This is a genomic window from Delftia sp. HK171 (genome assembly GCF_001886655.1).
GTDB lineage: Bacteria > Pseudomonadota > Gammaproteobacteria > Burkholderiales > Burkholderiaceae_C > Comamonas > Comamonas acidovorans.
In genome coordinates this window covers 1705498-1762129 of record NZ_CP018101.1, presented here as the reverse complement: position 1 = coordinate 1762129, position 56632 = coordinate 1705498, and the positions used below count along the sequence as shown (strand labels likewise).

Annotated in this window: 51 protein-coding genes, 1 tRNA gene and 1 pseudogene (2 of these 53 running past the window's edge); 22 read left to right on the top strand and 31 right to left on the bottom strand. The window is 68.5% G+C overall.

What is annotated here, in order from left to right:
- Positions 1-1127: the 3' portion of a glutamate-1-semialdehyde 2,1-aminomutase gene (hemL, locus tag BO996_RS07935; RefSeq protein ID WP_390889461.1), read on the top strand. 190 nt of this gene lie to the left of the window's left edge; the window shows 1127 of its 1317 coding nt (coding positions 191-1317); its start codon lies off the left edge, out of view; the stop codon is at positions 1125-1127.
- A gap of 71 nt (positions 1128-1198) precedes the next feature.
- Here the strand turns inward: hemL and BO996_RS07930 are convergent, their stop codons facing one another.
- The 7 genes from BO996_RS07930 to BO996_RS07900 all read right to left on the bottom strand — a co-directional run bounded on the left by BO996_RS07930 (position 1199) and on the right by BO996_RS07900 (position 7057).
- Entirely contained in the window at positions 1199-1597 is a 399-nt protein-coding gene (locus tag BO996_RS07930; protein WP_043824200.1) for a hypothetical protein, read from the bottom strand.
- A 626-nt stretch (positions 1598-2223) separates the two neighbouring features.
- Entirely contained in the window at positions 2224-2832 is a 609-nt protein-coding gene (locus BO996_RS07925; protein WP_071954443.1) for a DNA-3-methyladenine glycosylase I, read from the bottom strand.
- Between the two features lie 2 nt (positions 2833-2834).
- Complete coding sequence (locus BO996_RS07920) at positions 2835-3356, bottom strand: c-type cytochrome (protein ID WP_071954442.1); 522 nt, start codon at positions 3354-3356, stop codon at positions 2835-2837.
- Positions 3356-4954, bottom strand: coding sequence for a bifunctional phosphoribosylaminoimidazolecarboxamide formyltransferase/IMP cyclohydrolase (gene purH, locus BO996_RS07915; RefSeq protein WP_013804036.1), 1599 nt, complete (start codon positions 4952-4954; stop codon positions 3356-3358). The genes BO996_RS07920 and purH overlap by 1 nt, the downstream gene beginning before the upstream one ends.
- Positions 4955-4998: 44 nt before the next feature.
- On the bottom strand, positions 4999-5232 hold the full coding sequence (locus BO996_RS07910) for a Fis family transcriptional regulator (RefSeq protein ID WP_013804037.1): 234 nt from the start codon (positions 5230-5232) through the stop codon (positions 4999-5001).
- On the bottom strand, positions 5229-6299 hold the full coding sequence (gene dusB / locus BO996_RS07905; RefSeq protein ID WP_013804038.1) for a tRNA dihydrouridine synthase DusB: 1071 nt from the start codon (positions 6297-6299) through the stop codon (positions 5229-5231). Before dusB ends, BO996_RS07910 begins: the two co-directional genes overlap by 4 nt.
- Positions 6300-6442: 143 nt before the next feature.
- Positions 6443-7057, bottom strand: a complete 615-nt coding sequence (locus tag BO996_RS07900; protein WP_071954441.1) for a hypothetical protein — start codon at positions 7055-7057, stop codon at positions 6443-6445.
- Between the two features lie 105 nt (positions 7058-7162).
- Between BO996_RS07900 and BO996_RS07895 the strand changes: the two genes are divergently transcribed.
- A complete protein-coding gene (locus BO996_RS07895) occupies positions 7163-7687 on the top strand; it encodes a YqaA family protein (protein WP_013804040.1) in 525 nt (174 codons plus the stop codon).
- A gap of 39 nt (positions 7688-7726) precedes the next feature.
- Here the strand turns inward: BO996_RS07895 and BO996_RS07890 are convergent, their stop codons facing one another.
- Positions 7727-8650 carry a LysR family transcriptional regulator gene (locus tag BO996_RS07890; RefSeq protein ID WP_063327170.1) on the bottom strand — a complete coding sequence of 308 codons (924 nt, stop codon included), beginning with the start codon at positions 8648-8650 and terminating at the stop codon, positions 7727-7729.
- Between the two features lie 102 nt (positions 8651-8752).
- Here BO996_RS07890 and BO996_RS07885 point away from each other — a divergent pair, with 102 nt between their 5' ends.
- From BO996_RS07885 to BO996_RS07865, 5 genes are all read left to right on the top strand, one after another.
- Positions 8753-9457: a pirin family protein gene (locus BO996_RS07885; RefSeq protein WP_012203489.1), complete on the top strand. Its 705-nt coding sequence runs from the start codon at positions 8753-8755 to the stop codon at positions 9455-9457.
- Positions 9458-9526: 69 nt separating this feature from the next.
- Positions 9527-10225: a hydrolase gene (locus BO996_RS07880; RefSeq protein ID WP_071954440.1), complete on the top strand. Its 699-nt coding sequence runs from the start codon at positions 9527-9529 to the stop codon at positions 10223-10225.
- 40 nt (positions 10226-10265) lie between these two features.
- Positions 10266-10538 (top strand): XapX domain-containing protein, encoded by a 273-nt coding sequence (locus BO996_RS07875; RefSeq protein WP_012203487.1) that lies wholly within the window; start codon positions 10266-10268, stop codon positions 10536-10538.
- 122 nt (positions 10539-10660) lie between these two features.
- The gene (locus BO996_RS07870) at positions 10661-12559 is read left to right on the top strand and encodes an amidohydrolase (RefSeq protein WP_071954439.1); all 1899 of its coding nucleotides are present in this window, start codon (positions 10661-10663) and stop codon (positions 12557-12559) included.
- Between the two features lie 11 nt (positions 12560-12570).
- Positions 12571-14253 (top strand): MFS transporter, encoded by a 1683-nt coding sequence (locus tag BO996_RS07865; protein WP_071957050.1) that lies wholly within the window; start codon positions 12571-12573, stop codon positions 14251-14253.
- 61 nt (positions 14254-14314) lie between these two features.
- Here BO996_RS07865 and BO996_RS07860 read toward each other — a convergent pair whose 3' ends face one another.
- The 9 genes and pseudogenes from BO996_RS07860 to mdlC all read right to left on the bottom strand — a co-directional run bounded on the left by BO996_RS07860 (position 14315) and on the right by mdlC (position 27118).
- Positions 14315-14953, bottom strand: a complete 639-nt coding sequence (locus BO996_RS07860; RefSeq protein WP_043824892.1) for a response regulator transcription factor — start codon at positions 14951-14953, stop codon at positions 14315-14317.
- Positions 14946-16046, bottom strand: coding sequence for a sensor histidine kinase (locus BO996_RS07855; RefSeq protein ID WP_071957049.1), 1101 nt, complete (start codon positions 16044-16046; stop codon positions 14946-14948). The genes BO996_RS07860 and BO996_RS07855 overlap by 8 nt, the downstream gene beginning before the upstream one ends.
- A 202-nt stretch (positions 16047-16248) precedes the next feature.
- Positions 16249-17568 carry a TolC family protein gene (locus tag BO996_RS07850; RefSeq protein WP_071954438.1) on the bottom strand — a complete coding sequence of 440 codons (1320 nt, stop codon included), beginning with the start codon at positions 17566-17568 and terminating at the stop codon, positions 16249-16251.
- A gap of 11 nt (positions 17569-17579) precedes the next feature.
- Positions 17580-20753, bottom strand: a complete 3174-nt coding sequence (locus BO996_RS07845; protein WP_071954437.1) for an efflux RND transporter permease subunit — start codon at positions 20751-20753, stop codon at positions 17580-17582.
- Positions 20750-21970: an efflux RND transporter periplasmic adaptor subunit gene (locus BO996_RS07840; protein ID WP_071954436.1), complete on the bottom strand. Its 1221-nt coding sequence runs from the start codon at positions 21968-21970 to the stop codon at positions 20750-20752. The genes BO996_RS07845 and BO996_RS07840 overlap by 4 nt, the downstream gene beginning before the upstream one ends.
- Positions 21971-22423: 453 nt before the next feature.
- Positions 22424-23422 carry a Bug family tripartite tricarboxylate transporter substrate binding protein gene (locus BO996_RS07835; RefSeq protein WP_013804051.1) on the bottom strand — a complete coding sequence of 333 codons (999 nt, stop codon included), beginning with the start codon at positions 23420-23422 and terminating at the stop codon, positions 22424-22426.
- 78 nt (positions 23423-23500) lie between these two features.
- Complete coding sequence (locus tag BO996_RS07830; RefSeq protein WP_071954435.1) at positions 23501-24475, bottom strand: Bug family tripartite tricarboxylate transporter substrate binding protein; 975 nt, start codon at positions 24473-24475, stop codon at positions 23501-23503.
- Between the two features lie 42 nt (positions 24476-24517).
- On the bottom strand, positions 24518-25456 hold the full coding sequence (locus BO996_RS07825; protein ID WP_071954434.1) for a ketopantoate reductase family protein: 939 nt from the start codon (positions 25454-25456) through the stop codon (positions 24518-24520).
- A 28-nt stretch (positions 25457-25484) separates the two neighbouring features.
- Positions 25485-27118 (bottom strand): annotated as a pseudogene (gene mdlC, locus BO996_RS07820) (benzoylformate decarboxylase).
- A 130-nt stretch (positions 27119-27248) separates the two neighbouring features.
- Between mdlC and BO996_RS07815 the strand changes: the two are divergent.
- Positions 27249-28178 (top strand): LysR family transcriptional regulator, encoded by a 930-nt coding sequence (locus tag BO996_RS07815; RefSeq protein ID WP_071954433.1) that lies wholly within the window; start codon positions 27249-27251, stop codon positions 28176-28178.
- 179 nt (positions 28179-28357) lie between these two features.
- Entirely contained in the window at positions 28358-29140 is a 783-nt protein-coding gene (locus BO996_RS07810) for a 3-hydroxybutyrate dehydrogenase (protein WP_071954432.1), read from the top strand.
- 38 nt (positions 29141-29178) lie between these two features.
- On the opposite strand, the gene BO996_RS07805 is transcribed toward BO996_RS07810, so the two are convergent.
- The 7 genes from BO996_RS07805 to BO996_RS07775 form a co-directional block, all read right to left on the bottom strand.
- Positions 29179-30183 (bottom strand): tripartite tricarboxylate transporter substrate binding protein, encoded by a 1005-nt coding sequence (locus BO996_RS07805; protein ID WP_071954431.1) that lies wholly within the window; start codon positions 30181-30183, stop codon positions 29179-29181.
- 194 nt (positions 30184-30377) lie between these two features.
- Positions 30378-31259 carry a carboxylating nicotinate-nucleotide diphosphorylase gene (gene nadC / locus BO996_RS07800; RefSeq protein ID WP_016447964.1) on the bottom strand — a complete coding sequence of 294 codons (882 nt, stop codon included), beginning with the start codon at positions 31257-31259 and terminating at the stop codon, positions 30378-30380.
- A gap of 124 nt (positions 31260-31383) precedes the next feature.
- On the bottom strand, positions 31384-32334 hold the full coding sequence (locus tag BO996_RS07795; protein WP_013804059.1) for an NUDIX hydrolase: 951 nt from the start codon (positions 32332-32334) through the stop codon (positions 31384-31386).
- A 68-nt stretch (positions 32335-32402) separates the two neighbouring features.
- Positions 32403-33278 carry an SMI1/KNR4 family protein gene (locus tag BO996_RS07790; RefSeq protein WP_071954430.1) on the bottom strand — a complete coding sequence of 292 codons (876 nt, stop codon included), beginning with the start codon at positions 33276-33278 and terminating at the stop codon, positions 32403-32405.
- A 5-nt stretch (positions 33279-33283) separates the two neighbouring features.
- On the bottom strand, positions 33284-33826 hold the full coding sequence (locus tag BO996_RS07785; RefSeq protein WP_043824864.1) for a CbrC family protein: 543 nt from the start codon (positions 33824-33826) through the stop codon (positions 33284-33286).
- Positions 33827-33986: 160 nt separating this feature from the next.
- Positions 33987-35081: a redox-regulated ATPase YchF gene (gene ychF / locus BO996_RS07780; protein WP_012203464.1), complete on the bottom strand. Its 1095-nt coding sequence runs from the start codon at positions 35079-35081 to the stop codon at positions 33987-33989.
- A 69-nt stretch (positions 35082-35150) separates the two neighbouring features.
- Positions 35151-36017: an MOSC domain-containing protein gene (locus BO996_RS07775; RefSeq protein WP_043824866.1), complete on the bottom strand. Its 867-nt coding sequence runs from the start codon at positions 36015-36017 to the stop codon at positions 35151-35153.
- 174 nt (positions 36018-36191) lie between these two features.
- On the opposite strand from BO996_RS07775, the gene BO996_RS07770 reads away from it, so the two are divergent.
- From BO996_RS07770 to BO996_RS07750, 5 genes are all read left to right on the top strand, one after another.
- Positions 36192-37337: an FAD-dependent monooxygenase gene (locus BO996_RS07770; RefSeq protein ID WP_170962085.1), complete on the top strand. Its 1146-nt coding sequence runs from the start codon at positions 36192-36194 to the stop codon at positions 37335-37337.
- Positions 37338-37483: 146 nt separating this feature from the next.
- Positions 37484-38200: a DsbC family protein gene (locus BO996_RS07765; RefSeq protein ID WP_034390564.1), complete on the top strand. Its 717-nt coding sequence runs from the start codon at positions 37484-37486 to the stop codon at positions 38198-38200.
- Positions 38201-38330: 130 nt separating this feature from the next.
- A complete protein-coding gene (locus BO996_RS07760) occupies positions 38331-40250 on the top strand; it encodes a M61 family metallopeptidase (protein WP_071954429.1) in 1920 nt (639 codons plus the stop codon).
- Between the two features lie 74 nt (positions 40251-40324).
- Complete coding sequence (locus BO996_RS07755) at positions 40325-41104, top strand: enoyl-CoA hydratase (protein WP_012203459.1); 780 nt, start codon at positions 40325-40327, stop codon at positions 41102-41104.
- Between the two features lie 129 nt (positions 41105-41233).
- Positions 41234-41310, top strand: a tRNA-Met gene (locus tag BO996_RS07750).
- A gap of 62 nt (positions 41311-41372) precedes the next feature.
- On the opposite strand, the gene BO996_RS07745 is transcribed toward BO996_RS07750, so the two are convergent.
- From BO996_RS07745 to BO996_RS07730, 4 genes are all read right to left on the bottom strand, one after another.
- Complete coding sequence (locus BO996_RS07745; RefSeq protein WP_043824869.1) at positions 41373-42575, bottom strand: DUF1513 domain-containing protein; 1203 nt, start codon at positions 42573-42575, stop codon at positions 41373-41375.
- The gene (locus BO996_RS07740) at positions 42559-43644 is read right to left on the bottom strand and encodes an imelysin family protein (RefSeq protein WP_071954428.1); all 1086 of its coding nucleotides are present in this window, start codon (positions 43642-43644) and stop codon (positions 42559-42561) included. Before BO996_RS07740 ends, BO996_RS07745 begins: the two co-directional genes overlap by 17 nt.
- Positions 43644-45110: a di-heme oxidoreductase family protein gene (locus BO996_RS07735; protein WP_071954427.1), complete on the bottom strand. Its 1467-nt coding sequence runs from the start codon at positions 45108-45110 to the stop codon at positions 43644-43646. Before BO996_RS07735 ends, BO996_RS07740 begins: the two co-directional genes overlap by 1 nt.
- 148 nt (positions 45111-45258) lie before the next feature.
- Complete coding sequence (locus tag BO996_RS07730; RefSeq protein ID WP_071954426.1) at positions 45259-46455, bottom strand: imelysin family protein; 1197 nt, start codon at positions 46453-46455, stop codon at positions 45259-45261.
- Between the two features lie 728 nt (positions 46456-47183).
- Here BO996_RS07730 and BO996_RS07725 point away from each other — a divergent pair.
- A complete protein-coding gene (locus BO996_RS07725; protein WP_224986381.1) occupies positions 47184-48341 on the top strand; it encodes an MFS transporter in 1158 nt (385 codons plus the stop codon).
- A 94-nt stretch (positions 48342-48435) separates the two neighbouring features.
- Here the strand turns inward: BO996_RS07725 and BO996_RS07720 are convergent, their stop codons facing one another.
- The 3 genes from BO996_RS07720 to BO996_RS07710 form a co-directional block, all read right to left on the bottom strand.
- On the bottom strand, positions 48436-48846 hold the full coding sequence (locus BO996_RS07720; protein ID WP_043824879.1) for a hypothetical protein: 411 nt from the start codon (positions 48844-48846) through the stop codon (positions 48436-48438).
- A 98-nt stretch (positions 48847-48944) separates the two neighbouring features.
- Positions 48945-49220: a hypothetical protein gene (locus BO996_RS07715; RefSeq protein WP_012203452.1), complete on the bottom strand. Its 276-nt coding sequence runs from the start codon at positions 49218-49220 to the stop codon at positions 48945-48947.
- A 190-nt stretch (positions 49221-49410) separates the two neighbouring features.
- On the bottom strand, positions 49411-50238 hold the full coding sequence (locus BO996_RS07710; protein WP_071954425.1) for a TOBE domain-containing protein: 828 nt from the start codon (positions 50236-50238) through the stop codon (positions 49411-49413).
- 103 nt (positions 50239-50341) lie between these two features.
- Between BO996_RS07710 and modA the strand changes: the two genes are divergently transcribed.
- The 7 genes from modA to BO996_RS07675 all read left to right on the top strand — a co-directional run.
- A complete protein-coding gene (modA, locus tag BO996_RS07705) occupies positions 50342-51103 on the top strand; it encodes a molybdate ABC transporter substrate-binding protein (protein WP_063327200.1) in 762 nt (253 codons plus the stop codon).
- Between the two features lie 151 nt (positions 51104-51254).
- On the top strand, positions 51255-51935 hold the full coding sequence (modB, locus tag BO996_RS07700; RefSeq protein ID WP_013804076.1) for a molybdate ABC transporter permease subunit: 681 nt from the start codon (positions 51255-51257) through the stop codon (positions 51933-51935).
- Positions 51932-53062, top strand: coding sequence for a molybdenum ABC transporter ATP-binding protein (gene modC / locus BO996_RS07695; protein WP_071954424.1), 1131 nt, complete (start codon positions 51932-51934; stop codon positions 53060-53062). Before modB ends, modC begins: the two co-directional genes overlap by 4 nt.
- Before the next feature lie 52 nt (positions 53063-53114).
- On the top strand, positions 53115-54047 hold the full coding sequence (fdhD, locus tag BO996_RS07690; RefSeq protein WP_012203447.1) for a formate dehydrogenase accessory sulfurtransferase FdhD: 933 nt from the start codon (positions 53115-53117) through the stop codon (positions 54045-54047).
- Between the two features lie 73 nt (positions 54048-54120).
- Positions 54121-54519 (top strand): hypothetical protein, encoded by a 399-nt coding sequence (locus BO996_RS07685; RefSeq protein ID WP_063328008.1) that lies wholly within the window; start codon positions 54121-54123, stop codon positions 54517-54519.
- A gap of 167 nt (positions 54520-54686) precedes the next feature.
- Positions 54687-56015 carry a tRNA (N6-isopentenyl adenosine(37)-C2)-methylthiotransferase MiaB gene (gene miaB / locus BO996_RS07680; protein WP_012203445.1) on the top strand — a complete coding sequence of 443 codons (1329 nt, stop codon included), beginning with the start codon at positions 54687-54689 and terminating at the stop codon, positions 56013-56015.
- Positions 56016-56218: 203 nt separating this feature from the next.
- Positions 56219-56632 carry the 5' portion of a tetratricopeptide repeat protein gene (locus BO996_RS07675; protein ID WP_071954423.1) on the top strand. Its footprint extends 1875 nt past the window's final position, so the window shows 414 of its 2289 coding nt (coding positions 1-414); it begins with the start codon at positions 56219-56221; its stop codon lies off the right edge, out of view.

The window sequence follows — 56632 nt, the reverse complement described above, 5'->3', positions numbered from 1 at the left end:
TCGGCTCCTGGGGTCCGATGATCCTGGGCCACGGCCACCCCGAGGTGATGGCCGCCGTGCAGGCCGCCGCGCTAGAAGGCTTCTCCTTCGGCGCGCCCACGGAGCGCGAGGTCGTGCTGGCCGAGAAGATCCTCTCGCTCATGCCCTCCATGGACATGGTGCGCATGGTCAGCTCGGGCACCGAGGCCGGCATGAGCGCGCTGCGCCTGGCGCGCGGCTTCACGGGCCGCAACAAGATCATCAAGTTCAACGGCTGCTACCACGGCCATGCCGACGCGCTGCTGGTCAAGGCCGGCTCGGGCCTGGCGACGTTCGGCGCCTCCTCCTCGGCCGGCGTGCCGCAGGACGTGGTCAAGGACACCGTGGTGCTGGAATACAACGACGTGGGCCAGCTCGAAGAGGCCTTCGCCCAGTTCGGCGACCAGATCGCCTGCGTGATCATGGAGCCCATTGCCGGCAACATGAACTTCGTGCGCGCCAGCGTGCCCTTCACGCGCCGCATCCGCGAACTCACGCGCGAGCATGGCGCGCTGATGGTCTACGACGAGGTGATGACCGGCTTTCGCGTGGCCCTGGGCAGCGCCCAGAGCCTGTATGCCCAGCAGATCGAAGGCTTTGCGCCCGACATCACCGTGCTGGGCAAGGTCATCGGCGGCGGCATGCCCATGGCGGCCTTCGGCGCGCGCCGCGAGATCATGGAAAAGCTCTCGCCCCTGGGCCCGGTCTACCAGGCCGGCACGCTGTCGGGCAACCCCATCGCCACGGCCTGCGGCCTCAAGACGCTGGAGCTGATCAGCGAGCCCGGCTTCCACGACGCCCTGCACGCGAAGACCGGCCGCCTAATGGCCGGCTTCAAGGCAGAGGCCGACGCCGCTGGCGTGCCCTTCAGCGTGGACCACCAGGGCGGCCTGTTCGGCTTCTACCTGCTGCCCGAGCTGCCCAGCACCTGGACCGAGGTCATGAAGACCGATGGCACACGCTTCAACCGCTTCTTCCACGGCATGCTGGAGCGCGGCCACTACTTTGCGCCCGCCCTGTACGAGGCCGGCTTCGTGAGCGCCGCGCACACGGACGCGGACATCGACAAAACCATCGAAGCCGCGCGCGAAGTGTTCAAGACGCTCTGATATCCGCAGATATCTTCCCTTGCACGCCAACGCCACCAACGCCGTGATCCGGCGCTGGCGTGCAGGTCACATCACTCGTCGTCGCCCTGGTCCACGAACTCCACCAGCTCCGGCAGCATCTCCAGCTGCTGGATAGCGTCCTTGAGCCGCAAGCCGAAGCGTGATTCCGGCCGCCCGAAGGCGCCCTGCGCCAGCCGCAGCGCCGCCGTTGCCTTGACCCATTCCACCTCGAAGGCATAGCGGTCCGCGTGCTGCTGGACACTCATGCGCTTGATGTGTTCCAGCGCCAGCTCCACGACGCAGTCCACATCGATTTCACTGTCGTCCCTGTCGGGATCGTCGGTCATCAGCTCGATCAACTGCTGCAGCGTGCTGTGCACCAGGCCCAGCGAAGCATGCATGGCCTGCTGCCAGGTGGGAAGAAGGGGTGGTTGGGGAGAGTTCGCCTGTACGGCGGTGAGAGGGTGCATGTCTTGGCTCCTGTTGGAATCAAGGAACCACCCGCGCCGCTTCGACACGGAAACAGGTGGACGGGATGTTCGAAGCACGTCAACAGCCGTGCGGACGCCCTTACGGGTAGTCCCATCCCGCCCATAACCGGCAGGACTCGCGCGCACGAACGCACCAGCCCCAAAGATCTGGACATGACAGAACCCCGCTTGTCGTTGGGGGTCACAAACGCTGTTGAAAAGGTGCTTCGACACACCAAGCCTTTCGGCCTGCAGCAAGTGTAATAGCTGAGTACTTCAAAACAAGGCCGAGCGCAGCGACGGCCCGCCCCCACTCCCCGTATGTCAGCGCCTGCGTCGGGCCGTCTGCGGGGTTGCAGTCCTGCCGAAGGACAGGACTGCCTCGTCATCTGACTCGCCGTGATTGTTTGAACGTAGCGCGCAGCGCGAAGTGAGTTTCACGGCGAACCCCGCAGGCGGCCCGACGCAGGTTGCCCCGCAGCGAAGCGAAGGGGTCGCGGACATCCGGGTCGCCTTTTCTTGGCCTACGTTCTTTTGGCGAAGCAAAAGAAGGTAGGTCGGCCGCCGGGCCGAAACCCGGCCTCGAAAAACAACGACCCGGCAGGGTCAAAAAGAAACCCCAGCCCTTACCGAGCGAAGGCGGAAAACGCACCCCGCGCCCGCTCCACCTCACCCCTCACCACACACCCCAAAGCATGGTCATTGACCAACCCCATGGCCTGCATGAACGAGTAGACAGTCGTAGGCCCCACGAACTTCCACCCGAGCTTCTTCAGCTCCTTGGACAGCGCCCGAGACTCGGCCGTCTCGGACACGGGCGCGCCACCACCGGTCACGGGTGCAGGCGCATGGCGCCAGAAGAAGGCCGACAGCGAGCCTTGCGCCTCCACCATCTCCAGCGCCCGCTGCGCGTTGTTGATCACGGCCTCGATCTTGCCGCGATGCCGCACGATGCCCGCATCGCCCAGCAGCCGCAGCACGTCGTCTTCGGTGAAGCGCGCGACCTGGTGGAAGTCGAAGCCCGCAAAGGCCGCGCGGAAGTTCTCGCGCTTGTTGAGGATGGTCAGCCAGCTCAGGCCGGACTGGAAGCCTTCGAGGCTGAGTTTCTCGAACAGGCGCCGGTCGTCGGTGACGGGAAAGCCCCATTCACGGTCGTGGTAGGCCAGGTAGCCGTCCGTGGCGGCGCACCAGTGGCAGCGCGGCCGGCCGTCGGGGGCGGTGAACAGGCGGGACATGGTCAGGATTTCCCGGGCTCGGGAGATGGGAGGGACAGCAGCCAGGCTGCCATCTGCAGGGATTGCGCCGTATCGAGGTGCGGATGGCGCGGCATGATGGCGCGGCCCCATTCGCCGGCCCCGCCCTCGCGGATCTTGCGCGCCAGGTAGTCGGCGGCATCTTCGCGGGCCCGGTAGCGCTCGGCGATCTGCTGGAAGGACGGGCCCACGTAGTGGCGCACCAGGCCGTGGCAGCGCAGGCAGTCATTGCCCTCGACCAGGGCCTTGCCGGCAAGCAGCCGGGGGCCTGCATCTGTACCTGCACCTGCATTTGGATCTGCAGCTGCCGCCACGGCAGCCGCCGGCAGGCCAGCAGCAGGTGCAACGGGCGCAACAGCCGGCCCGCGCATGATGCGCCAGCCGATGTTGAAGACACCCAGAGCCACCAGCAGCATGAAGACCACGAGCGCCCAGCCCAGCCAGCGGGGCCGGTGGGGGGCGTCGTCGCCCTCGTCGTCTGCGTCAGGAGGCAGTTGGCCGGCCATCAGTGGCGGAAGTGGCGCACGCCGGTGAAGACCATGGCGACGCCGCGCTCGTTGGCGGCATCAATGACTTCCTGGTCGCGCATGGAGCCGCCGGGCTGGGCCACGCAGGTGGCGCCTGCGTCAACGACCACGTCCAGGCCGTCGCGGAAAGGGAAGAAGGCATCGCTGGCCACGACCGTGCCCTGCAGGCTCAGCTTGGCGGCTTCGGCCTTGATGGAGGCGATGCGCGCCGAGTCCAGGCGGCTCATCTGGCCTGCGCCCACGCCCATGGTCATGCCGTTCTTGCAGAACACGATGGCATTGCTCTTGACGTACTTGGCGACCTTCCAGGCGAACAGCAGGTCCTGCAGTTCTTCGGGCGTAGGCTGCTTGACGGTGACGACCTTGAGGTCGGCCAGGGCCAGCTCATGGTTGTCGGCGGTCTGCAGCAGCAGGCCCGAGCCGACGCGCTTGGCGTCCATGGCGTTGCGGCCCTGGTCCCAGGCGCGCTCGCCGCCGGCCGGCAGGGCGATCTTCATCAGGCGCACATTGACCTTGGGCTTGAAGATTTCCAGCGCCTCGGCCGTGAAGTCGGGGGCCATCAGCACCTCGACGAATTGCTTGACCACGGCCTCGGCCGCTGCCTTGTCCACCGTGCGGTTGAAGGCGATGATGCCGCCGAAGGCGCTGGTGGGGTCGGTCTGGAAGGCCTTGGCATAGGCTTCGTGCGCGTCCTTGCCCACGGCCACGCCGCAGGGGTTGGCGTGCTTGACGATCACGCAGGCGGGCTGCTCGAAGCTCTTGACGCATTCCCAGGCGGCGTCGGCGTCGGCGATGTTGTTGTACGACAGCTCCTTGCCCTGCAGCTGCTCGCCCGTGACCAGGGAGCCGGGAGCCGGATACAGGTCGCGGTACAGGGCGGCCTGCTGGTGGCTGTTTTCGCCGTAGCGCAGGTCCTGCACCTTGGTGAAGTGGCCGTTGCTCTGGCCGGGGAAGGGGCTGCGCTCGGGCACGTAGGCTTCGGACAGCTTCTCGTCCTCGAACTTCACGCTGGACAGGTAGTCGCTGATGGCGCCGTCGTACTGGGCGATGCGGTTGAAGGCGGCCACGGACAGCGCAAAGCGCAGCTTGTCGGACAGCTTTCCGTTGGCCTTGAGTTCACCCAGCACGGCCTCGTACTGGCCGGCGTCGGTGATCACGCCCACGTCGGCCCAGTTCTTGGCGGCAGAGCGCACCATGGCCGGGCCGCCTATGTCGATGTTCTCGATGGCGTCGGCCAGCGTGCAGCCGGCCTTGGCCACGGTGGCCTCGAAGGGGTACAGGTTCACCACCAGCAGGTCGATGGTGTCGATGCCGTGCTCCTTGAGGGCCGCCATGTGGGCGGGCAGCTCGCGGCGCGCCAGCAGGCCGCCGTGGACCTTGGGGTGCAGGGTCTTGACGCGGCCGTCCAGCATTTCGGGGAACTGGGTGACTTCGGCCACCTCGGTCACGGGCAGGCCGGCCTCGGCCAGCAGCTTGGCGGTGCCGCCGGTGGACAGCAGCTTGATGCCCAGGGCGTGCAGGCCTTGGGCGAATTCGACGATACCGGTCTTGTCAGAGACGGAGAGCAGGGCGTTCATGGGCGTCAGTGCAGGGAGTTTGAAGAAATGGAGATTCGTGCCGCTCAGAGCATGTCGTGCTCGAGCAGCTTCTTGCGCAGCGTGTTGCGGTTCAGGCCCAGCCAGTCGGCAGCGCGGGACTGGTTGTTGTCGGCCTGGGTCATCACCACTTCCAGCAGCGGCTTTTCGACCAGGTGGATCAGCATGTCGTACATGCCGTTGGGCTTTTCGCCGTCGAGATCGCGGAAATACCCCTCCAGGCTTTCACGCACGCATTGTTCGATGTTCTGGTTGCTCATACTGTCATTCCTGCGGGCTCTCCGAATTCGGCGCTTGTGGCGCCGGCATCGATGGCGGCCGGTATCCGGTCCATCTGTGCGCCCAGGGCGTCCAGATAGTCGGCCACGGCCTGCCATTGCACCGCGCAGTCCTCGATGGTGTTGATGTGTTGTCTGAATGCTTCACCGCCCGGCAGGCTGCGCAGGTACCAGGCGATGTGCTTGCGCGCGCTGCGCACGCCGGTGCCCTCGCCGTACAGGCTGTAGTGGTCCTGCAGGTGGTCCAGCAGCAGCCGGCGCAGCTCGGCCACCAGCGGCGGGGCCATGTGCTCGCCCGTGGCCATGAAGTGCGCGATCTCGCGGAAGATCCACGGCCGGCCCTGGGCCGCGCGGCCGATCATCACGGCGTCGGCGCCCGTGTAGGCGAGCACGTCGCGCGCCTTCTCGGGGCTGGTGATGTCGCCATTGGCCACCACGGGCACGCGCACCGCCGCCTTGACGGCAGCGATGGTGTCGTACTCGGCAAAGCCCTTGTAACCCTGCTCGCGCGTGCGGCCGTGCACGGTGAGCATCTGTATGCCCACCTCCTCGAAGCGGCGGGCCAGCACCACGGCGTTCCTGTGCGCGTCGCACCAGCCGGTGCGCATCTTCAGCGTGACGGGCACGCCGTGCGGGGCGCAGGCCTCTACAACAGCCTGGGCAATCTCCACGGCCAGGGCCTCGTTCTGCATCAGGGCCGAGCCGGCCCACTTGTTGCAGACCTTCTTGGCCGGGCAGCCCATGTTGATGTCGATGATCTGGGCGCCGCGGTCCAGGTTGTAGCGCGCGGCCTCGGCCATCATCTCGGCGTCCGTGCCCGCGATCTGCACCGCGATGGGGCCGGGCTCGCCTTCATGGTTGGCGCGGCGCGAGGTCTTGAGGCTGTTCCACAGGTCCTTGCGTGATGTCACCATCTCGCTGACCGCGTAGCCCGCGCCCAGGGCCTTGCACAGCTGGCGGAACGGCCGATCCGTCACCCCGGCCATGGGGGCGACGAACAGGCGATTGGCCAGGGCATGGGGGCCTATGGACAGGGGTGGGGAGGACATCGGAAAAGCCGGAGAAAACGCGCGCGCCGAGCACAAAACGGGCGGCAACAAAGGACCAAGATTGTACCTGCCCAAATTTTCAGCAGGGCTAAAACCGGGCCGTCAAGACGGCCAAGCAGCGAAAACAAGACAGTGCGCAGTTTTCATGGTGTGGGCACGAAGGTGCGCACCTGGCCCGGAACGGCCTGCAGCCCGTAGGCACCGAGCCGGCCCTGCCACCAGCGGCGGTTGAATTGCACGTCGGGAGAGACCTGGTCGTCGGGCATGGGTCGCAGGCCGACCTTCTGCAGCCCGGCTTTCGGCTGCCCGGCTGTCTGCGGCCCAGCTGTCTGCAGCCCAGCCTCCAGTCCCAGGTCCAGCGCCTCGCCGTCGGCCAGCGGGCCGCGCACCACGGCCATGGCCTTGCGCCCGTCGGTCACCCAGGCGTCCAGCACCAGGGCCGGGCCGGGCTCGGACCCGGCCAGGCTCACGCAGCCTTGCAGACGCGGCTCCAGGCCCAGCGGCTCCAGCTCACGCTGCAGCTGCTCCAGCCTGTCGCCCACGGCCGGGTCCGGCAGGGTGCAGCCCTTGGCCTGCAGCGCCTTGCCCCAGGCGGAGGGCGGTGCAGCCTGGGCGGGCGGCGCCTGGACAGCGGCCTGTGCCACCACGGTGGTGTCCTTGCCTGGCGGTGGCTGCAACGCAGCGCAGCCGGCCAGGCCGGCTGCTGCCATTCCCAATGCCGCCCATCCCGCCCATCCTGCAATCCGCCCTGTCTGCATGACGCCCCCTGTGCTTGTGGTTCTGGAACAGGCCTCACGATAGCTTCAGGCCGACAAAGCGTCAGCCAGCGCAGACCTACACTTACAGCACCTATGGAAGTCTGGATGCATCAACTGCTGGGCTGGCTGGCGCTGCCGCAGTTCGGCCTCAGCACCGTGTTCATCGTGGCCCTGATTTCGGCCACGCTGCTGCCGCTGGGCTCCGAGCCTGCGGTGGTGGGCCTGCTGCAGCTCAACCCCGATCTGTTCTGGCAGACGGTCTTCGTGGCCACGGCCGGCAATACGCTGGGCGGCGCCATCAGCTGGTGGATGGGCCTGGGTGCGCACAAGGCCTGGCGTGCGGCCCGCGAGCGGCGGCGCGCCGGACTGCCCGAGGATCTGCGGGCCAAGCCGCCCCGCGCCCTGTCCCGCCATGAGCGCCGCGCCCGCGTGTGGCTGCGCCGCCTGGGCGCCAAGGCCTGCCTGCTGAGCTGGCTGCCCGTGGTGGGCGATCCGCTGTGCGCCGTGGCCGGCTGGCTGCGGCTGCCGTTCTGGCCCTGCGTGTTCTACATGGCCATCGGCAAGTTCCTGCGCTATGTGGTGATGACGGTGGTGCTGCTGCAGTTGCTGCCGGCTTCCTGGGCCAGCTGAGGCCGAAGCCCTCCCACCGAAGCCCTCCCCTTTTGCGATCTACGCCTGCGGCTCGCGCGCCCAGGGTGCCAGCGCGAAGTGCGCGGCCAGGAAATCGATCAGCGCCTGCACGCGCGCCGGCCGGGCACGCCCGGGTGGCGTGACGATGTGCAGGGCGATGGAGGGCACCTGCCAGTCGTCCATGCAGGTCTGCAGCGCACCCGATTGCAAATCTTCCCAGGCCAGGAATTCGGGCTGCAGGGCCAGGCCCAGCCCGGCGCGCAGGGCCGGCGCCAGGCCCTCGGCATTGTTCACGCGCATGGCCGTGGGCACGACCTGGGCGAACTCGCCGCGGCGCGCATGCACGAAGCGCCAGGCCTCGCCCAGGCGGCTGTGCACATAGCGCAGCGCGCGGTGCTGAGCCAGCTCGCGCGGATGGGAGGGGCGGCCGTGGCGCTCGAAGTATTCGGGTGATCCCACCAGCAGCAGGCGCACCGTGCACAGGCGCCGCGCCAGCAGGCTGGAGTCGGGCAGCGAGGAGATGCGCAGCGCGATGTCGAAGCCCTGGGCCACGACGTCGATCAGCTCGTCGCTGAAGTGCAGGTCCAGCGTGACTTCCGGGTGCTCGGCCATGAAGGCGGGCACGGCCGGCGCCAGGTGCGAGATGCCGAACGACATGGGCGCCGCAATGCGGATGGGGCCGCGCAGGCTTTTGGACTGCTCGCTGATCTCGGCCTCCACGGCCTCGCCCTCGGCCAGGATGCGCGCGGCGCGCTCCAGCGAGGCCTGGCCGCTGGCCGTCAGCGACATGCGCCGCGAGGTGCGGTGGAACAGGCTGGTCTTGAGCCGCGTCTCCAGCCGTGTGATGGCCTTGGAGATGGTGGGCTGGGAGACGCCCAGGTCGGCGGCGGCCTTGGCGAAGGAGCCCGTTTCGGCCACCTTGGCGAAGACGGCCCAGGCTTCGAGGTCAGGAAGTCTTGGCATGAAAGTTTTGGAATAGATGTCTTTGCATATTTTCTATTCTCTTCTTGATCGGCAAAACATAAAGTTCATCCATCGCAACACACAACGCAGCAGGAGAACACCATGATCGAACGCCGTCCCTTCCAAGCCCTTGGCGGTGCCAACCACGGCTGGCTCGATGCCAAGCATCACTTTTCCTTCGCCGGCTACCACGATCCGGCCCGCATGGGCTGGGGCGCGCTGCGGGTGTGGAACGACGACACCATCGCCGCCGGCACGGGCTTCCCGCCCCATGCCCACGCCAACATGGAAATCATCACCTATGTCCGTGAAGGCGCCATCACCCACCAGGACAGCCTGGGCAACAAGGGCCGCACCGAAGCGGGCGATGTGCAGGTGATGAGCGCGGGCACCGGCATCCGCCACTCGGAATACAACCAGGAAAAGGACACGACGCGGATTTTCCAGATCTGGATCATGCCCGACGAGCGCGGCCAGCAGCCCCCGTCCTGGGGTGCCAAGCCCTTCCCCAAGGGCGAGCGCTCGGGCAGCTTCGTGGCCCTGGCCAGCGGCCTGCCCGGTGACGAGGACGCCCTGCCCATCCGCACCGCCGCCCGGGTGCTGGGCGCCACGCTGAAGGCCGGCGAGAGCACGGAGTACCGCATCGGCCGCGACCGCCTGGGCTACCTGGTGCCGGCCAGCGGCTCGGTGCAGATCGACGGCGTGACGCTGCAGGAGCGCGACGGCGCCGCCATCAGCGATGTGGACAGCTTCCGTGTGACGGCCCTGGCCGACACCGAGCTGGTGCTCGTCGACACGGCGCGCTGAAGCGCCCTGCCCGCCTCTTTCCAAGAAAACATTTCCCGTACCCCGTCCAACCCCTCACAGGAGATCACCATGACCGACCGCAAGTACCTCGAAGTCCTGACGCCCGCCAACAGCCAGATCATCTTCATCGACCAGCAGCCCCAGATGGCCTTCGGCGTGCAGTCCATCGACCGCCAGGTGCTCAAGAACAACGTGGTCGGCCTGGCCAAGGCGGCCAAGGCCTTCGGCATCCCCGCCACCATCACCACGGTGGAGACGGGCAGCTTCTCCGGCCACACCTATCCCGAACTGCTGGCCGTGTTCCCCGAGCACCAACTGCTGGAGCGCAGCTCCATGAATTCCTGGGACGACCAGAACGTGCGGGACGCACTGGCCAGGAACGCCGCCCAGGGCCGCAAGAAGATCGTGGTCTCCGGCCTGTGGACCGAGGTGTGCAACACCACCTTCGCCCTGTCGGCCCTGCATGACACGGACTACGAGATCTACATGGTGGCCGACGCCTCGGGCGGCACGTCGCTGGACGCGCACAACTACGCCATGGACCGCATGGTGCAGGCCGGCGTGGTGCCCGTGACCTGGCAGCAGGTGCTGCTGGAATGGCAGCGCGACTGGGCCCGCCGCGAGACCTACGACGCGGTGATGGACATCGTGCGCGAGCATTCCGGCGCCTACGGCATGGGCGTGGACTATGCCTACACCATGGTGCACAAGGCGGCCGAGCGCGTGCAGCATGGCGAGACCGTGGGCCCGAACCCCGCCAAGGCCTGAGCACCAGCGCCGCCGCCGGCCCCGTCCACGGAGTGACACCATGAAGCTCTACGCACTTTCCCTTGGGGCCGGCCTGCTGGTCGGCGTGGTCTACAGCCTGCTGCAGGTGCGCTCGCCCGCACCGCCGCTGGTGGCCCTGGTCGGCCTGCTGGGCATCCTGGCCGGCGAGCAGATCGTGCCCGTGGGCCGGCATCTGCTGCAGGGCATGGACCTGCGCAGCGCCTGCAGCAAGACGCAGGCCACCGAGCATGTGCTGGGCCAGCTGCCCGGCCGCAAGAACGCCGATGCCGATGCCGATCGGCACCACGGCTGACCCCTCCCCCTCTCCAAGAAAACTGCACCATGACCACGCGCAGAAAAGTCCTGGGCTCCGCTGCCACCCTTGCCATGGGTGGACTGCTGGGTTGCACCACCAACGCTCGCCAAGGAGCCTCCATGTCCGATTCCACGCCCGAAGTCATCTTCCACAACGGCCGCTTCACCACGCTGAACAAGGCCCAGCCCACCGCCACCGCCGTGGCCGTGAAGGACGGCCGGTTCATCGCCGTGGGCTCGGACGCCGAGGTGCTGGCCCTGGCCGGCAGCGGCACGCGCCGCATCGATCTGCAGCGCCGCAGCGTGCTGCCCGGCCTGTTCGACAACCACACGCACGTGATCCGTGGCGGCCTGAACTTCAACCTGGAGCTGCGCTGGGACGGCGTGCGCTCGCTGGCCGACGCGCTGGACATGCTCAAGCGCCAGGTGGCCATCACGCCTGCGCCGCAGTGGGTGCGCGTGGTCGGCGGTTTCACCGAGCACCAGTTCGTGGAAAAGCGCCTGCCCACCATCGACGAGATCAACGCCATCGCGCCCGATACGCCGGTGTTCCTGCTGCACCTGTATGACCGCGCCCTGCTCAACGCGGCCGCCCTGCGCGCCGTGGGCTACACCCGCGACACGCCCCAGCCCGCAGGCGGCGAGATCACGCGCGATGCCAACGGCAACCCCACGGGCCTGCTGCTGGCCAAGCCCAACGCCACCATCCTCTACAGCACGCTGGCCAAGGGTCCCAAGCTGCCGCTGGACTACCAGGTCAACTCCACGCGCCACTTCATGCGCGAACTCAACCGCCTGGGCGTGACCGGCGTGATCGATGCGGGCGGGGGCTTCCAGAACTACCCCGACGACTACGACGTGATCCAGAAGCTCAGCGACGCCAACCAGATCACCGTGCGCCTGGCCTACAACCTGTTCACGCAAAAGCCCAAGGAGGAGAAGGCCGACTTCCTCAACTGGACGCAAAGCGTGAAGTACAAGCAGGGCAACGACTATTTCCGCCACAACGGCGCGGGCGAGATGCTGGTGTACTCGGCCGCCGACTTCGAGGACTTCCGCCAGCCGCGCCCCGACATGCCGCCCAGCATGGAGGGCGACCTGGAGGAAGTGGTGCGCGTGCTGGTGCAGAACCAATGGCCGTGGCGCCTGCACGCCACCTATGACGAGACCATCTCGCGCGCGCTCGATGTATTCGAGAAGGTGCACCGCGACACGCCCATCGACGGCCTGAACTGGTTCTTCGACCATGCCGAGACCATTTCGGACAAGTCCATCGACCGCATTGCGGCGCTGGGCGGCGGCGTGGCCGTGCAGCACCGCATGGCCTACCAGGGCGAATATTTCACCGAACGCTACGGTGCACGCGCCACCGAGGCCACGCCGCCCGTCAAGAAGATCCTGGAGCGCGGCGTGAAGACCTCGGCCGGCACGGACGCCACGCGCGTGGCCTCCTACAACCCCTGGGTGTCGCTGTCGTGGATGGTGACGGGCAAGACCGTGGGCGGCCTGCAGATGTACCCCCAGCGCAACCTGCTGGACCGCGAGACCGCGCTGCGCATGTGGACCGAGAACGTGGCCTGGTTCTCCAACGAGGAAGGCCTGCGCGGCCGCATCCAGGTGGGCCAGCTGGCCGACATGATCGTGCCCAGCAAGGACTACTTCGCCGTGCCCGAGGACGAGATCTCCTTCCTCACCTCCGAGCTCACCGTGGTGGGCGGCCGCGTGGTCTATGGCGCAGGCCCCTTCCAGCCGCATGACGACAACCCCCTGCCGCCGGCCATGCCCGACTGGTCGCCCGTGCGGCGCTTTGGCGGCTACGGCGCCTGGGGCGAGCCCGAGGGCGCGGGCAGGAACTCGCTCAACCCCGCGCGCTACCGCAGCCTGGCGGCGGCCTGCGGCTGCGGCACCAGCTGCGGCATGCACGGCCACAGCCATGCCGACGCATGGGCATCGAACGTGCCGACCTCGGACCCCCGAAGCTTCTTCGGCGCGCTGGGCTGCTCCTGCTGGATGGCCTGAGGAGCAAGGCCATGTCCATCGATTCCAAGCCGTCTGCCCCAGCTGTTGCCGGCAGTTCCTCCGGCAGCTTCGCGCCGCTGCGCCAGCCCGTGTTCGCGGTGCTGTGGGCGGCCACGGTGCTGGGCAACATCGGCAGCTTCATGCGCGATGTGGCCAGCTCCTGGATGGTGACCGAGCTGTCGGCCAGCCCGGCCGCCGTGGCCCTGATCCAGACGGCGGCCACGCTGCCCATCTTCCTGCTGGCGATTCCGGCCGGTGTGCTGTCCGACATCCTGGACCGCCGACGCTTCCTGATCGGCATCCAGATCCTGCTGGCCGCCGTCAGCGCCAGCCTGCTGCTGCTGGCACGCACCAATACGCTGACCGTGGAGTACCTGGTGGCGCTGACCTTCGTGGGCGGCATAGGCGCGGCGCTGATGGGGCCGACCTGGCAGTCCATCGTGCCCGAGCTGGTGCCGCGCAGCGACCTCAAGAACGCGGTGGCGCTGAACTCGCTGGGCATCAACATCGCACGCGCCCTGGGCCCTGCGGCCGGCGGCCTGCTGCTGGCCAGCTTCGGCGCGGCGGCGGCCTATGGCGCGGACGTGGCCAGCTATGTGTTCGTGATCGCCGCGCTGGTCTGGTGGAAGCGCCCCAAGGCCGAGGTCTCGGCCCTGAATGAGCAGTTCTTCGGCGCCTTCCGCGCAGGCCTGCGCTATGCGCGCTCCAGCCGCGAGCTGCATGTGGTGCTGCTGCGCGCCGCCGTGTTCTTCCTCTTCGCCAGCTCGGTCTGGGCCCTGCTGCCGCTGGTGGCGCGGCGCATGCTGGGCGGCTCGGCAGGCTTCTACGGTGTGATGCTGGGCGCCGTGGGCGCAGGCGCCATCCTGGGTGCACTGGTGCTGCCGCGCCTGCGCAAAAGGCTGGATGCCGATGGCCTGGTGCTGCTGTCCTCCGTGCTCAGCGCCGCCGTGATGGCCGCGCTGTCCACCGCGCCGCCGCAATGGGCTGCCGTGCTGCTGATGCTGGTGCTGGGCCTGGGCTGGATCATTGCGCTGACCACGCTCAACGGCGTGGCCCAGGCGGTGCTGCCCAACTGGGTGCGCGGCCGGGGACTGGCCATCTACCTGATGGTGTTCAACGGCGCCATGGCGGGCGGCAGCCTGGCCTGGGGGCTGTTCGCGCAGGGCGTGGGCATTCCCACGGCGCTGCTGATCGGCGCGGCGGGCCTGGTGGCCATCTCGCTGGTGTTCCACCGCATCAAGCTGCCCACGGGCGAGGCGGACCTGCAGGCCTCCAACCACTGGCCCGAGCCGCTGCTGGCCGAACCCGTGGCCCATGACCGCGGCCCGGTAATGATCCAGGTGGAGTACCAGGTGCGCCGCGACGACCTGCCAGCCTTCATCGAGGCCATGCAGCATGTGGCGCGCGAGCGGCGGCGCGATGGCGCCTATGCCTGGGGCATTGCCGAGCACACGGGCGAGCCGGGCCGGGTGATCGAGTGGTTCCTGGTGGAGTCCTGGGCCGAGCATCTGCGCCAGCACCAGCGCGTGTCCAGGGCCGATGCCGATCTGCAGGCCCAGGCGCTGCGCTTTCACATCGGCCCCGAGCGGCCCGTGGTCCACCACTTCCTGGCGCTGGATGCCGCCAGTGCCGCCAGTGCTGCCAGTGCCGCAAGCGGGCCTGCGCAGGCACCGGCGCACGGCCACGCCCACTGAAGCGTTGCGGCAGGCCGGCCCCTGGCCTGCGCCTGGCCTGCGCCCGGCCTGCCAGGACACCTCAGCGGATATCCAGCCGCTCCAGCGCACGCACCAGGTCGGCCAGCGTGCGCACCTGCATCTTGCGCATGGCCTGGCCACGCCGTACCTTCACCGTGATCTCGCTCACGCCCAGGTCTGCCGCGATCTGCTTGTTCAGCAGGCCGCGCACCACGCCCACGACCACTTCCTGCTCGCCGGGCGACAGCGATTGCCAGCAGGCGCGCAGCGCCTGTTCGCCGGCGTCCAGCGCGCGGCGCTGGCGGTCCAGGGCAATGCCCTGCTGGATGGCGTCCAGCAGGTCCTGGTCGCGGAAGGGCTTGGTCAGGAACTCGATGGCGCCGGTCTTCATGGCCTCCACGCTCATGGGAATGTCGCCATGGCCGGTGATGAAGATGGTGGGCAGCTTCAGGCCCATCTCCAGCATCTGGCGCCGGAAATCCATGCCGCTTTGGCCCGGCATGCGGATGTCCAGCACCAGGCATGCAGGCCCCGCGGGCGGCTGCCGCTGCCAGTGGTCCAGAAACTCGCGCGTGGCGCCGAAGGCGCGCACGCACAGGCCGACCGAAGCCAGCAGGTCCTCGATGGCGGCGCGCACCGAGGCGTCGTCATCGACGATGTAGACAAGTGCCTCGGCTTCGGCCGTGGAGGGTTCAGCCATGGCGCAATCCCGTGGAAGACCTGTCGCCCGTGGCCGGGGCGCAGGCAATGGTGATGTGAAAGACCGTGCCGCCGCGCGTGTCCTCGCGGTCCGTGGCCCAGATGCGGCCGCCGTTGGCCTCGGCCATATGGCGGCAGATGTTCAGGCCCAGGCCCATGCCGTCGGGCTTGGTGGTCCAGAAGGCATCGAACAGGTGAGTGCGGGCCAGGGGCGACAGGCCTTCGCCCGCATCGGCCACGGTCAGTACCAGTTGCTGGCCCAGGGCCTGGGTGGTGACGGTGATGCGCCGCTGCGCGGCCGGCGTGCCCTGCATGGCATCCATGGCGTTGAGCAGCAGGTTGGCCAGCACCTGCTGGATGTGCACGCGGTCGGCCCAGGCCGGCTGCAGCGCGGGCGCCAGTTGCAGGTCCAGGGCCACGCCGCGCCGGTCCAGCTCGGCGTCCGACAGGCGTGCCATCTCGCGCACGGCGTCGTTGAGGTCGAAGGACTGGCGGCTGGGCGCCTCGCCGCGCGCCATGCTGCGGATGCGGGCAATGACATCGCTGGCGCGCTGCGCATCGCCCAGGATGCGCTCCAGCGCCTGGCCGGCCTTGGCGAGATTGGGCGGCTCCTGGGCCAGCCAGCGCTGGCAGGCATTGCCGCTGGTGACGATGGCGGCCAGCGGCTGGTTGACCTCATGGGCGATGGAGGCCGTCAACTGCCCCAGGCTGGTGGTCTGGGTGATGCGCATCAGCTGGGTGCGCGCCTCATGGGCCGCGTTCTGGGCCGCCACCATCTTCAGGCCCAGATAGGCCGTGATGGCAATGGCCAGAATGCTGATCACCATGTTGATCAGTCCGGTGCGATAGGCACCGGCAGGCGTGAGCGCAAAGCTGGCCAGGGTCAGCACGATGCACAGCGCCGTGAGGCCGATGACCACGCGCGGGCTGAACCAGCGCACCGCCACCAGGATGATGGCGGTATGGAACACGGCGGCCGCCACGGCGTAGTCGGTCAGCGTGTCGAGCGCGAAGATCGCGGCCATGGCGACGCCCATGGCCGCCAGGATCAGGGCCCGGGGCCAATGGGGAAAGCGGCGCAGAGCGGTGGTCATGGCGTGCAGGGAAAAGGAATGGACTGTCAGCTGCCAATTCTCATTCAAGAAGGCGCTGCACCTGAATGCAAGCTATACCCGAACCGTACGATACTGGCGCGACCCAAAACAAGGGACACCGAGGAAGGGACGCCCCGCACCGAAGGTGTCGTCCCCTCCCGCGTAGCGAGAGAGGGGGAAGCCGCGCAGCGGCTCAGGGGGTTCACAACACTGGCCGCCGGCCCACGCTCAGTTGGAGCTCCACCGTGGCCTTGGCCAGCTCGGTCTCGGCCTCCAGCGATCCCAGGTAGGCCTCGTCGGCCGAGCGCTGGGCGGACAGCAGCTCCAGCAGCGAAGCCTCGCCATGCCGGTAGGACAGGCGTATGCCTTCGAGCACGCGCTGCGCATCGCGCAGCACGCCGTCGCGGTAGCGCTGCACGTTCTCGCGCGCGGCGGTCAGGCGAAAGCGCGCGCCGCGCACATCGGCCTCGGCCCGGTTCTGGGCCTGCTGCAGGGCCAGCATGGCCTGGGTCACGGCCGCCTCGGCCTGCACCAGATCGCCCCGGTCCAGGCGCGACAGCGGCAGCGGCACGCTGACCGAGACCGACAGCGTGCGCGAGCGCCCGCCGCCATCGAAGGGATTGCCCTGGGCATCGGTGCCGGCCGCCGTGGACGGCACGGCGGCCATGCCCACGGCCAGCGTGGGATTGACCCAGCGGTTGGCCCGGGCCAGGCCCGCGTTGTCGCGCGCATGCTCCAGCGCCGCCTGGGCGATGCGCACCTCGGCGCGCGACTGCAGCGCCTGGGCGACCAGGGCGTCGGCATCCTCCAGCCCCGAGTCTTCGGCCAATTCCATGAAGCCGCATTGCAGCGTGTCGCTGGCAAAGACTTCGGACAGGCGGCGCCCCAGCGGGACGGACAGCGCCAGCCGCGCGGTCTGCGCCTCGGCGCGCGCCTGCACCACCTCGGCCTGGAAGCGGTCGCGTTCCACGCGCGACTGCAGCCATTCCACGCCGCCGATGTCGCCGGCCTTGCGCCGCAGCTCGTTGGCCTGCACCACGTCGCCCAGCGCCTTCAGCGTCTGCTGCTTGCGCTCCAGCGCCAGCGAGTCGCGGCAGGCCTGGGTGTAGTCCTGGGCGGCATCGGAGAACAGTTGGCTGCGCACGCCTTCAAGGCCGGCCTCGGACAGGCGCACCTGGCTGCGTGCGGACTGGATGCGCGCGGCGCGCTTGCCGCCCGTCTCCAGCTCCATGCTGATCTCGTAGTTGCGCGTGGTGGGCCGGGGCTGGCCGGTGCGCACCTGCTCGCGCGAGGCGCCCAGCGTGAGGCTGGGGTCGGGGCGTATGCCGGCGATGCCGATGCCGGCACGCGCGGATTCCACGCCCTGCTCCTCCGAGCGCAGCAGGGGGCTGTGCTGCTCCACGGCGTTGAGGTAGTCGGAAAAGCGCAGGCCGGCGGACGGCGCCGTCTGCGCCTGGGCTGCGGCGCCAAGGCACAGCAGCAGGGCCAGGGCCTGCCTGGGGAAGAAAAGGGTCGTTTGCATGGCGACTCGCATCAATGGGGTTGGCTCGTTGCGGTGTGCCGGCGGCCCTCGTCCTCGGCGGCATCCGGTTCGCCGCTCTCACCGCGTTCAGCGGCGCGGCGCTGGCGGCGCTCGGCCGCGCGGGCGGCACGGGCCTCGATCACGTAGTAGAGGTTGGGCAGCAGCAGCAGGGTCAGCAAGGTGGCGCTGAACAGGCCGCAGACGACGACGGTGGCCAGGGGCCGCTGCACGTCGCTGCCCAGGCCCGTGGCCAGCATGGCCGGCGTGAGGCCGAAGGCGGCGACGGTGGCCGTCATCAGCACGGGGCGCATGCGGCTGGAGGCGCCTTCGAGCACGGCTTCGCGCAGGCCCAGGCCGTCCTCGCGGCGCAGCCGGTTGATCTGCGAGACCATGAGCACGCCCGAGAGCACGGCCACGCCGAACAGCGCGATGAAGCCCACGGCGCTGGAGACGTTGAGCGTCATGCCGCGCAGGTGCAGGCCCGCAAAGCCGCCGATCATGGCCAGCGGCACCACGCCCAGCACCAGCAGCGGCTGGCGCAGGTTGCCGAACTCGCCGAACAGCAGCACCAGCATGATGCCCAGCGTCAGCGGCAGAATCATGAGCAGCCGCGCCTCGGCACGCTGCAGGTTCTCGAACTGGCCGCCCCACTCGATGTGCAGCTTCTGGCGGTCGTAGTCCAGGTGCTGGTCGATGGCGGTGTGCGCATCCTTGAGGAAGCCCGCCAGGTCGCGGCCGCGCACATTGAGCTTGACGAGGATGTGGCGCTCGCCGCCCTCGCGCACGATGACGCTCTGGCCCACGGTGGTGGTGATGCGCGCCACGTCGGCCAGCGGCACCTGGGCGCCGTTGGCCGCCGACAGGCGCAGCGCGCCGATGGCCTCGGGGCTGCTGCGCGTGTCGGGCGTGAAGCGCACGGCCATGTCGTAGCTGCGCTCGCCAACGTAGAGCTGGCCAATGGAGGCCCCGCCCACGCCGGTGGAGATGAGCTGCGCCACCTCGGAGGCATGGATGCCGTAGCGCGCGGCAGCCGCGCGGTCCAGCGCAATGCGCAGGTTGGGCAGCGGCGGCTCCACGTCCACGGCCACGTCGGCCGCGCCGGGCACTTTCTCCAGCACGGCCACCAGGGCATCGGCCACGCGCCGGTCCTCGGCCAGGTCCTGGCCGAAGACCTTCACCGTGAGGTCGCTGTGCGCGCCGGACAGCTTGTCCTGCACGCCGTCGATCATGGGCTGCATGAAGCCCACGGAGTAGCCGGGCAGCTGGTCGAAGCGCGCGGCCATCTTCGCGATCAGCTGCTGCTTGGTCAGGCCCGACTTCCATTCGCCATAGGGATGCAGGCCCACGCTGGCCTCGATGTGCGAGGGCGTCCAGTAGTCCGTGCCGTCATCGTTGCGCCCGGTCTGGGTGACGATGTAGGAGACCTCGGGGAACTCCAGCGCAGCGCTGCGCAGCGCGTCGGCCATGTCGCGCGCCTTGTCCAGCGTGATGCCGGGCGGCATCTGCACCTGCAGCCAGATGGAGCCTTCGTCCAGGTACGGCAGGAAGTCGCGGCCCATGGTGCCGGCCAGCACGCCCAGCGCCAGCAGCGATGCTGCCACGGCCCCCGCCAGCCAGCGCACGCGGCCCACGGCCACGCCCAGGAAGCGGTCATAGCCCACGCCCAGCCGGTGCAGCACGGGGTTGTGGAAGATCCTGCGCGGCCTGCGGAAAGCCAGCCAGGCCAGGGCCGGCGTGAGCAGCAGGGCCACGGCCAGCGCCCCGACCAGGGCCGCGCCCACGGCGCTGGCCATGGGCGAGAACAGCTTGTACTCGATGCGCTCGAAGGCGAACAGCGGCAGGTAGGCGGCCGCGATCACGCACATGCCGAAGAAGATGGGCCGCGCCACCTGCAGCGTGGCCGTGATGGCATCCCTGGGCGTGAGCGGCCGGTTCTGGTCGGCCTCGCGGCGCCGCAGGATGTTCTCGACCACGACCACAGCCCCGTCCACCAGGATGCCGAAGTCGATGGCGCCCAGCGACAGCAGGTTGGCCGGAATCTTCGCGTGGTGCATGAAGATGAAGGCCAGCAGCAGCGCCATGGGAATGGTCAGCGCCACGATCAGCGCCGCGCGCGGGCTGCCCAGGAAGACCAGCAGCACCAGGGTGACGACGATCAGGCCTTCGGCCAGGGTCTTGCCCACGGTGTGGGTGGTGCGCTCGATCAGCGTGGTGCGGTCCAGGTAGGGCACGACCTTCACGTCGGGCGGCAGCAGCTTGCCGTTGAGCTCCTCCACGGCGGCATGGATGCCCTCCAGTGCCTGCGAGGGGTTGGAGCCCTTGAGCAGCAGCACGATGCCCTGCAGGGTGTCGGAGTTGCCGTCCTTGCCCAGGATGCCGCGCCGCTCCACGTTGCCGTAGGTCAGCCGCCCCAGGTCCTTGACCAGCACGGGCGTGCCGCTGTCCGTGGTCTTGACGACCACGTTGCCCATGTCGTCCAGCGAGCCCAGCAGGCCCACGCCGCGCACCACATAGGAGACATCGCCCCGGTCGATGACGCTGCCGCCGCCGCTGGCGTTGTTGGCATTGATGGCCTCGATCACCTGGGACAGCGCCAGCCCGTACTGCAGCAGCCGCGCGGGGTCCAGCTCCAGCATGAACTGCGTGGTCAGGCCGCCGAAGTTGGTCACATCCACCACGGACTGGGCCTTCTTCAGGCGCGGGATCACCACCCATTGCTGCAGCTCGGACAGCTCGCGCAGGCTGCGCACCGGGCTTTCCAGCGTGTAGCGGTAGACCTCGCCCGTGGGCGAGCTGTAGGGGTCCAGCCCGGCGCGGGCACCATAGGGCAGCGTGACCTCGTCGATGCGCTCCTTCAGGCGCTGGCGCGCCCAGTAGCCGTCCACGCCGTCCTCGAAGACCACGGTGATCAGCGACAGCGCGAACAGGCTTCGCGAGCGCAGCACGTGCATGCCGGGCGTGGCCAGCAGGGCGCGCTCCAGCGGAATGGTGATCTGCTGCTCTATCTCCTCGGCCGCCAGGCCTGGCACCTGGGTGACGATCTGCGAGGTCACGTCGGCAATGTCGGGATAGGCCTCCAGCGGCAGCTGCTTCCAGCTGAACACGCCATACAGGGCCGCGAAGCAAAAGACCAGCCAGACCACGCCGCGGCGCGAAAAGCCGATGTTGACGATGCGCTCGATCATTGCAGCAGCACTCCCCCGTTGACCACCACGCGCTCGCCGGCCGCCAGGCCCGAGAGGATCTCGGCCTGGCCGTCCTGCTGCGCGCCGACCTGCACGTCGCGCGGCTCGAAGCGCCAGCCGCCCTTGTCCACGAAGACGCGCGTGCTGACCTGGCCCTGCAGCAGGGCCGCGGCCGGCACCATCACGGCCTGGCGCGCCGGGGCGTCGAAGCCCACGCGCGCAAACATGCCGGGGCGCAACCGCCCTTCGGGGTTGTCCACGGCCACGCGCACCTTGACGCTGCGCGTGGCGGTGTCCACCAGCTCGCCCACGTACTGCACGCGGCCCTGCAGCTGCAGGTCGGGATAGGCGGCCAGCGCGATGTGGGCCTGCTGGCCCACGTCCACATGGGCCAGGTCGCGCTCGCTGACGCTGGCGCTGAGCCAGACCTTGCGCAGGTCGGCCACGGTCATGACGGAGGCATTCACATCGTTCCAGTAGCCGCCCTGCGAGCCCGCCATCTCCACCACGCGGCCGCTGATGGGCGACTTGACCACGTAGCTGCCGCGCGAGCCTTCCTGCACGGCCGCACCCAGCTGGGACAGGTGGTCGGAGGCGGCGCGCGCATCGGCCCCCGCGGCGGCCAGCGACTGCTGCGCGGCCTCGTAGTCCTTGCGCGCGGCGATCTCGGCATCGAACAGCAGCTTCTGGCGGTCGAACTCCTGGCGCGCGTGCAGCAGCGCGGCCTGGGACTTGGCGTGCTCGGCACGCACGCTGGAGATCTCGGAGGAGTCCATGGTGATCAGCGCATCGCCGGCCTTCACCGCATCGCCCAACTGGTGGTGCAGGCGCACCAGGCGGCCCGCCACGGGCGGCGTGATGCGGACCAGCTTTTCAGGCTCGGCCTCGATGGTGGCGGGGGCCGACAGGCGGGTCTGCAGCGGCTGCAGGGCGATCTCGGCCACCTGCAGGCGCTCGCGCAGCGGCGAGCCTTCGGGCACCACGATGAGGTTGCCTTCCCGGCGCACGGGGGCAGGCTGCGGGGCGGCGGTGGCGGCGGTGGCGGGGGTTGCCACTGCAGCCTGGGTTTCGGCCGGGCCGTTGCAGGCGGCCATGGCCACGCTGATCAGCAGCCCGCCCACAGGCCAGGCGGCCGCCAGCAAGGGATGGCGCGGGTGCAGGCCATGTGGTTGGCCATGGGGTCGGCCTGGTCGTTCAGAAGCGAGAAAGCGGGTCATCCTGAGGTCTCCGGGTGCCACGGACCCGCGCAGACCTCTCGCCCCTTCAGGCGATCACAGGCCTCCGCCCGGGTCCGGGCAGATCAAGAAATGGAAGAAGGGAAAGACGGGAAGGGACGGCGCGGCAGCGCCTGGCAGGATCGGGATCGGAATCAGGATCGGGGTCCATGGGGTACTCCTTTGCGTGTGGGTGGCGCAGTCCCCGTGCAGGCCGGGAGCCCTGTTTGCTGCAGTGCAATATGTGCCCGGAATTATCAAAGGCGAAAGTGCCTGCGGCCAGCCTTTGTTGGGAAGGCTGGCCTGTTCATTGGTGGATGCGGGATATACCTTCGTATAGAAGATGGCCGGCACAAGGCCCCCTCGGCTCGGCCCGGCCCAGCCCAGCCCGGCCCGGAAAGAAAAAAGCCGCCAGCGCTGAGCGGGCGGCTTGCGGACGATGGCCTGCAGGAAAGCTCAGTCCACTTTCAGGCCGATGGCTTTCACCAGTTCGCCAAAGCGCTCGCGCTCGGTGGCGTGGTGGTCGATGAAGGCCTTGCGGCTCAGCGGCGCGGGCGTGGCGCCCAGGGTGAGGATGACGTCGTTGACGTTCTTTTGCTCCAGCGCCTTGGCCACGGCAGTGCGAACGGCCTCGATCACCGATTCGGGCGTGCCCGTGGGCGCGTAGATGCCGAACAGCGTGTCCGCATCAAAGCCCGGCAGGCCGCTTTCGGCCAGCGTGGGCACGTTGGGGTACTGCGGCGAGCGGTGCGGGCTGCCGATGGCCAGCAGGCGCAGCTTGCCGGCCTCGACCTGCTTGAGGCCCGGACCCGGGTCGAACCAGAACTGCAGCTGCCCGCTGAGCACGTCGCTGAGCGCCGGGCCCGCGCCCTTGTAGGGGGCGTGCACGGCATCGACACCGGCCATGCGCTTGAACATCTCGCCGGCCAAATGGGGCGAGCTGCCCTGGCCCGGCGAGCCGTAGGACAGCTTGCCGGGGTTGGCCTTCAGGTGCTTGATGAACTCGGCCACGTTGGTGGCGGGCACGGCGGGATTGGTCTCCAGGAACACATGCACGCGCGCCACGGCAGCCACGGGCGTCAAGTCCTTTTCGGGATTGAAGGCCAGCTTGCTGTAGATCATCGGGTTGATGGTGATGGCCCCGCCCGAGCTGAGCAGCAGCGTGTAGCCATCCTTGGGCGCGCGCACGGTTTCGCTGATGCCGATGTTGCCGCCCGCACCGGGCTTGTTGTCCACCACCACCGACTGGCCCAGCACCTGGGACATGGTGGGCGTGATGGCGCGCGCCAGCACATCGGCCGCGCCGCCGGGCGCGAAGTTCACCACCAGGCGCACGGGGCGCTCGGGCCATTTGTCGCCGGCCTTCTGCGCCAGCGCAGGGACCGAGGCCGTCGCGCCCAGCAGGGCCAGCAGGCCCAGGCGGCGCCAGCGGCTGAAGGGGGTTGTCTTGTGCATGAGCTATGTCTCCTTGGGTTATGAGTTCTTGAAAACGGTGAGGGCGCCTGAAGCAGCAGCGGCGCAGCGGCGCTACGGTCAGTCCAGCCGTATGCCCGCCGACTCGATGACCAGGCCCCAGCGCCGGCTTTCGCTGCGCCAGTAGTCACGCATCTGCGCAGGCGTGCCGGGCAGCGGCTCCAGCGACAGCGCCTCGAAACGCGCCAGCACGGCAGGCGAGCGCAGCGCCTGCTGCAGCGCCACGGACCAGGCCTGTACGGTGGCGTCGTCCGTGCCTGCGGGTGCGACCAGGCCCTGCCAGGCATGGGCCTCGAAATCCTTCACGCCCTGCTCGGCCAGTGTGGGCACGCCCGGGTGGCTCTTGAGCCGCTCGGCGCTGGCCACGCCGATGACGCGCAGCTTGCCGGCCGCAATGTGCTGGGCCGCCGCCGCGCTGTCGGCCAGCATGAAGGGGATCTGGCCGCCGATCACATCGATCAGGGCCGGCCCCGCGCCGCGATAGGGCACATGGGACATCTTCAGGCCCAGGCGCTGGGCCAGCAGTTCGGTGGCCAGGTGGTGCGGCGTGCCCAGGCCCGGGCTGCCATAGCTGACGGGGCCTGGCTGGGCCTTCACCCACTGCGTGAACTCCTGCAGGTTGTGCACCGGCAGCTGGTTGCCGACCACGAGGAACAGCGGGAAACGCGCCAGCAGGCCGATGGGCACGAAGTCCTTCTCGGCGTTGTAGGCCAGCTTGCGAAACAGGTGGGGGTTGGCCGCCAGCGTGGCGAAGTCGGCCGTGAAGACCAGGCTGCCCAGCTCGCGCGTGCGCGCCGCGTATTCGGCGGCGATGTTGGTGCCGGCCCCGGGCTTGTTCATGACGACCACGGTGCGGCCCAGGGCCTTGCCAAAGGACTCGCCCACGGTGCGCGCCACGGCGTCCGAGCCGCCGCCTGCGGCAAAGCCCACCACCCATTCGACGGGCTTGCCGGTCTGTGCGTGTGCCGTGCCCATGCCCAGCAGGGGCGGGGCGCCTATGGCCAGTGCGGCCTTGAGTGCTTGTCTGCGCAGCATCTTGTCTCCTTCTTGTAGTGGCTCGTTTTGCCTTGAGCGCGTTCAGCGCGGTGCGACGGCGCCCGCGTTCTCGGACAGGCTGACCAGTGCGTGCAGCGTGCGCGTCACGGGCACGGCAATGCCCAGGCGGTCGGCCACCTGCAGCACGGCACCGTGGATGGCGCCCGTCTCGGTGGCACGGCCGGCCAGCAGGTCCTGCAGCATCGAGGGCTGGTGGCCCCGGTGGTGGTCCAGCGCATCGCGCACCGCCGCACCCACGCGCTCGGCACTGGCGGCGACGCCATGGGCATGGGCGACGGACAGCACCTCGTCCAGCACGCGCTGCAGCAGGGCCTCGCCCTGCGGATTGGCCAGTCCGTCAACGGTCTGGCGCGTCACGGCGCACACGCCGTTGAAGGCGGCATTGAAGGCCAGCTTCTCCCAGATGGCTTCCTGCACCTGCGGGTCGATGCGGCAATGCATGCCTGCGCGGTTGAGGTCTTCCGCCAGCAGGTCGAAGACCGCGCTGCGCTGGCCATCGCAAGGCATGAAGCGGATACCGCCCTGCCCCATGGAGCTCACCTCGCCCGGCGACATCACGCGCGCAGGCCAGGTGGTCACGCCCACGGCGATGCGTTCGAGCGGCACCATTTCACGCAACACATCGGCATGGCTTATGCCGTTTTGCAGGCTCAGGAAGTGCGTGTCCGGCCCGATGAGATGGGCAATGCCCTGCAGTGCAGCGCGCGTGTGGGCCGACTTGGTGAAGACCAGCCACAGCGCGGGCCCGGCCGTGAGCTGCTCGGCCCGCGCCGCATGCACGCGGGCCTGCAGCAGCCCCTCATCGGTGTGGCAGCGCGCGCCATCACGGTTCAGGGCCTGCAGCAGCTCGTCGTTCACATCGACCAGGGTCACGTCCAGGCCGATGCGGGCCAGCCGCGCCCCGAACAGGGTGCCCATGGCGCCTGCGCCGAGGATGCCTATGCTTCTTGTGTTTTCCATTGCCGTGTCTCCTGCAGGGGGCTTCGCCTCAGGCGACTTCGACCTCGACCACGATGGGCCGGGGATGGGCCAGCGCGCGCGCCAGCACATCGGCCAGCTCGGCCGCGTTCTCCACGTGCACGCCGTCGCAGCCCTGGCCACGGGCCAGCGCCACGAAGTCGATGTCGGGCAGCTCGGTGCCCTCGACCTTCTCGCCCTCGCGGTAGCCGAAGACATGGGCGAAGTCCTGCAGCGCCGCATAGCGGCGGTTCTTGAGAATCACGAAGCTGATGGGCAGGCGCAGCTGGGCTGCGCTCCAGAGGGCCTGGATGGCATACATGGCCGAGCCGTCGCCGATGACGGCGACCACCTTGGCCTCGGGCTGCGCCAGCGCCACGCCCACGGCGGCCGGCATGCTGTGGCCCAGGCCGCCGCTGCACATGGTGTAGAAGGTGCCCGAGTGGAAGATGGGCAGGTAGGTCTGGATGGTGGAGCGCGAGCTGGGCGCCTCTTCCACCACGATGCTGTGGCGGTCGCGCACCTGGGCCAGCGTGTGCATGGCAAAGGCCACCGACATGCGCTCGCCTGCGGCGGGCGCGGCCGGCACGGGCGCTGCGGGCCGGGGTGCGGGCGCCTGGCGCGGTGCGGGCGCGGGGCGCTGCAGCAGCTCCTCCACGCCCATGCGCACATTGCCCACGGCGGCCGTGCCCACGGGGGCCCAGGCGGCAATGGCCGGGTCTTCGATCAACTGGTAGAGCGCCGTGCCTTCGGGGATGTGCGGGCCCTCGCCTTCCACGTGGTAGGTGAAGGCGGCCGCGCCCACGGCGAAGACCACGTCATGGCCGGACAGCAGCTGCACGATGCGCTCGCGCATGGCGGGCAGGAAGCCGGCGAACAGGGGATGGTCCTCGGGAAGCTGCAGCGCCCGCTCATGGGGGCCACGAAGACGCGGGCCTGGTGGCGCTCGGCCAGCGCGACCACGGCATCCCAGCCCTGGGCCCGGTCCACGGCCGCGCCCACGACCAGGGCCGGGGCACGCGCGGCGTCCAGCGCCTGGCCGATGAGCTCCAGCGTGCGCGGATCGGGCCGCGTCTCGAAGCCCACATGGCGCAGCGTGACGGGCTCGGCCGGCTTGTCCCAGTCATCGGCGGGAATGGAGACCAGCACGGGGCCGCGCGGCTCCTGCATGGCGATGTAGTAGGCGCGCGCCAGCGCCTGGGGCACGTCTTCGGCGCGCGCGGGCTCGCAGCTCCACTTCACATAGGGCTTGGGCAGCTCGGCGGCCTGGTTGGAGTGCAGGAAGGGGTCGAACTGCAGCAGCGAGCGCGCCTGCTGGCCCGCCGTGATCACCAGGGGCGTGCGGTTCTTGAAGGCCGTGAAGATGTTGGCCATGGCGTGGCCCACGCCCGCAGCCGAGTGCAGGTTCACGAAGCTGGCATTGCGCGTGGCCTGGGCGTGGCCGTCGGCCATGCCCACGACGACGGTTTCCTGCAGGCCCAGCACATAGGAGAAGTCTTCGGGGTAGTCGCGGAACAGCGGCAGCTCGGTCGAGCCCGGGTTGCCGAAGATGCGCGTCATGCCCAGCTCGCGCAGCATGGCGATCACGGCATGGCGCACGGTGTAGGTCGCGGCGGAAGGGGATGCCTCGGCGGGCTGGCTGCGCGGTGTGGTGGGTGCTTGCAAGATGGGGTCTCCTGGGGAATGGGCCAGCCGCCCGGTGCGTGCCGCGCGGTGGCCATGGAAGTCGGTGCCCATGGTGCAGGCGCTTATGATTTCCAGCAATTGAATAAACTATCTAAGAGATATTCACCAAATGGATATCAAGAACCTGGACCTCAACCTGCTGCGCGTCTTTGACGCCGTGTACCGCCACTGCAGCGTCAGCCGCGCGGCCGAGGAGCTGGGCATGTCCCAGCCCGCCGCCAGCCAGGCCGTGACGCGGCTGCGCCTGCTGCTGGGCAATCCGCTGTTCGAGCGCGCGCACGCAGGCGTGCGCCCCACGCCGCGTGCCGAGCGCCTGGCGCTGGCCGTGCGCCAGGCGCTGGAGGTGCTCGAAGTCGCCATGTCCGAGGCGCAGAGCTTCGAGCCACTGCAGGCGCGCCAGCGCTTTCGCATCCACCTGAGCGACATCGGCGAGGCGCGCTTTCTGCCGCCGCTGATGCAGGCGCTGCACCAGCGCGCCCCGCATGTGCAGCTGGAGACCCTGCCCATGCCGCTGGACGGCATTGCCGATGCGCTGGACCGGGGCACGCTGGACATCGCCATCGGCTTTCTGCCGGGTGGCACGCGGACCCGGCAGACCGTGCTGCTGTCCGACCACTACGGCGTGCTGCTGCGCAGCGGCCACCCCGCGCTGGCGCACGTGCCCGAAGACGCGCCACTGGCGCTGGCCACGCTGCGCCAGCTGGACTTTGCCGCGGTGCGCTCGCACTCGGAAACCTTGCGCATCCTGCAGGCGCTGCGGCTCGATGAGCGCATCCGCCTGTCGGCCGCGCATTTCATGGCCGTGCCCTCCATCGTGGGCAAGACCGACCTGGCGGTGATCATGCCGGCCGAGATCGCGGCCGGCTTTGTCGAGCGCGGCGGCTATGCGGTGCGCGATGCCGACCTGCCCGATCACCGCTTCGACGTGTCGCTGCACTGGAGCTGGCGCTTCGAGCAGGAACCGGCCAAGCGCTGGCTGCGCGAACTGGTCTGCGAGCTGTTCCAGCAGCCCCGGCACCGCGAGGCCGCCGCGCCCTGAAGGGCCGGCCGTCACGGGCATGACTTGCGGGCTGCCAACACTGGGGAGCCGGGCCTGCCGACTCAGTTTCGTCTAAGAAACCGGCGCCAGACTGGTCCCTGCGCCGACAAGGGCACGCGGCCGGCCCCGCCGAAGATGGACACCGGCCTGTTTCATCCACTCTCCAGGAAAGACTCACCATGCAACTCAAGGACAAGGTCGCCTTCATCACCGGCTCGGCCAGCGGTATCGGCAAGGAGATCGCCACGCTGTTCGCCAGCGAAGGCGCGCGCATCGTCATTGCCGACCTCAACAAGGAGGCGGCCGACGCCACGGCGGCCGAGCTGCGCGCCACGGGAGCGCAGGCCATGGGCGTGGCCGTGGACGTGACCGACGAGGCCCAGGTCAACGCCTCGGTCGAGGAGGCCGCCCGGGCCTTCGGCGGCATCGACATCCTGGTCAGCAATGCCGGGATACAGATCGTGCGTCCAGTGGAGGAATTCAGCTTCGCCGACTGGAAGAAGATGCTGGCCATCCACCTGGACGGCGCCTTCCTCACCACGCGCGCCTGCCTCAAGCACATGTATGCGCAGGGCCGCGGCGGCAGCGTGATCTACATGGGATCGGTGCACTCCAAGGAGGCCTCGCTGCTCAAGGCGCCCTATGTCACGGCCAAGCACGGCCTGATCGGGCTGGCCAAGACCGTGGCCAAGGAAGGCGCCAAGCACGGCGTGCGCGCCAATGTGATCTGCCCGGGCTTCGTGCGCACGCCGCTGGTGGACAAGCAGATTCCCGAGCAGGCCCGCACGCTGGGCATCAGCGAGGACGAGGTCATCAAGAACGTGATGCTCAAGGAAACCGTGGACGGCGAGTTCACCACCACCGAGGACGTGGCCCGCGTGGCCCTGCTGTTCGCGGGCTTTCCCAGCAATGCGCTGACCGGCCAGTCGCTGGTGGTCAGCCACGGCTGGTTCATGCAGTGAGTCGCCAGTCGGCCACTCAATCGCCCCTCAATCGGCCTTCAATCGGCCTTCAGGCCCAGCGCCCGGGTCACGGCCGCATAGCGGTCGATGTCGGCCGCGATCAGCGCCTGGAATTGGCCCGGTGTCTGCCGCGCCAGGGTGTAGCCCTGGTCGCGCAAGCCAGCGCTGACGGCGGGATCGGCCAGCGCCTGCTCCAGCGTGTCATGCAATGCCTGCACCGTGGCCCGGGGCGTGGCGGCAGGTGCCAGCAGGCCGTGCCACTGCTCCACCGCAAAGCCCGGCAGGCCGCGCTCGGCCACCGTGGGAACGCCGGCCAGCTGCGGCAGTCGCTGCGGCGCCGTGACGGCCAGGGCGCGCACGCGGCCTGCAGCGATCATGGCCGAGGCACTGCTGGCCGTGACCATGCCCGCCGACACCTGGCCTGCCGCCACGGCCGTGATGGCCGGGCCGCAGCCCTTGTAGGGCACATGCTGCACAAAGCGCTTCGCGTCGCGGGCCAGCATCTCGCCCGCCAGGTGCTGGGGCGTGCCGTTGCCGCAGGAGGCGAACAGCAGCGGCCGTTCCTGGCGCGCCTGGGCCAGCGCATCCTCCAGCGTCTGCAGCGCGCTGCCCGCAGGCACGACCAGCACCGAGGCGATGGAGCCCGCGTTGAATACCGCCGTGAAGTCCTTGCGCGGGTCGAAATCCAGGCGCTCGTAGACACCGGGGTTGATGGCGAACGAGCTGTTGGCCATCAGCAAGGTGCTGCCGTCCGCTGCGGCCTGGGCCACGGCATGGGCGCCGATGTTGCCGCTGGCGCCGGGCCGATTCTCCACCACCACGGGCTGGCCCAGGCGCTGCTGCAGCTGCTCGCCCAGGCGCCGCGCCAGCAGGTCCGTGCCGCCGCCCGGCGGAAAGGTCACGACGATGGTGATGGGCCGCTCCAGGCGCGTGCCGGCCTTGCCCGGCGCCGCCAGCCACAGCCCCGATGCGCCCGCCAGCAGCGCGCAGGCCACCAGCGTCCAGAGTCTCCGTCGCTTCAAGGTACGCCCTTCAAAAAACATGGCAACTGCTCCACTGGGCTAGGTGCAAAAAACCCGCGCAGCCCAACTCAGGGACACCGAGCAAGGGCCTAAGCCGGCCGCGCCGCCCCGCAGCCAGGGTGTCGCCGGTTGCCCGGACGCCCCCCTCCCGCGCAGCGAGAGAGGGCGCCGTGCACACGGGGGAAGCCGCGCAGCGGCTCAGGGGGTGCCTCATTTCAGGTGTCGAGGCCGATGTCGAGAACCCGGGCGCTGTGCGTGATCCAGCCCACGGCGATCTGGTCCACGCCGGTCTCGGCCACGGCGCGCGCCGTCTCGGGCGTGATGCGGCCCGAGGCCTCGGTCACCGCGCGCCCGCGCGCCATGGAGACGGCCGTGCGCAGCGTGTCCAGGTCCATGTTGTCCAGCAGCACCACTTCCACGCCCAGGGACAGCGCCACCTCCAGCTGCTCCAGCGTGTCCACCTCCAGCTGGATCTGCACCATGTGGCCCACGCCTGCGCGCGCCCGGGCCAGGGCTTCGGCCACGCCGCCGGCCAGCGCGATGTGGTTGTCCTTGATCAGCACGGCATCGTCCAGGCCGAAGCGGTGGTTGCTGCCGCCGCCCACGCGCACGGCGTACTTCTGCAGCGCGCGCAGGCCCGGCATGGTCTTTCGCGTGCAGGTCACGCGCGCGCCCGTGTCGGCGATGGCCCGCGCGATCGATGCCGTGGCCGTGGCCACGCCGCTCAGGTGGCACAGGTAGTTGAGCGCCACGCGCTCGGCCGTGAGGATGGCGCGCGCGCTGCCGTGGATGCGCGCGATCTCCTGGCCGGGCGCCAGTTCGCTGCCATCGCGCAGCACCGGCTCGAAACGCGACTGCGCATCCAGCGCACGGAACGCCAGCCGCGCCATGTCCAGCCCGGCCAGCACGCCCTCCTGGCGCGCCACCAGGCGCAGTTCGGCCTGTGCGTCGGCAGGAACAATGGCATCCGTGGTCAGGTCGCCCGCGCGGCCCAGGTCTTCCAGCAGGGCCGAGCGCACCAGCGGCTCCAGCATCAGGTCGGGCAGCGGCGGTACCGGCAGGCGGGCACTGAGGGCATTGGCAATATTAATGCTCATTTTGAGTATATGTAGGTCAAAAAAATGTGGCGCGCGGCCTTGCGGGCTTGAGCGAGGAACTTATGCTAGGTACGAGCATAAGTGCTGTCAAGCCATTGTCACAATCGGGCAAGTGCCGTGCAGCTCAGGGGGAACCGTCGATGCCCTTGGCCAGGGGCAGCTTGCTGCCGGAGATGGCGCGTTCCAGCAGCACATCGCTGCGAAAGCGGAACAGCTTGGCCGGCCGGCCCGCCGAACCCACCGTGAGCTGGCCGGTTTCCTCGACCAGATCCTGCTGCTCGATCAGGCGGCGGAAGTTCTGCTTGTGCAGCCCGCGCCCGGCCAGGGCCTCCACCGTCTGCTGCAGCTGCAGCAGCGTGAACTCGGGCGGCATCAGCTCGAACACCACGGGCCGGTACTTGATCTTGGCCCGCAGCCGCGCCATGCCCGTGGCCAGGATGCGGCGGTGGTCGTGGTGCATGGCCTCGCCGGGCAGCATGGCGGCCGCGCCATGGACGCGGTGGGCCGCCTCCTGCACCAGTCCGGCCTCGTACAGCAGCTCGTAGCGCTGCAGCACCATGTCCTCGTTCCAGGGCCCGCCGTCCAGGCCGAAGGCAATGTCCGCGCGCTGGCGCCGCAGCGCACGCTGGGCGCCGCGCGCCTCGGCCATCCAGGCATGCAGGCGCGGAGCGATGTGGGAGCGCAGCAGGGCCGGCTCGCCGCCGCGCCAGTCTTCCCAGGGAAAGTAGCGGTACCAGTCCTGCCAGACGGCCTGCCCCGCGCTGCGGTCCGCAGACTCGCGCGTCAGCCCCAGGTAGCTGACCGAGATCACGCGCGCCCCGCTGGCATCGGTGCGATCGCCATCGGCAAAGGTGTAGAGCTGCTCCATGTAGCCCAGCGGGTGATGGGTCTGCTCCTCCACCCAGGCGCGCAGGCCGGCCTGCAGCGAACGGTGCCCCACCTCGAACGGCCCCGCCGGCAGCAACTGCCCGTCCGCCGTGGTCAGCACGCGCGGTGTGCCCTGGGTCACGGCCGCCAGCACGGCGACGAGTTCGGCATGGATGGGAGAGGCTGCGGGACTGGTGGGGTGGGGCACGAAGGTGAGGGAGGTCGGTTGGCGGGATGGGTGATTATGGTGGGTTGCAGGGGCCGGGTTGCCCGCGTTCACGCAGGGCGGCCCAAGCTTCCGATGTACTGGTCCACCATGGCCTTGGCCTGTCCCAGGCTGCAGCCATGCTCGCTCTGGCAGACCCTGATGGCCGCCATCTTCTGCAGGGGATCGGCGGCAAGGGTGCGCCAGTCGATCTTTGCGGGCTCTGGCGCAGGGCCGTGCCGCGCGTCTCCCTCCTCCACCGAACGCACTTCCCAGCGCGCCACGACGGGAAAGGAAAGGTCCACGGCAGGCAGCCGGCCCAGTTCGGCCGCCAATTCATCCTGTGAAATCAATGAAGCCACCTGGCGAACACGCGCCCGGGGCCCATCGCGCCAAGGACTGATCTCCAAGGGGCGCCGGCAGAAATCCTGCAGATAGTCACCCAACTCCTGCGTCATGAAGCGCGCGGCCTGCTCGACATCGGCCCGCAACAGTTGCAAAGCCTCCGACTGCGAGAAGTCATCCAGCTGATCGCTCAGGTCCGCAAAGGCCTGCAGAAATCCCGCGCAGACAAAGTCATCGAAGCAGGCGTGCGAAACACTGCTGGCCTCGTCATCGTGCAACACCAGCGCCACGCCCACGCCATGCGTGTCCAGCGGCGTCAGGCACCAGGCATCGCCGGCGCCCGACTGGGCGAATGGCAAAAAGCTCCGGCCGTTCTGTGCGCCAGGATGAAGCCAGCCCTCGATGATTTCCCGGCTGGCTTCGGCGTCTATCCATTCGAAGTCCTGCCAACTCATGAACAAGGGCGGGTCCTGCAGGCAGCGCTGGCGCCAGGTGGCGGCCCAATCCGGACCGTAGACGGTCTTTCCCGATGCCAGGAGGTCGCTCAACAGCGGCGGAAGCGCAATGCCGGTCTGGATGGAGAGGTCGGCGTAGGTGGTCATTGGATTCATCCCACGTCCATATGCAGCCGATGCCGGCCGCAATGCACGCACTGGAAAAGGCAGCCGGAAATCATGCCGTCCGTGGACATGCGCTCCAGCATCCACTGCGCATCGTTCCTGTAGCTGCCTTCGATGTCGGGCAGGACTTCAGCAAGGAAAGGCTCGACGGCCTGCCTGTCGGCGTGACCCAGGAAGACACAGGGTGCATTGCAGTGCGTGAGCCACACGGGCTGCTGCCAGGCCCTGTAGCCGGGCGTGCGCTGAGCTATTTCCAGCAGCAGTTCCCTGGCGATGGTGGGATCGGGGTCTGCCGGATCAGGCGACACGCCTTCGATATCGGTGTATCCCACAAGTTCGCCGTCGTATGTCTCGCAAGCCTGCCCGCTGGCAATGCACCAGGGACACAGGTAGTCGGGGCTTTGCTGGCTGTAGAACGGGCCCTCGTACTTGAGGCTGCGGTTTTGTCCGCAGCAGGAGCACACACCCTCTTCCTGCTCGAAGACGGTTTCATAGGCACCGGGATGGAATCTGAAATGCGGGCGTTCCATTGCACGGACTCTCTTTCCCGATTGATTGGAAAGGTGCCATTGTCCATGGCAGCTCAGCGCGTGGGAATGAACGTTTCTGGCAAGAAAAAACCGCGCAAAGCGCGGTTTTTCCGAGAAGCGCGGGAGCTGCTCTAGCAGCCCCGCTGCAGCATGTGCCGCCTCAGACGTTGAACAGGAAGTTCATCACGTCGCCATCCTTGACGACATATTCCTTGCCTTCGGCGCGCATCTTGCCCGCGTCCTTGGCGCCTTGCTCGCCCTTGAAGGCGATGAAGTCGTCGAAGGCGATGGTCTGGGCACGGATGAAGCCGCGCTCGAAGTCGCCGTGGATGACGCCTGCGGCCTGGGGGGCGGTGTCGCCGACCTTGATGGTCCAGGCGCGCACTTCCTTGACGCCGGCCGTGAAGTAGGTCTGCAGGCCCAGCAGGCCGAAGCCGGCGCGGATCAGGCGGTTCAGGCCAGGTTCTTCCAGGCCCAGTTCCTGCAGGAACATGTCGCGGTCCTCGTCGCTCATCTCGGCCATTTCAGCCTCGATCTTGGCGCAGATGGCCACGACGGGAGCGCCTTGTGCCTCGGCATAGGCCTTGAGGCTGTCGAGCAGCGGGTTGTTCTCGAAGCCGTCTTCGCTGACGTTGCCCACGAACATGGCGGGCTTGGCGGTGATCAGGCAGAACTGCTTGAGCAGGGGCGCGTCTTCCTTGGAGACGGGCACCGTGCGTGCGGGCTTGCCCTGGTCCAGGGCAGCCTGGATGGGGGTCAGCAGCGCCACCACCTTGGCGGCTTCCTTGTCGTTGCCCGACTTGGCGGCCTTGCTGTAGCGGTTCAGCGCCTTCTCGACGGTGGCCAGGTCGGCCAGGCACAGCTCGGTCTGGATGACCTCGATGTCGGCGATGGGGTCCACCTTGTTGGCCACGTGGATGACGTTCGGGTCTTCGAAGCAGCGCACCACGTTGACGATGGCGTCGGTCTCGCGGATGTGGGCCAGGAACTGGTTGCCCAGGCCTTCACCCTTGGAGGCGCCGGCCACCAGGCCCGCGATGTCCACGAATTCGACGATGGCCGGGACGATGCGCTCGGGCGTGATGATGTCGGCCAGCTTCTGCAGGCGCGGATCGGGCACTTCCACCACGCCGGTGTTCGGCTCGATGGTGCAGAAGGGATAGTTCTCGGCGGCGATGCCGGCCTTCGTCAGCGCGTTGAAGAGAGTGGACTTGCCCACATTGGGCAGGCCCACGATGCCGCATTTGAGGCTCATGGCAGGGCTTTCTACAGGGATTCTGGGGACAAACCCCGTATTTTAGTCAACCGGGCATTTCCTGTCGTTTCAGGCGAACTGCCAGTCGCCGGCCACGGACTGGCCAACGACCAGTTCGGCCCCGTCGTGCAGGCCTTCCAGCACGGCATTCATGCCGAAGGTGATGGCGCCATCGACACGGTCGTCCTGGCGGTAGGTACGGATGGCATCACCCACGGCGGTGCCCTGCACGGCCGTGACGGGGTCGATGTCGGGAATGGGGCAGCGTGTGCAGGGCTTGGCCATGCGCAGCCGCAGGCCCTGGGCATCGAGCACGTCGAACCCGTCGACCCGGTCCTCGTCATGGGCCTCCAGGCCTTCGATCACGATATTGGGGCGAAAGCGCCGTGCGTCCACCGCGGCGTGGCCGGCTGCCTGCAGGCGCTGGTTGAGTTCATCCACGGCCGCCTGGCTCAGTACCAGCAGCGGATAGCCGTCCGCGAAGTGCACGGGCGCTGCCTCGCCCCCGGTCCAGCGCTCGCTGGTGCGGCGCGGCGCCGCCGGGTCGAAGCGCACCAGGGCGCAATCCGCGCCCAGGGCCTGGGTCAGCCAGCGCGCTGCCTCCGGCCCCATGTCCCAGGCCTGCACCCAGTCCGACCAGACGCGCGCCCGACGCTCCGGCCCCGTGGCCTGCAGCGCGATGCGCAGCGGCGGCTGCTGGGGAAAGTGCAGCACCAGGTGCCCGGCCTCCAGCTCGGGGCGTATCCAGGCCATGCGCGAATGGTCGCGCTGGGTCAGGAATTCGCCCTGCGCATCGACCACCATCCAGTGGCGGTCCCAGGCCAGGCCGGTGGCGCCGACGCCGCTGCTTTGCAGCGCGATGCCCGCGCAGGATTTGACGGGATATACCCACAACTGGGCAATGCGGCCCTGCACGTCTCTTTCTTGGTCAAACATCGGATAGCTCTTTTTGGGAAATCTGGAGTGTGTATGCCATCCATGGTGCGAATGGCGCCATGCGATGGGCGGCAATATGCCAGATGGCGGCACAGGCTGCGGCAGATCACGCCAAAGCCGGAGTTTGCGCCAGTTGGAATCCCCGGCATGGCCCGGACTCCTACAATGCCGGCCATGGCGCAAACCTTTGATGTATGTATACGCGGGGCCGGCATTGCAGGCCGGACCCTGGCTCTCCTGCTGGCCCGGGAACGGCTGCGCGTGGCCCTGGTGGTGGCCGCGCCGACCGGCAACGCGCCCGATGTGCGCGCCTACGCGCTCAATGCCAGCGCACGCGGCCTGCTGGACAGCCTGCGTTGCTGGCCCGATGACCAGCACGCCACGCCCGTGACGCAAATGGAGGTCTTTGGCGACCTGGACGGCCATGTGCTGTTCGACGCCGCCAGCCAGGATGTCGAGGCCCTGACCTGGATCGTCGATGTGCCCGCGCTGGAGCAGCGCCTGGCCGAGGCCGTGCGCTACCAGCCCATGGTCGAGGTGGTGGAGCAGCCCGTGGCGGCGCCGCTGACGGCCATCTGCGAGGGCCGCGCCAGCCGCACGCGCAGCGAGTTCGGCGTGGACTTCGCCGTCACGCCCTATGCACAGCACGCCATCGCCACCCGGCTGCACTGCGAGCTGCCGCACGGACAGGTGGCGCGACAGTGGTTCACGCCCGAAGGCATCCTGGCCCTGCTGCCACTGGACGGCCCGCAAGGCCACAGCGTGGCCGTGGTCTGGTCCATCGCCCGCGAGCTGGCCGACGGCTGGCTGGCCGCCGACACACAGGACTTCACCGCGCGGCTGGAAGCCATCAGCCAGGGCGCGCTGGGGCGGCTGGAGCTGAGCGCACCGCGCATGGCCTGGCCGCTGCAGCAGGCCGTGGCCGACCACTGGTGCGGCTCCATGCCCGACGGCGATGCACGCTCGGCCCGCAGCTGGGTGCTGGTGGGCGATGCCGCCCACAACGTGCATCCGCTGGCAGGCCAGGGCCTGAACCTGGGCCTGGGCGATGTGCAGGCGCTGGCACGCGTGCTGCAGGAGCGCGGCTACTGGCGCAGCACCGGCGATCTGCGCCTGCTGCGCCGCTATGAACGCGAGCGCAAGGCCGCGCTGGCGCCCATGGGCCTGGCCATGGACGGGCTGCAGCAGCTGTTCAGCCGCTCCGAGGTTCCGGTGCAGATGCTGCGCAACTGGGGCATGAAGGGCTTCGAGCGCTTCGGCCCGCTCAAGGACTGGATGGCGCGCCAGGCCATGGGCCTGGACCCGCGCAGCGGCGCCTGAGCCTGGAGCCAAGCCGATCCCGTGCCGTTGAACCCTTTGCCGTTTTGCGACTCGTACCCCTGCTCCGTGGCGCCCCGCGCCGCGCAATCCCCCTCAACCACGGCGCGGCCGGCCTGAACGCGGCCCCGCCCACCCACCGCATTGCCATGAAACTCTTCGCCTGCCTGCTGACGGCCGCCAGCCTGACCTGGAGCCTCGGTGTCCATGCCCAGGACGCCAACCTGCGCAAGACGCTGACCGAGCGCATTCCCCAGCTGGAAAAGATCGACGAAATCCGCCCCACGCCCATGTCCGGCCTCTTCGAGGTGCGCATCGGCACGGACCTGTTCTATACGGACGCCAAGGGCAACTACCTGATCCAGGGCGAGCTGATCGACACCAAGGCGCGCCGCAATCTCACCGAAGACCGCATGAACCAGCTGACGGCGGTGGACTTCAAGCAGCTGCCGCTCAAGGACGCCGTGACCATCGTCCACGGCAAGGGCGAGCGCAAGATGGCCGTGTTCGAAGACCCCAACTGCGGCTACTGCAAGCGCTTCGAGCGCGACCTGCAGACCGTGGACAACGTCACCATCTACCTGTTCCTGTACCCCATCCTGAGCCCCGACTCGGCCGAGAAGTCGCGCAACATCTGGTGCGCCAAGGACCAGGCCGGTGCATGGGCTGACCACATGCTGCGCGACAAGGTGCCGGCCGCCGCCCAGTGCGACACCTCGGCCGTGCAGCGCAACCTGGCCTTTGGCCGCAAGTACAAGATCACGGGAACGCCCACCGTCATCTTCACCAACAACACCCGCGTGCCTGGCGCCATCAGCGCCCAGGAAGTCGAGAAGAACCTGGCCGCAGCCGCAGCCGCGCGCTGACCGCCACCGGGCGGGCCCGGCGCCATGGACGCCGGGCCCGCCCACCTGATCCCCCTCGGCCGGAGCTTCCCGGCTCCAGCCCGCCGCAGCGGGCCCGGGCAGCCTCCAGGCCACACCTGCAGGAGCCCGAATGACCTCTCCCCTCGCCGCCACCGCCACTGCCGCAGCGGACATCCACTACCGCGTGCAGGCCCTTGATGTGGACGCGCACCTGTTCAGCGTGCAACTGCACATCGCCCGCCCGGCCGCTGGACAGACCCTGTCGCTGCCGGTCTGGATTCCCGGCAGCTATCTGGTGCGGGAATTCTCCAAGAACCTCCAGGGCCTGTCTGCCGAGCAGGACGGCCGCCCCATCGCGCTGGCCCAGCAGGGCAAGAACCTCTGGCAGGCCGATTGCGCAGCCGGCGTGCCGCTGGTGCTCCACTACCAGTTCTGCGCCTATGACAGCTCCGTGCGCACGGCCTGGCTGGACCGACGCCGCGGCTTTTTCAACGGCACCAGCCTGTGCCTGCGCGTGCACGGCCAGGAAGACACGCCGCACACGCTGCAGCTGCTTGCGTCGGACGCCACGGCATCGTGGCAGGTGGCGACCGGCCTGGACGCCGTGGACACCGATGCGCGCGGCTGGGGCCTGTACCGCGCCGCCCACTACGACGAATTGGTGGACTGCCCCGTGGAGATGGGCAGCTTCTGGCGTGGCGACTTCGTGGCCGCGGGCGTGCCGCACAGCTTCGTCGTCGCAGGCGCCGCGCCCAGCTTCGACGGCGCGCGCCTGATTGCCGATGCACGCAAGATCTGCGAGACCGTGCTGGCCTTCTGGCACGGTACGGGCGAGCAGGCCACGCCCGCACCCATGCAGCGCTACGTGTTCATGCTCAACGTGGTCGATGACGGCTATGGGGGCCTGGAGCACCGCAATTCCACGGCCCTGATCTGCGGCCGGCGCGACCTGCCGCGCGTGGGCGAGCGCAAGGCCGCCGAGGGCTACACCACCTTGCTGGGCCTGATCAGCCACGAGTACTTCCACACCTGGAACGTCAAGCGCCTGCGCCCGGCCGAATTCGCGCGCTACGACTACGGGCAGGAGAACTACACCGAGCTGCTGTGGTTCTTCGAAGGCTTCACCAGCTACTACGACGACCTGCTGCTGCGCCGCGCCGGCCTGATCGACAACGCCCAGTACCTCAAGCTCGTCACGCGCACCATCAACCAGGTGCTGCAGACGCCGGGCCGACACCTGCAGTCCGTGGCCCAGGCCAGCTATGACGCCTGGGTCAAGTACTACCGCCAGGACGAGAACACGCCCAACCAGACCGTCAGCTACTACACCAAGGGCTGCCTGGTCGCACTGGCCCTGGACCTGCAACTGCGCCGCGAAGGCCGCAGCACGCTGGACGACGTGATGCGCGCGCTGTGGCAGCGCTGCCAGGGCGGCCCCATGCGCGAGGCCGACGTGCTGGCCGTGCTGCAGGACCTGGGCGGGCGCAGCTTCGCGCCCGAGATCACGCAATGGGTGCACGGCACCGACGACCTGCCGCTGGCCGAGCTGCTGGCCGCGCACGGCGTGCAGGCCAAGGCCGAGCCGGCGCAGACTGCCCAGCGCCTGGGCCTGCGCGTGCAGGAAAGCCAGGGCATCACCATCAAGACCGTGCTGCGCGGCGGCCTGGCCGAGCGCGCAGGCTTCATGGCGGGCGACGAATGGCTGGCCATCGAGCTGCCCACCGGCGCCGAGGATTCACAGCCCGCGCGCTGGCGCATCACCCGGCTGGACGACGTGGCGCTTTATGCAGGCACGGCCCTGGACATCGTCGCCTGGGTGGCCCGCGACCGGCAGATCCTGGCCTTGACCCTGCCCTGGGGCTCGGGCCTGCTGTCCGAGGCCGCCGCCATGGTGGAGAAAACGGACAACGGCGATGCAAAAGCTGCCACATCCGGCACCCTGGCGGCGCCCGCCCCCAGCAATCTCGGACTGGAAATCACGGACGAGGAGACCGCTGGACGCTGGCTGGCCGGGTACACCGGCACTGCGCAGGCGCCTGCCACGCCCTGAACGGCGCATGCCGTCCCGCGCCGCCGGCCGGTTATTCTTGAGGATCACGACGACAACCCCAGCAGGAGACTCCCTTGGCCTACGAAATGATTGAAGTTCGCGTCGAAGCCGACAAGGTCGGCATCATCACGCTCAACCGCCCCAAGCAGCTCAACGCGCTCAATGACCAGCTCATGGACGAGCTGGGCCAGGCCCTGCAGGCCTTCGATGCCGATGAGGCCATCGGCTGCATGATCATCACCGGCAGCGAGAAAGCCTTTGCGGCTGGCGCCGACATCGGCGCCATGGCCAAGTACAGCTTTGCCGATGCCTACAAGGGCGACTACATCACGCGCAACTGGGAAGCCATCCGCTCCATCCGCAAGCCCGTGATCGCCGCCGTCAGCGGCTTTGCCCTCGGCGGCGGCTGCGAGCTGGCCATGATGTGCGACTTCATCATCGCCGCCGACAACGCGAAGTTCGGCCAGCCGGAAATCAAGCTGGGCGTGATCCCCGGCGCGGGCGGCACGCAGCGCCTGCCGCGCGCCGTGGGCAAGTCCAAGGCCATGGACATGGCCCTCACGGCCCGCATGATGGACGCCACCGAAGCCGAGCGCGCCGGCCTGGTCAGCCGTGTCGTGCCCTTCGACAAGCTCATGGACGAGGCGCTGGGCGCCGCCATCATCATCAGCGGCTTCTCGCAGATCGCCGTCATGGCGGCCAAGGAATCGGTGAACCGCGCCTTCGAGGGCTCGCTGGCCGACGGCGTCATGTTCGAGCGCCGCCTGTTCCACGCGCTGTTCGCCACCCAGGACCAGAAGGAAGGCATGGACGCCTTCGTCAACAAGCGTCCCGCCAGCTTCAAGCATCTCTGAGCGGGCTGAAAGTCGCGCTACAATGCGCGTCTTCCGGCAAGGCGCAGCAAGCCTCTCGCAAAGAAATTTCGAGAAATTTGCACAACTTGCCGGACGGGCCGAAAATTCTGCATATAATTTAGGTCTTACGGCGCTTTAGCTCAGTCGGTTAGAGCGATGGAATCATAATCCACAGGTCCGCGGTTCGAATCCGTGAAGCGCCACCAAACAAAGAAAAGGGTCTACGTGCAAACGTAGACCCTTTTTCCGTTGGCGCCGCCTCCGGCTGCTAGCTGCCGCGCTCCAACGCAATCCAGTGGTTGTCCAGCGCCATGCCGGGAACCGGCACCGTGCGCAGCACCTGGCCGCGCTGGCGCAATTGGGCCTGGCGTGCGCCGCCCATCCACAGCGCGGGCTCGGCAGGCAGGGGCAGGCCCTTGGCATCCAGCGAGACACTTGCATTGGCCACGCAGTACACGCCCGGCATGGCATCGCCGCGCAGCCAGCGGCCACTGGCCTGGCCGCTGTCGGGCACCTGCCACCAGGTGACGGTGTTCACGCGCGGGCAGCTGACGGCAAAGAGCTGGCCGTCGCAGCCTATGTCGCCGCCATAGCCGGCCAGGGGCTCGCGCCCTTCGGGCAGGGGCACGGCATGCAAACGGTGGCCATCGAACAGGGCCAGCACGGGCGCGGCGGCGCGCGCTTCGGTGTCGCGGTGCTCGGCCTGCAGCGCAATGCCCAGCCAGCGGCGCGCGGGCGCGTGGGCGACCTGCGGGCCCCAGGCCAGGTGGCGCAGGCTCAGGCGGTTGTCGTCCAGCTTCCACAGGCCGGCACGGGCGCCGCCTTCGGCCGGCAACAGCCGTGCGATGGACGAATCCATGTGGTCCAGCTGCAGCTTGCGCCGGCCGGTTTCGGACTGCGTGGGAATGCCGCCGTTGGCGACCATCAGCGTGCCGTCGGCGTCCAGCAGCAACTGGTGCGGGTCCATGCCGCCCGTGCGCCATTCGGCGATCTTCTCCAAGGTGATGGCATCGCGCACGCCGATCAGGCCCTGGGCATCTTCCAGGTCGGTCTCTGTGGTGTAGAGATGGCGGCCATCGGCGCTTTCGATGACATGGCCGTTGAAGAAGCGGTCGGGCTCGATCCACTGCCACTGCGCATCCTCGGCGGCCTGTCCCGGCTTCAGGCGCACCAGCCAGTCACCGGGGCGGCGGCTGGCGAAGACCACGGAGCCGTCGCGCAGCGCGGCCATGCCATGGGCGCGCGTGGGCACATCCAGGGCCTGCAGCACCTGCAGCGGCCTGTCCACCTGCGCACTGGCCTGCACGATGCCGACACGCATCTGCTCGCCCTGCATCCAGGCCGCAGCCAGCGACCGTGCCGGTCCAGACGGCCTGGCCGCATGGGAGGTTGCCAGCGGCATGGCAGCCAGCAGCCCCATGCCCTGCAGCCAGCGGCGGCGATTCAGCGCCTGCTCAATCCCCGTCGGCATCCGAGAACCCGATGTTGACTTCCAGCGCAGGCGCCACCTCGCCTTCCATGAGGCGCTTGAGGCGCGACAGTGGCTTGGTCGCGGCATCGACGGCCTTGGCGCTCGGCTCGGTCAGAGCGCGCATGCCGGCATCGGCTTCGTTGACGGCCTTGAGCCAGCGGTCGGCCAGCGGGTTGAGGCCACGGCCGCGCAGGTAGGACTCGATGGGCACGATGTCCACGCCGGGCTGGGGCACCTTGCGGTCCACGCTCACGGCCAGCGTGCGCAGGCCCTGCCAGTGCGCGCGCCAGATCTCAACGGTGCTGCCGCTGGCCAGGTGCTCCCAGGCGGGGGGCTTGCTGCCCGCACTGCGCAAAGGCTTTTCCATGTCCGCCCAGCGCAGGCGCTCCAGGCCGCCCACCCACTGGTTGATGAACTCGGCCATGGCTTCGGTGGTGGCATCGCCATCCTCGGACCAATCCTGGGCCGCGAGCTTGGCAAAGCCGTTGCTGAGGATGCCCATCTCGGCGCCGATTTCCTCGGCCACCAGGGTGGCATAGGCGCAGGCCGGCGTCTGCGGCTCCACGGGCTGGGTCCACAGCAGGTTCTCGAGCGCCGGGTATCCCTTGGCGGGTGCGCCGATGCGCTCCATGGCAGCCAGATCGGCGGGGGCCGACTGTATGGCCTTCTTGAGCAGGGCCGGGCGCATGGGGCGGAAGTCCACCAGACGTGCCGAGCGGCGCTCCACCAGCGGCCCCAGGGCCACGGCAGAGAGGCTGCTCCACTGCCGCGACGATTGCACATAGGCCTGGCGCGCCGTCTGCAGCGTGGCGGCAGCCGCCCCCGCAGGTGCCGCAGGTGCCGCGCAGTGTGCGCGCAGCGCCTGGCTCAGCGCCTGGGCGGATGCCTGCGCGGCCTTGGCCTGGGGCGAGAACCATTGGCCGTACAGCCCCTGCACGGCGTGGGCCGTGTTGTAGAAGGGAATGGCCATGTTGGCATCCACTTCCTGGGCATGGACCGGGGCGGCGGCCAGCAGCGCCAGCACGGCGGCACAAAGGATTTGGCGAGGGGTCATGCGCATGTCTTGCATCAGAGGGACTCCACAAATTTGACCAGGGCTTCACGGTCTTCGGCGCTGAACTGGCGCACCTGTTCGCGCGCGGCTTCGGCCTCGCCGCCGTGCCAGAGGATGGCTTCCAGCACGCCGCGCGCACGGCCGTCGTGCAGCAGGCGCTGGTGGTTGTTGACATCGGGCAGCAGGCCTATGCCCCACAGCGGCGGCGTGCGCCACTGGCGGCCTGAGGCCTTGAAGTCGGGCCGGCCATCGGCCAGCGCATCGCCCATGTCGTGCAGCAGCAGGTCGGTGTAGGGCGCAATGGTCTGGCCCGACAACCCCTTGCTGCTGAGTGCCGGCGACAGCGCGGGAAACAGCTCCCCGCCCGTCTTGTACGAGGGCCGGTGGCACTGCGCACACTGGGCCTGGTGGAACAGTGCCTCGCCACGGCGCACGGCCGGGTCGCTGGCGTTGCGCCGTGCAGGCGGCGCCAGCGTGGCCTGGTAGAAGATCACGTCGTCCAGCACGCGGTCCTCGATCTCCACGCCCTCGGCGCCGTTGCCGTCGGGCGCGGCCAAGCAGTCCTTTTGTGCGGGCGTGCAGGCCTGGTGCGGGAAACGCTTCGATGTGATGCCGATATCGCCCAGGAAGGCCGAAGCCGTCTGGTGGGCAATGGAGGCCACGTTGGCCTTCCAGCCGAAGCGGCCCAGCATCATGCGTTCGCCGTAGGCATCCCAGACATAGTTGGGCTGACCCTTGATGGGGCCGCCCAGGGCCGCCTGGGCGGCAGCGTTGGCCAGGATCTCGGACTCCGGGATGTGCTCCAGCAGGCCCAGGCCGATGACCTGGGGCGCAATGCGCGGGCTGGTCATCAGGTTGGCGGCCAGGGGGCCGTAGTTGAGCGCAGCCAGCTCGTAGACCGGCTTTTCCAGCGTGTAGGCCGTGCCGTCGGCAAAGCGGCCATGCACCTGTTCATAGCGGATGCGCAGCTGGCCCTCGCCCTTGACGCCCAGCACGCCCTCGGTGTTGAACTGGTCGCCATAGACCGGGTCCGGCACCGGGCTGCCGTGCGGGCCTTCGCCCGGAATGGACAGCCGCATGAGCAGGCCCGCGAAGGGCTGGGGCTTGAGCGGGTTGTGGAAGTCGGGCGGCTGGGCGCGGCCGTCCTGCACATGGCAGCCGCCGCAGGAGCGCGCCAGGAAGTGCGGGCCCAGGCCATCGCGCGCCGTGGTGGAGGCCGGGGCCTGCACCCAGTTGCGCTTGAAGAAGGAGTTGCCGATGACGAAGCGCGTGCGCTCTGCATCCTCCAGGTTGGCGGCGGGCAGCGAGAAGGCGTTGCGGCCCGTGGCGTGGACCGTGGTCTGGCCGCCCGGGGGCAGGGGCTCGCCGGGTGCCGCGAACAAAAGAGCTGGATCGGGAGCTGGATCGGGAGCAGGCTGCGGTGCTGGCGCGCGCGCTGGCGCGGCAGCCACCGTGTCCTGCTGTTGGGCCGAGCAGCCCATCAGGACCAGGGAGGCAGCGACCAGCAGCGGGGGGAGAGATTCATGGGTGGGGACGTCCCTGGAAAAGCCAGGGCCGCCGAACCCTTTCGGGGGCGGCGGCCTTGGCACATGGGCGCAGGAATGGATGGACGCTGGCGTGGATGTTCTTTTAGTTGGCCTTGGGGTCCACCAGGTTGAGCTGGGTGATGCCGACGGCATTGGCCGCCTCCACCAGGTCCTTGCTCTGCTGGACCAGGCTGTCGATGGTGGCCTGGATCTTGGCGCGCGAGGCCGAGTCGCGTGCGCCCTGGATGGCCTGGTCGAACGGCGCGGGAATGGCCTGGGCCGCCTGCACCGACTGCATGATCTGGCGCGTGGTCCTGTCGGCCAGCGCGCTGTCCTTGGAGGCCACCCAGTCCTTGATGCCCGGGCCTTGCAGCTCGCTGCCATCCAGGCGCTTGTAGCTGCCCTGCCAGACGTTGAGGATGCCCTGGGCATTGGTCACGGCATCGCGATGCGTGTTGTCCGAGAAGCAGGAGTGCTCGTCTTCCTGGTCGCGGCTGGCCAGGGCCACCTCCAGGCGCTCGCCGGCCAGCTCGCCGCGCGACAGCGAACCCAGGCCCACGAAGATGCGGCGCAGCGCATCGTCGGGCTTTTTCTCGAACTGGGCGCGGAAGTTCTTGGGCGAGCCGGGCTTCCACTGGTCGGCCACGGACTGCAGGTCCTCGATCAGCAGCGCGGTCACCACCTTCAGGTACTCGCGGCGGCGGTCGGCATTGGACTTCTTGCCATCGACGAAGTCGGTGTACGGACGCGCGCCGGGCCCCTTGTCGTTCAGGTCCTGGCCCCAGAGCATGAACTCGATGGCGTGCCAGCCGGTGGAAACATTCTCCTCGCCGTCATGCTCGTTGAGCTCGGCCAGGCGCTTCTTGGTGATGGCTTCCTTGCGGTTGTTGATGATGCCGGCGTTGGGATTGCCTTCCACATAGTCCACATAGGACTCGTCCATGGGCCAGGCGTTGATCTGGCCTTCGGGTCCTTCATCGTTGTCGATGGGACCGGCGTAGAAGCGGAAGGCCTCGGTCTGGCCGTAGTACTCCCGGGCATCCAGCCAGGCCTTGCGTGCCTGGTTCAGGCCCTGCTCGCTGGGCGCCGCCAGAAAGGCCGCAATGGCTTTCTGCATGGTCTTGGCGGAGCTGATGGAGTCCGAGTAATTGGCGTGCACCAGGGTGCCGTAATGCTTGACCACCTCCGCAACGGAGAGGCTCTTCTTCACGGGCTGTTGAACGGTGCCGGCGGCTGCGGCCTGGCTCATCGGGGCGGCCGCGCCCAGGGCCAGGGCGGCTGCAATCAGGATGGGATGCATGGCAGAAAGGATCGGAGGTTGGAGAACTCGGAATGCCAAACTGTAATGAGAATTGTTTTTATTGGCAAAACCTGCGAGATATCGCCGCACTGCACCGCAAGGTCATAGACGGACCCGGGCAGAAATGGGGCGCGCCAGCGGCGCAATGGCCGCAGCGGGCGCCAGCCTAGCACGAGCACCCTTGGCGCCCCGGCCAAAGACCCAGCGCCCTGGCATAAGCCCCGCAGCTTGCCTTGGCTGGCGACTTGCCTTACCATTGCGCCCGCTCGCATGGGCCGCCCTCTCCTCGCAGGGCCTGCCCACTGCCTCCAAGCCCTGATCGCCCAGCCGATTTCAGGGCTTTCGCTTTTTGCAGAAGCGGTCTTTTGGCGCTGCACCTTGCGCTCTGTCTTTTGCGCGCAGCCCCTGCCATGCTCCGGCATGCCGGCCGCCCAGCTTGTTTTCCCACCAGGATTTCCCGTGCCCATCGCCACTCCAGGATGCCGCACACGCGCAGCGTGCCCGCACGCCGGCCCAGCCGGCGGCGCAGGCGTTTTGCGTGGTGCCGCACCCCAGCGAGAGCGCGCGCCGTCCTGGCTTTCAAGGATTTTCACGTGACCACCACTTCCTCCGGGGCGCTCGCAGCCACTGCTGCCGGCGCCAGCACAGACACGCATGTCGGCACACATGCCACCCAGGTCAATGGCTACAGCTGGAAGGCCCTGGCCGGCTCGGCCGTCGGCTATGCCATGGACGGCTTCGACCTGCTGATCCTGGGCTTCATGCTGTCGGCCATCTCGGCCGACCTGCACCTCACGCCGGGCCAGGCCGGTTCGCTGGTGACCTGGACGCTGATCGGTGCCGTGTTCGGCGGCATCTTCTTCGGCCTGCTCAGCGACCGCTACGGGCGCATCCGCGTGCTGACCTGGACCATCATGCTGTTCGCAGTCTTCACGGGCCTGTGCGCATTCGCGCAGGGCTACTGGGACCTGCTGGCCTACCGCACGATTGCGGGCATCGGCCTGGGCGGCGAGTTCGGCATCGGCATGGCACTGGCCGCCGAGGCCTGGCCCGCACGCCACCGCGCTCGCGTCTCGTCCTACGTGGCCCTGGGCTGGCAAATGGGCGTGCTGGGTGCGGCGCTGCTGACGCCGCTGCTGCTGCCCCTCATCGGCTGGCGCGGCATGTTCCTGGTGGGCGTGATACCGGCCGTGGTGGCCTGGGTGATCCGCAACAAGCTGCACGAGCCCGAAGTCTTCGTGAAGCGCCAGCAGTCCGCCACGCCCTCGGCCCGCGTGCCGGTGCTGCAAAGCCTGAAGCTGCTGGTGAAGGACCGCGCCACGACCAAGGTCAGCCTGGGCGTGATCGTGCTGACCTCAGTCCAGAACTTCGGCTACTACGGCATCATGATCTGGATGCCCAGCTTCCTGTCCAAGCAACTGGGCTTCAGCCTGACCAAGTCCTCGATATGGACTGCCGTGACCGTGGTGGGAATGATGGTCGGCATCTGGGTCTTCGGCCAGCTGGCCGACCGCATCGGCCGCAAGCCCAGCTTCCTGATCTTCCAGCTGGGCTCGGTCATCATGGTCGTGCTCTATTCGCAGCTGTCCGACCCCACGGCCATGCTCTGGGCAGGCGCCCTCATGGGCCTGTTCGTCAACGGCATGATGGGCGGCTACGGCGCCGTGATGAGCGAGGCCTACCCCACCGAGGCGCGCGCCACCGCGCAGAACGTGCTGTTCAACATCGGCCGCGCCGTGGGCGGACTGGGCCCGGTGGTGATCGGTGCGCTGGCCATGAGCTATTCGTTCCAGGTGGCGATCGCCCTGCTGGCGGCCATCTATGTGCTGGACATGCTGGCCACGGCCTTCCTGATCCCCGAACTCAAGGGGCGCGAGCTGTCCTGAGCGGCTCAGATCCTCCGGCTCGGAACGATGCCCCACAATGCAAAGAGCTGTCGATGGCAGCTCTTTTTTTGTCCGGCAACCGGCGTGCCCAGGCTCAGCCGCCTTCGCTGCACTCCAGGTTTTCGATGCGGTCTGCCGCCTCTCGGATGTCTTCCTGGAACATCTGGTCTCCCAGCATCACGGAGACCTGGCCCTCAAAGCCGCGCAGCTTGACCAGCGCAGCCTCGTAGCCGCCGCTGCCCATGCGCTTGAGCCCGCACAACGCATAGAGCTTGGCCACGGGAGATCGGCGCGGATCGTCGATCACCGACAGCAGGACGGCATTGGCCTCGGGCCGCCTGAGCATGGCCTCCAGGTGCCGCTCCGCAGGCGAGATCTCGCCCGCGAACCCGACCAGCCCCAGGTTGAACTGCGAGGCATCCAGAGGAGCCGGGTCCAGCGGACGGGACATGGCCGGGGTGGACAGGAGCAGGCAGATCAGGGCGGCGGACAGGGTGGTCTTCATGGCAGGGGCAAGGCCGTGGATGGCCTGGTGAGGCAGTCGAAAAGGATCTTCGATGCAAAGCGTGGCAGCAGGTTCCCACACCACCGCTTTCACCGCCTTCATCCGCCAAACAGCCACCCTGCGGCCAGCGTGCCGGCATAAAACAGCAGCAGGGTCACAGGCACCAGATGCCAGCCCCAGACCCGGAACCACCAGTGATTGAACCAGGTCACCAGCGCACCGATGACGGCGCAGATGGCCAGCGCATCCAGCCGCTGCCGAAAACTGTCAGCAACACCTTCGGACGCGAAGAAGATGAACGCCGCGATGAAGGAACACAGCAGGGCGGTGTAGACCGCCACTTTCTCTTGCCTGCGCAATTTCAGGATGCTCATGGAGGGCCAGGGAGGTTTCGATGATTCGGTCGTCAGAAAAGCCCGCGCCGCCAGAGCGCGCAGGTTTCACAGCGGCGCAATTCTTCGTATACCGCCCTGAATGCGCCATCAGACCCGTCCGAATCTGCAGCCACTGCTGCGCATGCGCAACGCGCTGCTGCTCCTTCAACACTCCATCCGCCCCACCCGCTCAATCAGCCACGGCCAGCACCACGGCGGACTCCGGCACCGTCAGCCAGACCTTGCGCCCTGCGCGCAAGGTCCAGGACTCGCCCTCGGCCGGCTCGGCCGCGTAACCCACGCCGCTACCGCCCCAGGGCAGTTGTGCCACCACTTCACGCGGCCCCGCCCTGTCGGCCCGGGCCACGCGCTGCACCTGGGCGGGCCAGGCATTGGCCTGGGCATGCACATCGGAGCGTGGCGCCGAAGGCAGCACCTGCACGGCTGCGGCCTTGCACAGCGCCATCAGGGGCAGGCCCGGCGCCAGGCCCAGCAACTGGGCGCTTTCTTCGGTGATGCGTGCGGCAATGCCTGATGCATCCCCGCCGCCGTCGGGCAGCAGCCAGACGCGGACCTGGGCGCCCTGCGCCTGCAGGGAACCAACCCGGCAAGGCCACAGATTGCGCATGCTGGTGCGCAGGCCCAGCCCCAGCCCGGGAGCCGCCGAAGAAACGCCGGCGGGCCCCCCAAAGCGCTGCAGCACCTGCGCGCGCGCCTGCTCCAGCGCATCGGCCATGGCCAGCAGGGACTGCCCGGCCTCGGTGATGCGCGCGCCACCACCGCCGGCGCCACCCACCGAGCGCTCCACCAGGGCACGGCCCGCCAGATTGGTCAGCACATCCAGCGCCTGCCAGGCCGCCTTGTAGCTGACACCCGCCTCGCGCGCGGCCTGGGAAATCGAATGCCCTGCCGCGATATGCCGCAGGATGGCGATGCGCCGGTCGGCCAGGTCATGGCCCAGCGCGGGCACCAGGTCTGAGGGAGAAGCGGGGGTTGCGGCTGTCATGCGCAGCATCATGCCCGCCAAGCGTTATTTCCCGCCAAGCAAAACGCCTGCACCCTGTATGCGCATTTTCAGGTCGTTACACTGCGCTATTCACCAACGGAATAGCGAGAGACCCATGAACGTGAACCAGCCCCTGCGTGCCACCGCCTTCGCCGCCCTTGCCCTGTTCGGCTGGGCCGCCGCGCAGGCCGCCGAAGTGTCGGTGGCCGTCGCCGCCAACTTCACGGCGCCCATGCAGAAGATCGCCGCCGAGTTCGAGAAGGACACCGGCCACAAGGCCCTGCTGTCCTTCGGCGCCACGGGCAAGTTCTATGCGCAGATCGTCAACGGCGCGCCCTTCCAGATCCTGCTGGCCGCCGACGACACCACGCCCGAGAAGATCGCCAAGGAAGGCCGCGGCCTGCCCGATTCGCGCTTCACCTACGCCATCGGCCAGCTGGTGCTGTGGAGCCCCAAGGCCGGCTATGTGGACGACAAGGGCGAGGTCCTCAAGACCGGCGACTACAAGCACATCGCCGTGGCCAATCCCAAGCTGGCGCCCTACGGCACGGCAGCCATGGAAGTACTGAACAAGCTGGGCATCACGGCCCAGGTGCAGCCGCGCATCGTCATGGGCGAGAACATTGCCCAGACCTACCAGTTCGCGGCCACGGGCAATGCCCAGCTGGGCTTTGTGGCCCTGTCGCAGGTGATGGAAAACGGCAAGCTGCGCGAAGGCTCGGCCTGGCAGGTGCCCGGCTCCATGCACGAGCCCATCCGCCAGGACGCCATCGTGCTCAACAGCGGCAAGGACAACGAAGCCGCCGCCGAGCTGATGAAGTACCTGCGCGCCGACAAGGCCCGTGCCATCATCCGCTCCTACGGCTATAGCTTCTGACACCTGTTGAGGCGCGCTTGCGCGCCTTCCCTCTCTCCTGGGGAGGGGTCGGCCGGCACGGGCCCGTGCTCAGCGTCGCTGAGCCGGGCCGCGCCGGTTTCGTGCGTTGAGTGAGATCCAACAGCGCTGCGAACCACTGAATTCTTCCCGCATGATTCTTACCGCCGACGACTACGCCGCCATACGGCTGACGCTGAAACTTGCCAGCGTGACCACGGTGCTGCTGCTGACGCTGTGCACGCCGCTGGCCTGGTGGCTGGCGCATACGCGCTCGCGCTGGCGCGGCCCGATTGGCGCCGTGGTGGCGCTGCCCCTGGTGCTTCCGCCCACGGTGATCGGTTTTTACCTGCTGGTGACCATGGGTCCCAACGGCCCCGTGGGGCAGCTGACGCAGGCGCTGGGGCTGAGCACCCTGCCCTTCACTTTTCCGGGCCTGGTCATCGGTTCGCTGGTCTATTCCATGCCGTTCACGGTGCAGCCGCTGCAGCGCGCCTTCGAATCCCTGGGCACGCGGCCCATGGAGGCTGCGGCCAGCCTGGGCGCGGGGCCGCTGGACCGCTTCTTCACCGTGGCGCTGCCGCTGGCGCGCCCGGGCTTCATCACGGCGGCCGTGCTGACCTTTGCGCACACCGTGGGCGAGTTCGGCGTGGTGCTGATGCTGGGCGGCAATATTCCCGGCGTGACGCGCGTGGTCTCGGTACAGATCTACGACCATGTGGAGGCCATGGAGTACGCCCACGCCCACTGGCTGGCGGGTGGCATGGTGGTGTTCTCCTTCCTGGTTCTTCTGGCCCTGCACCTGTTGCAGCCGCGTGAGGAGCGCCGCGCATGATGACCGCCTTCTCTCCCTCCCTGATGTCCGACGTCGCGCACCCCCATCCCTCCTCGGAAATCATCGCAAACCTGGCGCTGGAACGTGCCGACTTCCGCCTTGACGTGCAGCTGCAGTTGCCCGGGCGCGGCGTCACCGCCCTGTTCGGCCCCTCGGGCTGCGGCAAGACCACCTGCCTGCGCGCCCTGGCAGGACTGGAGCGCGCGCGCGGCCGCGTCGCCGTCAACGGCGAGGTCTGGCAGGACGATGCGGCCAGCCAATGGCTGCCCACGCACCGCCGTGCGCTGGGCTATGTGTTCCAGGAAGCCAGCCTGTTCCCGCACCTGACCGTGCGGCGCAACATCGACTACGGCATGCGGCGCACGCCGGCCGCGCGGCGCAAGGTATCCCAGGACCAGGCCGTGTCCCTGCTGGGCATAGGCCACCTGATGGACCGCATGCCCTCCACCCTGTCGGGCGGCGAGCGCCAGCGCGTGGCCATTGCTCGGGCGCTGGCCACCAGCCCGCGGGTGCTGCTGATGGACGAGCCCCTGGCCGCGCTGGACGCCCAGCGCAAGGCCGAGGTCCTGCCCTACCTGGACCAGCTGCGCCGCGAACTCGACATTCCCGTCCTCTACGTCAGCCACTCCATCGACGAGGTCGCTCGCCTGGCCCAGCACCTGGTGCTGCTCAAGGCAGGCGGCATCGTCGCGGCCGGCGCCACCAGCGAGCTGCTGGCACGGCTGGACCTGCCCCTGAGCATGGGCGACACGGCAGCGGCCATGGTCAGCGCACAGGTCCAGCAGCACGATCCCGATGCACACCTGAGTACGCTGTCCTTCGATGGCGGGCGCCTGCGCCTTGTCATGGCCTCCCCGCGCCCCGTCGGCGAAACCGTGCAGTTGCGCGTGCAGGCACGCGATGTGAGCCTGAGCCTGCAGCACCCGCAAGACAGCAGCATCCTCAACATCCTCCCGGCCACCGTGCAGGAGCTGCGTGAGGACGGCCCGGGCCAGGTCATGGTCTCGCTGCAACTGGGCCCGTCCCGCCTGCTGGCACGCATCACCCTGCATTCCGCCCGGCAGCTGGGCATTGCGCCGGGCATGCATGTCTTCGCCCAGATCAAGGGCATGGCATTGCTGGACTGAGCACGCGCGGCGGCGCCGATATCATGCGGAAGCCGCCTGCGCGGCCCACGCCATGAACGCCACCACCGAACACGCCCCCGCACCCGTCCCCGCCCCAGACGCAGGCCCCGGCGCAGCAGATGCTGCATGCGCCGCCCCGCCCGCCATTGCCGCACTGCGCACGCATGCGGTGGCGCGCCACCGGCTCGGTGAAGGCGGCGCCGTCAGCATCCAGGCCGAACCGCAGGTGCTGGCCAGCGAAGTCCCCATCGCCCTGGTGTTCAATGGCATCTCTCACGCCGTGATGATGGGCACGCCCTCGGACCTGGAAGACTTTGCGCTGGGCTTTGCGCTCACCGAAGGCATTCTGGACAGCGCTGCCGACTGCTACGGCATCGAGGTGCGCACCGTGGCTGCACAGGCCGCAGGCCTGCCGGCCGGCATGGACGGCATCGAGGTGCAGCTGGACGTGGCCTCGCGCTGCTTCGCCCGCCTCAAGGACCGGCGCCGCAGCATGAGCGGGCGCACGGGCTGCGGTGTCTGCGGCGTGGACAGCTTCGCGGCGCTGGACCTGTCCTTCGACCCCCTGCCCGCGCACGACTGGATCGCCCGTGTCGATGCCGACACCGTCTGCGCAGCCATCGCGGCACTGCCGCCGCTGCAGTTGCTCAACGCCGAAGCCGGCGCCGTGCATGCCGCAGGCTGGGCAGGGCTGGACGGGCAACTGACGGATGTGCTCGAAGACGTGGGCCGCCACAACGCGCTGGACAAGCTGGTCGGCCGCCTCTCCCGCACGGGCCGCCTGGGCGAGGCCGGCTTTGTCGTGCTCTCCAGCCGGGGCAGCCATGAGCTGGTGCGCAAATGCGCCAAGGTCGGCATCGCCGCCCTGGCCACCATCTCCGCGCCCACGGCCATGGGCGTGCAGATGGCCGAACTGATCGGCCTGCGCTTCTGGGGCCTGTGCCGCCCGCCCAAGGCGGTGCTGTATGCGCCGGGCCGCACCTGACCCAATGCCCGAGTGCCGCGCCTGCGCGGCGGCAAGTTCGTAGAATCGCGGGTTCAGCCCCTGGATGTACACCATGAACCGCTGCAAGCCCCATTTCTCTACCGTCCGCCGCCTGTGTGCCGGCGCCCTGCTCGCCGGCCTGGCCTGCGCCAGCCTGGGCGTGGCCGCGCAGGGCCTGCCGTCCAACGAGACGCGCAATTTTCCGCCGCAGGCCCAGTTCGGCGAGCTGGTCGTGACCCAGTTCCCCGAGGTGGAGATCGACGGCAAGACCATTCGCACCAGTCCGGGCTTTCGCCTGTTCAGCCCTGAACGCACGCTGGTGCAGGCCATCAATTACCAGGGCAGCAAGCTCGTGGTGGGCTATGTGATCGAGCCGCAGACGCAGTGGCTGCACCAGGCCTGGATCCTGACCAAAGCCGAGGCCGACAAGCACTACAAGCCCAAGTCGATGCTGCAGCGCATCTTCAACTGAGCACCGCGCACACCACAGCAAGCGCACAGCACGTACACGGCTGACGCGGCCCGCGCCTTGCGGGGCGCAGCGGCCCGGCCATGGGGCACGCCGCCCCCTGGCCGAGCCACCTTCATTTTTTGCAGACCGCCGCTTGCAGTGCGGCGGCTGCCTGACGGAACCCCACCATGTCCAAGAAAGTCTTTATCAAAACCTTCGGCTGCCAGATGAACGAGTACGACTCGGACAAGATGGCCGATGTGCTGGGCGCAGCCCAGGGCTACGAATCCACCGATGACCCGGAGCAGGCCGACCTGATCCTGTTCAACACCTGCTCGGTGCGCGAGAAGGCGCAGGAGAAGGTGTTCAGCGACCTGGGCCGCTACAAGCACCTGAAGGAACGCGGCGTGCTCATCGGCGTGGGCGGCTGCGTGGCCAGCCAGGAGGGCGAGGAAATCATCAAGCGCGCGCCCTATGTGGACGTGGTCTTCGGCCCGCAGACCCTGCACCGCCTGCCCGAGCTGCTCAATGCACGCGCCGCCAAGCACAAGCCCCAGGTCGATATCAGCTTTCCCGAGATCGAGAAATTCGACCACCTGCCGCCCGCGCGCGTGGAAGGCTCCTCGGCCTTCGTCTCCATCATGGAAGGCTGCTCCAAGTACTGCAGCTACTGCGTCGTGCCCTATACGCGCGGCGAGGAAGTCAGCCGCCCGTTCGAGGACGTGCTCATCGAGGTCGCCGGCCTGGCCGACCAGGGCGTGAAGGAAGTCACGCTGCTGGGCCAGAACGTCAACGCCTACCTGGGCAAGATGGGTGACACGGCCGAGATCGCCGACTTTGCCCTGCTGCTGGAGTACGTGTCCGAGATCCCCGGCATCGAGCGCATCCGCTACACCACCAGCCACCCCAACGAGTTCACGCCGCGCCTGATCGAGGCCTACGCTCGGCTGCCCAAGCTGGTCAGCCACCTGCACCTGCCCGTGCAGCACGGCAGCGACAAGATCCTCATGGCCATGAAGCGCGGCTACACGGCCATGGAGTACAAGAGCACCATCCGCAAGCTGCGCGCCATCCGGCCCGAAATGGCCATGAGCAGCGACTTCATCGTGGGCTTCCCCGGCGAGACGGAGGAAGACTTCCAGAAGATGATGAAGCTCATCCACGACGTGCGCTTCGACAACAGCTTCAGCTTCATCTTCAGCCCCCGCCCCGGCACGCCGGCCGCCAACCTGCACGACGACACGCCGCACGAGGTCAAGCTGCGCCGCCTGCAGGAGCTGCAGGCCGTGATCAACAACAACATCAAGGACATCAGCGACGAGCGCGTGGGCACGGTGCAGCGCCTGCTGGTGGAAGGCCTGTCCAAGCGCGATGGCAGCGAACTCATGGGCCGCACCGAGTGCAACCGCGTGGTCAACTTCCCGGGCAACGAGCGCCTGATCGGCCAGATGATCGATGTGAAGATCACCGAGGCCCGCACCTTCACGCTGCGCGGCGAAGTCGTGGTGCGCCACTGACCCCAACCCGGCCCCGGCGGCCCAGCGATCTCCTGCGTAACCAAAGCCCGGCAATGCCGGGCTTTTTTGCATGTAACAGGACGTGAAAACAGCCCGGCCACTCTGGCATGGTGCCGGCTGGGCCGCTAGCATCGCGGGGTCGCCGCCCTGAGGTCCGTCGGCCTGCATGGCTTTTCCAGCTTCGCTTGCTTGCTATCGATTCCATGAACACCTCCCAGCCCGCCAACGCCCAGGCCGTCCTTGAGGGCGAAGCCCTGCATGCCTTCATGGACCAGGCGCACGACCTGCTGCAGCAGGAGGATGATGCCAGCCCCATCGCCCCGGCCGAACGCCAGGCGGCCGTCATGGAGCTGCTCTCGCAGCAGCGTTTCGCCCCGGCCACGGTGGGCGAGCTGGAGCGTCTGCACGATCTCTGGCTGGACCTGGAACGGCCCGAAACCGCCAACGCACTGCTGCGCGAACACCGCGCTGCCACGCTGCAGCCCTTGCAGGGCGACAACCACCTGCTGGCCACGGCCAGCCTGGCGCTCAGCGACATCCAGAGCCGGCTGCGCTTTGACCGTGAAGGCGGCGTGGCCCTGCTCGCGCCCGCTGCCGATCTCATGGGCCGGCTGCCG

Coding starts and splice junctions, on each gene's coding strand:
- BO996_RS07930 (WP_043824200.1), bottom strand. CDS start 1,597: ATGCACCCTCTCACCGCCGTACAGGCGAACTCTCCCCAACCACCCCTT.
- BO996_RS07925 (WP_071954443.1), bottom strand. CDS start 2,832: ATGTCCCGCCTGTTCACCGCCCCCGACGGCCGGCCGCGCTGCCACTGG.
- BO996_RS07920 (WP_071954442.1), bottom strand. CDS start 3,356: ATGGCCGGCCAACTGCCTCCTGACGCAGACGACGAGGGCGACGACGCC.
- purH (WP_013804036.1), bottom strand. CDS start 4,954: ATGAACGCCCTGCTCTCCGTCTCTGACAAGACCGGTATCGTCGAATTC.
- BO996_RS07910 (WP_013804037.1), bottom strand. CDS start 5,232: ATGAGCAACCAGAACATCGAACAATGCGTGCGTGAAAGCCTGGAGGGG.
- dusB (WP_013804038.1), bottom strand. CDS start 6,299: ATGTCCTCCCCACCCCTGTCCATAGGCCCCCATGCCCTGGCCAATCGC.
- BO996_RS07900 (WP_071954441.1), bottom strand. CDS start 7,057: ATGCAGACAGGGCGGATTGCAGGATGGGCGGGATGGGCGGCATTGGGA.
- BO996_RS07895 (WP_013804040.1), top strand. CDS start 7,163: ATGCATCAACTGCTGGGCTGGCTGGCGCTGCCGCAGTTCGGCCTCAGC.
- BO996_RS07890 (WP_063327170.1), bottom strand. CDS start 8,650: ATGCCAAGACTTCCTGACCTCGAAGCCTGGGCCGTCTTCGCCAAGGTG.
- BO996_RS07885 (WP_012203489.1), top strand. CDS start 8,753: ATGATCGAACGCCGTCCCTTCCAAGCCCTTGGCGGTGCCAACCACGGC.
- BO996_RS07880 (WP_071954440.1), top strand. CDS start 9,527: ATGACCGACCGCAAGTACCTCGAAGTCCTGACGCCCGCCAACAGCCAG.
- BO996_RS07875 (WP_012203487.1), top strand. CDS start 10,266: ATGAAGCTCTACGCACTTTCCCTTGGGGCCGGCCTGCTGGTCGGCGTG.
- BO996_RS07870 (WP_071954439.1), top strand. CDS start 10,661: ATGTCCGATTCCACGCCCGAAGTCATCTTCCACAACGGCCGCTTCACC.
- BO996_RS07865 (WP_071957050.1), top strand. CDS start 12,571: ATGTCCATCGATTCCAAGCCGTCTGCCCCAGCTGTTGCCGGCAGTTCC.
- BO996_RS07860 (WP_043824892.1), bottom strand. CDS start 14,953: ATGGCTGAACCCTCCACGGCCGAAGCCGAGGCACTTGTCTACATCGTC.
- BO996_RS07855 (WP_071957049.1), bottom strand. CDS start 16,046: ATGACCACCGCTCTGCGCCGCTTTCCCCATTGGCCCCGGGCCCTGATC.
- BO996_RS07850 (WP_071954438.1), bottom strand. CDS start 17,568: ATGCAAACGACCCTTTTCTTCCCCAGGCAGGCCCTGGCCCTGCTGCTG.
- BO996_RS07845 (WP_071954437.1), bottom strand. CDS start 20,753: ATGATCGAGCGCATCGTCAACATCGGCTTTTCGCGCCGCGGCGTGGTC.
- BO996_RS07840 (WP_071954436.1), bottom strand. CDS start 21,970: ATGACCCGCTTTCTCGCTTCTGAACGACCAGGCCGACCCCATGGCCAA.
- BO996_RS07835 (WP_013804051.1), bottom strand. CDS start 23,422: ATGCACAAGACAACCCCCTTCAGCCGCTGGCGCCGCCTGGGCCTGCTG.
- BO996_RS07830 (WP_071954435.1), bottom strand. CDS start 24,475: ATGCTGCGCAGACAAGCACTCAAGGCCGCACTGGCCATAGGCGCCCCG.
- BO996_RS07825 (WP_071954434.1), bottom strand. CDS start 25,456: ATGGAAAACACAAGAAGCATAGGCATCCTCGGCGCAGGCGCCATGGGC.
- BO996_RS07815 (WP_071954433.1), top strand. CDS start 27,249: ATGGATATCAAGAACCTGGACCTCAACCTGCTGCGCGTCTTTGACGCC.
- BO996_RS07810 (WP_071954432.1), top strand. CDS start 28,358: ATGCAACTCAAGGACAAGGTCGCCTTCATCACCGGCTCGGCCAGCGGT.
- BO996_RS07805 (WP_071954431.1), bottom strand. CDS start 30,183: ATGTTTTTTGAAGGGCGTACCTTGAAGCGACGGAGACTCTGGACGCTG.
- nadC (WP_016447964.1), bottom strand. CDS start 31,259: ATGAGCATTAATATTGCCAATGCCCTCAGTGCCCGCCTGCCGGTACCG.
- BO996_RS07790 (WP_071954430.1), bottom strand. CDS start 33,278: ATGACCACCTACGCCGACCTCTCCATCCAGACCGGCATTGCGCTTCCG.
- BO996_RS07785 (WP_043824864.1), bottom strand. CDS start 33,826: ATGGAACGCCCGCATTTCAGATTCCATCCCGGTGCCTATGAAACCGTC.
- ychF (WP_012203464.1), bottom strand. CDS start 35,081: ATGAGCCTCAAATGCGGCATCGTGGGCCTGCCCAATGTGGGCAAGTCC.
- BO996_RS07775 (WP_043824866.1), bottom strand. CDS start 36,017: ATGTTTGACCAAGAAAGAGACGTGCAGGGCCGCATTGCCCAGTTGTGG.
- BO996_RS07770 (WP_170962085.1), top strand. CDS start 36,192: ATGGCGCAAACCTTTGATGTATGTATACGCGGGGCCGGCATTGCAGGC.
- BO996_RS07765 (WP_034390564.1), top strand. CDS start 37,484: ATGAAACTCTTCGCCTGCCTGCTGACGGCCGCCAGCCTGACCTGGAGC.
- BO996_RS07760 (WP_071954429.1), top strand. CDS start 38,331: ATGACCTCTCCCCTCGCCGCCACCGCCACTGCCGCAGCGGACATCCAC.
- BO996_RS07745 (WP_043824869.1), bottom strand. CDS start 42,575: ATGCCGACGGGGATTGAGCAGGCGCTGAATCGCCGCCGCTGGCTGCAG.
- BO996_RS07740 (WP_071954428.1), bottom strand. CDS start 43,644: ATGCAAGACATGCGCATGACCCCTCGCCAAATCCTTTGTGCCGCCGTG.
- BO996_RS07735 (WP_071954427.1), bottom strand. CDS start 45,110: ATGGGCTGCTCGGCCCAACAGCAGGACACGGTGGCTGCCGCGCCAGCG.
- BO996_RS07730 (WP_071954426.1), bottom strand. CDS start 46,455: ATGCATCCCATCCTGATTGCAGCCGCCCTGGCCCTGGGCGCGGCCGCC.
- BO996_RS07725 (WP_224986381.1), top strand. CDS start 47,184: ATGGACGGCTTCGACCTGCTGATCCTGGGCTTCATGCTGTCGGCCATC.
- BO996_RS07720 (WP_043824879.1), bottom strand. CDS start 48,846: ATGAAGACCACCCTGTCCGCCGCCCTGATCTGCCTGCTCCTGTCCACC.
- BO996_RS07715 (WP_012203452.1), bottom strand. CDS start 49,220: ATGAGCATCCTGAAATTGCGCAGGCAAGAGAAAGTGGCGGTCTACACC.
- BO996_RS07710 (WP_071954425.1), bottom strand. CDS start 50,238: ATGATGCTGCGCATGACAGCCGCAACCCCCGCTTCTCCCTCAGACCTG.
- modA (WP_063327200.1), top strand. CDS start 50,342: ATGAACGTGAACCAGCCCCTGCGTGCCACCGCCTTCGCCGCCCTTGCC.
- modB (WP_013804076.1), top strand. CDS start 51,255: ATGATTCTTACCGCCGACGACTACGCCGCCATACGGCTGACGCTGAAA.
- modC (WP_071954424.1), top strand. CDS start 51,932: ATGATGACCGCCTTCTCTCCCTCCCTGATGTCCGACGTCGCGCACCCC.
- fdhD (WP_012203447.1), top strand. CDS start 53,115: ATGAACGCCACCACCGAACACGCCCCCGCACCCGTCCCCGCCCCAGAC.
- BO996_RS07685 (WP_063328008.1), top strand. CDS start 54,121: ATGAACCGCTGCAAGCCCCATTTCTCTACCGTCCGCCGCCTGTGTGCC.
- miaB (WP_012203445.1), top strand. CDS start 54,687: ATGTCCAAGAAAGTCTTTATCAAAACCTTCGGCTGCCAGATGAACGAG.